General features: G+C 72.8%; 49 protein-coding genes and 1 tRNA gene (2 of these 50 only partly in view). 33 read left to right on the top strand and 17 right to left on the bottom strand.

Going from position 1 to position 57,311, the window contains the following annotated elements:
- Window positions 1-166 carry the 5' end (the start) of a hypothetical protein gene (locus tag ACN28A_RS27015; protein ID WP_421399513.1) on the bottom strand. The gene continues 1,127 nt to the left of window position 1, outside the view, so the window shows 166 of its 1,293 coding nt (coding positions 1-166); the start codon lies at window positions 164-166; its stop codon lies beyond the left edge, outside the window.
- A gap of 206 nt (window positions 167-372) precedes the next feature.
- Between ACN28A_RS27015 and ACN28A_RS27010 the strand changes: the two genes are divergently transcribed.
- From ACN28A_RS27010 to ACN28A_RS26990, 5 genes are all read left to right on the top strand, one after another.
- Window positions 373-996, top strand: coding sequence for a LuxR C-terminal-related transcriptional regulator (locus tag ACN28A_RS27010; protein WP_421404660.1), 624 nt, complete (start codon window positions 373-375; stop codon window positions 994-996).
- Between the two features lie 162 nt (window positions 997-1,158).
- Window positions 1,159-4,191 (top strand): hypothetical protein, encoded by a 3,033-nt coding sequence (locus ACN28A_RS27005; protein WP_421399511.1) that lies wholly within the window; start codon window positions 1,159-1,161, stop codon window positions 4,189-4,191.
- 19 nt (window positions 4,192-4,210) lie between these two features.
- Window positions 4,211-4,927 carry a DUF4255 domain-containing protein gene (locus ACN28A_RS27000; protein ID WP_421399509.1) on the top strand — a complete coding sequence of 239 codons (717 nt, stop codon included), beginning with the start codon at window positions 4,211-4,213 and terminating at the stop codon, window positions 4,925-4,927.
- On the top strand, window positions 4,924-7,137 hold the full coding sequence (locus tag ACN28A_RS26995) for an ATP-binding protein (RefSeq protein ID WP_421399508.1): 2,214 nt from the start codon (window positions 4,924-4,926) through the stop codon (window positions 7,135-7,137). Before ACN28A_RS27000 ends, ACN28A_RS26995 begins: the two co-directional genes overlap by 4 nt.
- Before the next feature lie 264 nt (window positions 7,138-7,401).
- Complete coding sequence (locus ACN28A_RS26990; RefSeq protein ID WP_421399506.1) at window positions 7,402-8,784, top strand: DUF4157 domain-containing protein; 1,383 nt, start codon at window positions 7,402-7,404, stop codon at window positions 8,782-8,784.
- Window positions 8,785-8,862: 78 nt separating this feature from the next.
- On the opposite strand, the gene ACN28A_RS26985 is transcribed toward ACN28A_RS26990, so the two are convergent.
- The gene (locus tag ACN28A_RS26985; RefSeq protein WP_421399504.1) at window positions 8,863-9,807 is read right to left on the bottom strand and encodes an alpha/beta hydrolase; all 945 of its coding nucleotides are present in this window, start codon (window positions 9,805-9,807) and stop codon (window positions 8,863-8,865) included.
- A gap of 242 nt (window positions 9,808-10,049) precedes the next feature.
- Between ACN28A_RS26985 and ACN28A_RS26980 the strand changes: the two genes are divergently transcribed.
- The 4 genes from ACN28A_RS26980 to ACN28A_RS26965 all read left to right on the top strand — a co-directional run bounded on the left by ACN28A_RS26980 (window position 10,050) and on the right by ACN28A_RS26965 (window position 12,846).
- Window positions 10,050-11,603 (top strand): phage tail sheath family protein, encoded by a 1,554-nt coding sequence (locus ACN28A_RS26980; protein ID WP_421399502.1) that lies wholly within the window; start codon window positions 10,050-10,052, stop codon window positions 11,601-11,603.
- A gap of 62 nt (window positions 11,604-11,665) precedes the next feature.
- On the top strand, window positions 11,666-12,109 hold the full coding sequence (locus ACN28A_RS26975; protein ID WP_421399500.1) for a phage tail protein: 444 nt from the start codon (window positions 11,666-11,668) through the stop codon (window positions 12,107-12,109).
- 111 nt (window positions 12,110-12,220) lie between these two features.
- The gene (locus tag ACN28A_RS26970; protein ID WP_421399498.1) at window positions 12,221-12,691 is read left to right on the top strand and encodes a hypothetical protein; all 471 of its coding nucleotides are present in this window, start codon (window positions 12,221-12,223) and stop codon (window positions 12,689-12,691) included.
- The gene (locus tag ACN28A_RS26965) at window positions 12,688-12,846 is read left to right on the top strand and encodes a DUF6760 family protein (RefSeq protein ID WP_203869021.1); all 159 of its coding nucleotides are present in this window, start codon (window positions 12,688-12,690) and stop codon (window positions 12,844-12,846) included. Before ACN28A_RS26970 ends, ACN28A_RS26965 begins: the two co-directional genes overlap by 4 nt.
- Window positions 12,847-13,418: 572 nt before the next feature.
- Here the strand turns inward: ACN28A_RS26965 and ACN28A_RS26960 are convergent.
- Window positions 13,419-13,574: a hypothetical protein gene (locus ACN28A_RS26960; RefSeq protein WP_421399495.1), complete on the bottom strand. Its 156-nt coding sequence runs from the start codon at window positions 13,572-13,574 to the stop codon at window positions 13,419-13,421.
- A gap of 1,777 nt (window positions 13,575-15,351) precedes the next feature.
- Here ACN28A_RS26960 and ACN28A_RS26955 point away from each other — a divergent pair.
- The 9 genes from ACN28A_RS26955 to ACN28A_RS26915 all read left to right on the top strand — a co-directional run bounded on the left by ACN28A_RS26955 (window position 15,352) and on the right by ACN28A_RS26915 (window position 23,161).
- Complete coding sequence (locus tag ACN28A_RS26955; protein WP_421399493.1) at window positions 15,352-15,546, top strand: hypothetical protein; 195 nt, start codon at window positions 15,352-15,354, stop codon at window positions 15,544-15,546.
- Window positions 15,543-15,971, top strand: coding sequence for a phage tail protein (locus ACN28A_RS26950; RefSeq protein ID WP_421399491.1), 429 nt, complete (start codon window positions 15,543-15,545; stop codon window positions 15,969-15,971). Before ACN28A_RS26955 ends, ACN28A_RS26950 begins: the two co-directional genes overlap by 4 nt.
- 41 nt (window positions 15,972-16,012) lie before the next feature.
- Window positions 16,013-16,780 (top strand): peptidase M23, encoded by a 768-nt coding sequence (locus ACN28A_RS26945; protein ID WP_421399489.1) that lies wholly within the window; start codon window positions 16,013-16,015, stop codon window positions 16,778-16,780.
- A gap of 5 nt (window positions 16,781-16,785) precedes the next feature.
- Window positions 16,786-18,603, top strand: a complete 1,818-nt coding sequence (locus ACN28A_RS26940; protein ID WP_421399488.1) for a VgrG-related protein — start codon at window positions 16,786-16,788, stop codon at window positions 18,601-18,603.
- A 113-nt stretch (window positions 18,604-18,716) separates the two neighbouring features.
- On the top strand, window positions 18,717-19,061 hold the full coding sequence (locus ACN28A_RS26935) for a PAAR domain-containing protein (RefSeq protein WP_421399486.1): 345 nt from the start codon (window positions 18,717-18,719) through the stop codon (window positions 19,059-19,061).
- A 5-nt stretch (window positions 19,062-19,066) separates the two neighbouring features.
- The gene (locus ACN28A_RS26930; RefSeq protein WP_421399483.1) at window positions 19,067-19,489 is read left to right on the top strand and encodes a GPW/gp25 family protein; all 423 of its coding nucleotides are present in this window, start codon (window positions 19,067-19,069) and stop codon (window positions 19,487-19,489) included.
- Window positions 19,489-21,438, top strand: coding sequence for a putative baseplate assembly protein (locus ACN28A_RS26925; RefSeq protein WP_421399481.1), 1,950 nt, complete (start codon window positions 19,489-19,491; stop codon window positions 21,436-21,438). The genes ACN28A_RS26930 and ACN28A_RS26925 overlap by 1 nt, the downstream gene beginning before the upstream one ends.
- A 30-nt stretch (window positions 21,439-21,468) precedes the next feature.
- Window positions 21,469-22,047, top strand: coding sequence for a phage tail protein (locus tag ACN28A_RS26920; protein ID WP_421399479.1), 579 nt, complete (start codon window positions 21,469-21,471; stop codon window positions 22,045-22,047).
- A gap of 478 nt (window positions 22,048-22,525) precedes the next feature.
- On the top strand, window positions 22,526-23,161 hold the full coding sequence (locus tag ACN28A_RS26915; protein ID WP_421399477.1) for an NADase-type glycan-binding domain-containing protein: 636 nt from the start codon (window positions 22,526-22,528) through the stop codon (window positions 23,159-23,161).
- 16 nt (window positions 23,162-23,177) lie between these two features.
- Here the strand turns inward: ACN28A_RS26915 and ACN28A_RS26910 are convergent, their stop codons facing one another.
- Window positions 23,178-23,996, bottom strand: a complete 819-nt coding sequence (locus tag ACN28A_RS26910; RefSeq protein ID WP_421399475.1) for an AfsR/SARP family transcriptional regulator — start codon at window positions 23,994-23,996, stop codon at window positions 23,178-23,180.
- 384 nt (window positions 23,997-24,380) lie between these two features.
- Entirely contained in the window at window positions 24,381-27,257 is a 2,877-nt protein-coding gene (locus ACN28A_RS26905) for an ATP-binding protein (protein WP_421399472.1), read from the bottom strand.
- A gap of 652 nt (window positions 27,258-27,909) precedes the next feature.
- On the opposite strand from ACN28A_RS26905, the gene ACN28A_RS26900 reads away from it, so the two are divergent.
- Together ACN28A_RS26900 and ACN28A_RS26895 are read left to right on the top strand one after the other, a co-directional pair.
- Entirely contained in the window at window positions 27,910-28,938 is a 1,029-nt protein-coding gene (locus ACN28A_RS26900; RefSeq protein WP_421399470.1) for a LuxR C-terminal-related transcriptional regulator, read from the top strand.
- 11 nt (window positions 28,939-28,949) lie between these two features.
- On the top strand, window positions 28,950-29,435 hold the full coding sequence (locus tag ACN28A_RS26895; RefSeq protein WP_421399468.1) for a hypothetical protein: 486 nt from the start codon (window positions 28,950-28,952) through the stop codon (window positions 29,433-29,435).
- A 727-nt stretch (window positions 29,436-30,162) separates the two neighbouring features.
- On the opposite strand, the gene ACN28A_RS26890 is transcribed toward ACN28A_RS26895, so the two are convergent.
- A tRNA-Val gene (locus ACN28A_RS26890) sits at window positions 30,163-30,234 on the bottom strand.
- Window positions 30,235-30,284: 50 nt separating this feature from the next.
- Entirely contained in the window at window positions 30,285-30,902 is a 618-nt protein-coding gene (locus ACN28A_RS26885; protein ID WP_421399467.1) for a TIGR02611 family protein, read from the bottom strand.
- A gap of 274 nt (window positions 30,903-31,176) precedes the next feature.
- Here ACN28A_RS26885 and ACN28A_RS26880 point away from each other — a divergent pair, with 274 nt between their 5' ends.
- Window positions 31,177-31,608, top strand: a complete 432-nt coding sequence (locus tag ACN28A_RS26880) for an SsgA family sporulation/cell division regulator (RefSeq protein WP_101365276.1) — start codon at window positions 31,177-31,179, stop codon at window positions 31,606-31,608.
- Between the two features lie 242 nt (window positions 31,609-31,850).
- On the opposite strand, the gene ACN28A_RS26875 is transcribed toward ACN28A_RS26880, so the two are convergent.
- Complete coding sequence (locus tag ACN28A_RS26875) at window positions 31,851-32,627, bottom strand: SDR family oxidoreductase (protein ID WP_421399465.1); 777 nt, start codon at window positions 32,625-32,627, stop codon at window positions 31,851-31,853.
- A gap of 145 nt (window positions 32,628-32,772) precedes the next feature.
- Window positions 32,773-34,926, bottom strand: a complete 2,154-nt coding sequence (locus ACN28A_RS26870; RefSeq protein ID WP_421399462.1) for a glycoside hydrolase family 44 protein — start codon at window positions 34,924-34,926, stop codon at window positions 32,773-32,775.
- 255 nt (window positions 34,927-35,181) lie between these two features.
- Here ACN28A_RS26870 and ACN28A_RS26865 point away from each other — a divergent pair, with 255 nt between their 5' ends.
- Window positions 35,182-36,111: an AraC family transcriptional regulator gene (locus ACN28A_RS26865; protein WP_421399460.1), complete on the top strand. Its 930-nt coding sequence runs from the start codon at window positions 35,182-35,184 to the stop codon at window positions 36,109-36,111.
- 79 nt (window positions 36,112-36,190) lie between these two features.
- Window positions 36,191-36,370 carry a DUF4236 domain-containing protein gene (locus ACN28A_RS26860; protein WP_278066114.1) on the top strand — a complete coding sequence of 60 codons (180 nt, stop codon included), beginning with the start codon at window positions 36,191-36,193 and terminating at the stop codon, window positions 36,368-36,370.
- Between the two features lie 122 nt (window positions 36,371-36,492).
- On the opposite strand, the gene ACN28A_RS26855 is transcribed toward ACN28A_RS26860, so the two are convergent.
- Window positions 36,493-37,413 (bottom strand): hypothetical protein, encoded by a 921-nt coding sequence (locus tag ACN28A_RS26855; RefSeq protein ID WP_421399457.1) that lies wholly within the window; start codon window positions 37,411-37,413, stop codon window positions 36,493-36,495.
- 324 nt (window positions 37,414-37,737) lie between these two features.
- Here ACN28A_RS26855 and ACN28A_RS26850 point away from each other — a divergent pair, with 324 nt between their 5' ends.
- The gene (locus tag ACN28A_RS26850; protein WP_421399456.1) at window positions 37,738-39,729 is read left to right on the top strand and encodes a tetratricopeptide repeat protein; all 1,992 of its coding nucleotides are present in this window, start codon (window positions 37,738-37,740) and stop codon (window positions 39,727-39,729) included.
- Here the strand turns inward: ACN28A_RS26850 and ACN28A_RS26845 are convergent.
- Complete coding sequence (locus ACN28A_RS26845) at window positions 39,654-41,273, bottom strand: sensor histidine kinase (RefSeq protein WP_421404658.1); 1,620 nt, start codon at window positions 41,271-41,273, stop codon at window positions 39,654-39,656. The two genes, ACN28A_RS26850 and ACN28A_RS26845, sit on opposite strands and share 76 nt — an antisense overlap.
- A 94-nt stretch (window positions 41,274-41,367) precedes the next feature.
- Complete coding sequence (locus ACN28A_RS26840) at window positions 41,368-42,024, bottom strand: response regulator transcription factor (RefSeq protein WP_421399454.1); 657 nt, start codon at window positions 42,022-42,024, stop codon at window positions 41,368-41,370.
- A 124-nt stretch (window positions 42,025-42,148) separates the two neighbouring features.
- Between ACN28A_RS26840 and ACN28A_RS26835 the strand changes: the two genes are divergently transcribed.
- The 3 genes from ACN28A_RS26835 (at window position 42,149) to ACN28A_RS26825 (ending at window position 47,455) form a co-directional block, all read left to right on the top strand.
- A complete protein-coding gene (locus tag ACN28A_RS26835; RefSeq protein ID WP_421399452.1) occupies window positions 42,149-43,240 on the top strand; it encodes a LolA family protein in 1,092 nt (363 codons plus the stop codon).
- Between the two features lie 333 nt (window positions 43,241-43,573).
- On the top strand, window positions 43,574-45,799 hold the full coding sequence (locus ACN28A_RS26830; protein WP_421404656.1) for a HelD family protein: 2,226 nt from the start codon (window positions 43,574-43,576) through the stop codon (window positions 45,797-45,799).
- Window positions 45,800-45,976: 177 nt separating this feature from the next.
- Entirely contained in the window at window positions 45,977-47,455 is a 1,479-nt protein-coding gene (locus ACN28A_RS26825) for a DUF3237 family protein (protein ID WP_421399450.1), read from the top strand.
- Between the two features lie 38 nt (window positions 47,456-47,493).
- Here ACN28A_RS26825 and ACN28A_RS26820 read toward each other — a convergent pair whose 3' ends face one another.
- Window positions 47,494-47,712: a hypothetical protein gene (locus ACN28A_RS26820; protein WP_421399448.1), complete on the bottom strand. Its 219-nt coding sequence runs from the start codon at window positions 47,710-47,712 to the stop codon at window positions 47,494-47,496.
- Between the two features lie 213 nt (window positions 47,713-47,925).
- Here ACN28A_RS26820 and ACN28A_RS26815 point away from each other — a divergent pair, with 213 nt between their 5' ends.
- The gene (locus tag ACN28A_RS26815; protein WP_421399446.1) at window positions 47,926-48,180 is read left to right on the top strand and encodes a GntR family transcriptional regulator; all 255 of its coding nucleotides are present in this window, start codon (window positions 47,926-47,928) and stop codon (window positions 48,178-48,180) included.
- A gap of 9 nt (window positions 48,181-48,189) precedes the next feature.
- On the opposite strand, the gene ACN28A_RS26810 is transcribed toward ACN28A_RS26815, so the two are convergent.
- The gene (locus ACN28A_RS26810; protein WP_421404654.1) at window positions 48,190-48,537 is read right to left on the bottom strand and encodes a hypothetical protein; all 348 of its coding nucleotides are present in this window, start codon (window positions 48,535-48,537) and stop codon (window positions 48,190-48,192) included.
- Window positions 48,538-48,800: 263 nt separating this feature from the next.
- Between ACN28A_RS26810 and ACN28A_RS26805 the strand changes: the two genes are divergently transcribed.
- On the top strand, window positions 48,801-49,190 hold the full coding sequence (locus ACN28A_RS26805; RefSeq protein ID WP_421399444.1) for a hypothetical protein: 390 nt from the start codon (window positions 48,801-48,803) through the stop codon (window positions 49,188-49,190).
- A 183-nt stretch (window positions 49,191-49,373) separates the two neighbouring features.
- On the opposite strand, the gene ACN28A_RS26800 is transcribed toward ACN28A_RS26805, so the two are convergent.
- The gene (locus ACN28A_RS26800) at window positions 49,374-50,321 is read right to left on the bottom strand and encodes a sporulation protein (RefSeq protein ID WP_421399442.1); all 948 of its coding nucleotides are present in this window, start codon (window positions 50,319-50,321) and stop codon (window positions 49,374-49,376) included.
- Window positions 50,322-50,499: 178 nt separating this feature from the next.
- Here ACN28A_RS26800 and ACN28A_RS26795 point away from each other — a divergent pair, with 178 nt between their 5' ends.
- Window positions 50,500-51,390, top strand: a complete 891-nt coding sequence (locus ACN28A_RS26795; protein WP_421399440.1) for an LLM class flavin-dependent oxidoreductase — start codon at window positions 50,500-50,502, stop codon at window positions 51,388-51,390.
- Between the two features lie 184 nt (window positions 51,391-51,574).
- Here ACN28A_RS26795 and ACN28A_RS26790 read toward each other — a convergent pair whose 3' ends face one another.
- Both ACN28A_RS26790 and ACN28A_RS26785 read right to left on the bottom strand, forming a co-directional pair.
- Window positions 51,575-52,981, bottom strand: coding sequence for a cellulase family glycosylhydrolase (locus ACN28A_RS26790; protein WP_421399438.1), 1,407 nt, complete (start codon window positions 52,979-52,981; stop codon window positions 51,575-51,577).
- Between the two features lie 178 nt (window positions 52,982-53,159).
- The gene (locus ACN28A_RS26785) at window positions 53,160-54,590 is read right to left on the bottom strand and encodes a M1 family metallopeptidase (RefSeq protein WP_421399436.1); all 1,431 of its coding nucleotides are present in this window, start codon (window positions 54,588-54,590) and stop codon (window positions 53,160-53,162) included.
- Window positions 54,591-54,949: 359 nt separating this feature from the next.
- Here ACN28A_RS26785 and ACN28A_RS26780 point away from each other — a divergent pair, with 359 nt between their 5' ends.
- The 3 genes from ACN28A_RS26780 to ACN28A_RS26770 all read left to right on the top strand — a co-directional run.
- Window positions 54,950-55,912: a TIGR03557 family F420-dependent LLM class oxidoreductase gene (locus ACN28A_RS26780; protein WP_421399434.1), complete on the top strand. Its 963-nt coding sequence runs from the start codon at window positions 54,950-54,952 to the stop codon at window positions 55,910-55,912.
- A 5-nt stretch (window positions 55,913-55,917) separates the two neighbouring features.
- Complete coding sequence (locus tag ACN28A_RS26775) at window positions 55,918-56,040, top strand: hypothetical protein (protein ID WP_421399432.1); 123 nt, start codon at window positions 55,918-55,920, stop codon at window positions 56,038-56,040.
- Window positions 56,041-56,209: 169 nt separating this feature from the next.
- A protein-coding gene (locus ACN28A_RS26770) for a BTAD domain-containing putative transcriptional regulator (protein ID WP_421399430.1) crosses the window boundary here: on the top strand, window positions 56,210-57,311 show its beginning. It continues 1,982 nt past the right edge of the window; 1,102 of the gene's 3,084 nt are visible here — the first part of the coding sequence; its start codon is at window positions 56,210-56,212; the stop codon falls past the right edge of the window.

Here is a 57,311-nt window from a genome sequence, read left to right as displayed (position 1 = left end):
AGACCCTCGGTGGGTCGAACGTCGCCCAGGTGCCCGGCATGCCGACCACGTCCAGGTCGTACCCCTCGACGACGTCACCCGAGTTCCGGACCGTCACCGGGATGTCGACGCTCTCGCCCGGCACGACCACCGCCGGGGTCTCGACCAGGCCCAACGAGATGCTCATGTGCCGACCGTAGCCGCGGCGGGGCCTGCCGGGACTGGCCGCCGGGGTACCGGCGCGGGCAGAGCCGCTGCCCGTTAGGTCCGCGTTAGGTGCCCGCGAAGTCCTGTCCGGCAACCTCTGCCCTGACCGCCGTACGCATCGGCGCGGCGGCACCGTCCGGACCGGACGCCCCGGAGCGGGGCGTCGAGCTGTGCTGGGAGGCTGGAGTGCACCGTGTCACGGTAAGCGTCCACGCGGAGGACCCGATCTCGCGGCTCGGGGTGGAGAGTCAGCTCCGTTCCCGGCCGGACCTGTGGGTGGTCGAGCCGGGCCAGGAGACAGCCGAGAGCGTCGCGCTGGTGGTCGTCGACGCCCTCGACGAGCCGGCCGCCCGGCTGCTGCGCCGACTGCACCGGGCCGGCCAGGCCAGACTGGTGCTGGTGCCGGCCAGGATCGACGATGCCGGGTTGTCGCTCGCGGTGGAACACGGCGTGGTGGGAGTGGTCCGCCGCGCCGAGGCGAGCGCGGAACGGCTCAGCCACATCGTCCTGGCCGTCGCCCGGGGCGAGGGCGCGCTTCCCGCCGACCTGCTCGGTCGGCTGATGGCCCAGGTGGGCCGGCTCCAGCGGCAGATACTCGAACCGCGCGGCCTCACCCTGCTCGGGTTGAGCACCCGCGAGGTGGACGTGCTGCGTCTGGTCGCGGACGGGTTCGACACCCGGGAGATCGCCGGCAAGCTCTCCTATTCCGAGCGGACCGTGAAGAACGTACTGCACGGCATCACCGCTCGGCTTCAACTACGCAACCGGGCGCACGCCGTCGCCTACGCCCTGCGCAACGGTCTGATCTGACGACCGGGGCGACCCGGCCACCCGCGGTTGCCTGAACGGGCCGGCACCGTTGCCCCCGACGGTGCCTTCCGGTCCGCACCGGCCGGCCGGCAACCGTCGGACGATGGTGGCCGGCCCGCCCGCCGCCCACCTCCATCCCGCCGCACGCCCGATGAGGTCCACTTGCGACGTTCGATCGGATTTCCCGTTGTACTGGCCGTGCTGCTCGCCGGTACGCTGCCGCCCGCCGCCGGATTCGTCGGCCCGGGCCGGGCCGCACCCGCGCCCGTGCCGACGGCGGCGCCCGGCCCGGCGCCGAACCCCGAGGTGAGTCAGCGGATCGCGTACGCCGGCACCGGGCACCGCAGCCTCGGAATCGTCCGGGGCGAGGGGACGGAGGCGACCGCGGCCCCACTCTTCGGGTCCGGACCCGACCACTTCGACGACGAACTCTCGGCACGCGGCTCGACGGTGACCTGGGTGAGTCGACGCGACGAGCGCAGCGCCGAGGTCTACCTGCGCCGGGGCGCCGGGCCGGTGCTCCGGGTCACCCGGAACTCGACCGACGAGTGCCGGCCGGTCCTCTCCCCCGACGGCACCCGGATCGCGTACAGCTCGGCCGCCGGCCGGGACGACGGCGGACAGGACATCTACGTGATCGACGTCGACGGCGGCAGTCCCCGCCGGGTGACCGACGGGACCGGCGACAACACCTGGCCCACCTGGTCGCCGGACGGCAGCACGCTGGCCTTCGCCGGACGGCGCGGCACCGACACCCTCCCCCAGGTCTACCGGGTGCCGGCCGGTGGCGGGTCGGTCAGCCGGGTCACCGCCGAACCCACCGGGGCCGCCGAGCCGGCCTGGGACCCGAACCCGACGCACCGGCGCATCGCGTACACGCTCGGGCCGGCGACCTCGCATCCCGAAGTCTGGCTATCCGCCCCGGACGGCACCGGTCGGGTCCCGATGCTGCTGCCCGGCTGGCAGGCCCGGCAGCCGGCGTGGACGGCCGACGGGGCGACCGTGGCGTTCGTCAGCCGTAGCCTGCCGGACGGCGAGACGACCGGGAACGTCGACCGGGTCTACTCGGTCCTGGTCCAGGACGATCCGTGCCAGTGCGTGGTGGTGCCACGGCTGGCCGAGGACCGCGACGTCAGCCACCCCACCTGGTACGCCGCCCCGGGCGCCGACACCGAATCGCTGCTGGTCGCCCGGACCAGTGCCCCGGACCGGACCACCGCCACCCTGCAGGACATCCGTCCGGACGGGGTGGACCCCCGCGACCTGCGGATTCCTGTGCTGCGCGAGGATCCCGGGGCGGTTGCCGACTCCCGACTGCTCTGGGAGCCGAACGACGGCGATCCGTGGTTCGAACGGCAGGCGTACTCGCCCGACGGGCAGCGGATCGCGGTCAGCCGGTTCGAGACGGTCGACGACGTCCGGACCGAACGGATCTGGATCGTGGACGCCGACGGCGGCCGGCCACGGCTGCTGCCGATCGTCGGGCGGGGGCGCGGTGACCGGGAGACGGACCCGGCCTGGTCACCGGACGGCTCCCGGCTCGCCCTGGTCCGCAACTCGCCCGGCGACGGGCCGGATGCGCCGCGTACACCGTCCCGGATCGAGGTGGTCGACGCCGACACCGGGCAGCGTCTGCTGGACCTGCCGGTTCCGGACGCCCTGGCCGGACTCGACGACACCCAACCGGCCTGGTCGCCCGACGGCACCCGGCTCGCCTTCACCCGGGGCACCTACCGGGGCGACGTGTCGACACACATCTGGACCGCCGACGCCACGGACGGGCTCGACCAGACGGACCTGACCGCGGCGGTCTGCGGTACCGGCTGCCCGGTCGTCGACGACAGCGCCGCCTTCTCGCCGGACGGTAGCCGGCTGGTCTTCAACCGGGAGGCCGACGGCCTGGTCCTGGTCGACCCGGACGGCAACCGGTGCCGGCTGCTGCTGCCCGGCGGCGGATCCTGCGCCCTGCCGGTGCCGGACCGCGAGGACGGTCCGCACCAACCACGGGACGTCGCCTGGTCGCCGGACGGCGAGCGGCTCGTCTTCTCGGCACGCCGGGCCGAGGACAACAACTCGCCCGAGGCGCTGTGGAGCTACGACCTCGACGACGGCAGCGTCCGGCCGTTGACCGGACACCTGCCCGGACGGCAGAAGGAACCGAGCTGGCAACGCCGCTTCGACGTCGCCACCGCCGTGTCGGCCCCCGCACCCGGCACCACCGTCGGCGGCCGGACCACGCTGCGGCTCGCCGTCACCGACCAGGGACCGACCGCCGCCGACGGCGTCCGGGGCAGCCTCGACGTTCCACCCGGGCTCTCCGTGACCGGCCTCGACACCCCGGTCGGCGAGTGCGTACTCGCCACCCTGCGCTGTGCGCTGGGCCGACTCGGCGTCGGACGCACCGTCGAGCTCGGGGTCGAACTGGTGGGCACCGCCCCGGGCGACTTCGAGCTGGCCTGGTCGGTCGAGGCCGACCCGATCGACACCGACCCCTCGGACAACCGTGCGGCGACCACGGTACGGGTCGTTCCCGCACCGCCGGGCAGCCCGGCCGATCCGGCGTTGACCGTCTCCCTGGACCCGCAACCCGGGTACGTCGGCGGCACCGTCACCGTCAGGTACACGGTGCGCAACGCCGGTGGGACGGCCGCCACCGGTCTGCGGGTCCGGCCGGGCCTGCCCGACGGCGTACCGGTCGGTGGAGCCCTCGCCGGCTGCCCGGCCGACGGCTGCCCGGTGCCGGACCTCGCCCCGGGCGCTGCCGCCACCGTCGCGGGAACGCTCACTCCGGGCGCGGCGCTGCGGGCGACCGTCCGGGGCACCGTCACCACCACCGGGGGCAACGCCGACCCGGGCAACGACAGCGCGCGTGGGCCGCTGCGGGTGCTCGCCCCACGGATCGTGGCGGTGCCGCCGATCGGGCCGCCCGGGTTCGTCGCCTCGATCCGGGGCGTGGACTTCCCGCCCGGTCGGCCGCTGCGGCTCGCCTGGGACCTCGGAATAACCGCCGTCGCCCCGCCGGTGCGGCCGGCGGCCGACGGCAGCTTCACCGCCCAGTTGCCGGTGTTGCCGAGGGACCGGCTGGGTGGCCGGCAGGCGGTGGCCAGCGGGACCGGGTTCCGGGCGGTGCGTACCCCGTTCCTGGTGGTCCTGCCGGCTCAGCAACCACCTGGCCTGCTGCACCGGCGGTGGTGACGACGATGGGGGTGGAGGCGTGATACACGAGATCGACGAGGGACTGCGCGGTCTGGTCCTGGAGGAGATGCTGGCGGGTACCGGGGCGGACGTGTCGTTCGACCCGCCCACCCGGCAGTGGGCGGCCCGACGCAACGCGCCGACGGTGAACCTGTTTCTCTACGACATCCGGGAGGACCGGTCGCGGCACTTCCAGGGCCGGGTCGCCGAGCGGGACGCTGCGGGCCGGACGGTGGCCTGGCACGACTCGCCGCACTTCTACGCGCTGTCCTACCTGCTCACCGCGTGGACCAACCGGCCAACCGACGAGCACCGGCTGCTCGCCACGCTGCTGGCCGGTCTGGTCCGGTACGACGAACTGCCGTCCGCCCGGTTGACCGGCTCACTCGCGGCACTGCGCCTGGCGGTGCCGATGTCGGTTGCCGCACCACCCGGCGAGGGACGGGCACTGGCCGACGTGTGGAGCGCGCTGGGTGGAGAACTCAAACCGTCGCTGGACCTGGTGATCGTCGCACCGGTGTCGACCCGCCGGATCGTGGCCGCGCCGCCGGTGCGGGAACGGGCGGTCGTGGTCACCGACACCGCCGGGCGGTTGGCGAGCCTGCGCTCCCGTACCGCCGCGTCCCGCCGCCGGGACGACGCTCGGGACGGGGCCGACGCTCGGGACGGGGCCGAGCGGGTCGGGGCCGAGCGGGTCGGGGCCGTTCCGGGCGCCGGACAGGACGATCGGAGGTGAGCCACCCGGACGGCATGGCGTACCTGTGGGACCGGCTCGGACTGGTCGCGGCCCGGGTGGACCGACTGGTCGCCCAACGCAGCCGGAACGATCCCCGGCCGGACGACCCGTTCCGGGGCCTGTACCTGGCGGCGGCCGACGTCGACCGTCTGCTCGCCCGGTCATCCGGACCGGAACCGGTGGATCCGACCGAGGAGCGGGCGCGCACGGCGGCGGAGGAGCGGGCCACCGAAGCCGGGACCGAGCCGCGGCTGCGGCGGTTGGCGCACGCCTTCGGGCTCACCGGACTGGACGTGGAGGTGCTGCTCGTCGCGATGCTCCCCGACGTCGAACCCCGGTACGAGCGGCTCTACGGCTATCTCAACGACGACGTCAGCCGGCGCCGGGCGACCGTGGGGCTGGCCCTGGAGCTGTGCGGCAGACCGCCGGGTGACGCCGCCGGCCGGGCCCGGTTCACCGGCTCCGCGCCGCTGGTCGCCGACGGGCTGTTGCTGGTCGAGCAGCCGGACCAGCCGTACCTGTCGCGTGCGCTGCGGGTGCCCGACCGGGTGGCCGCGCACCTACTCGGCGACGACACTCCGGACGCCCGGCTGGCCGGAGTGTCCTGGCCGGCCGAGGACCACGCCGCCGACCCGCTGGACCCGAACGACTCGAACGGGTCCAACGGGTCCAACAGGTCCAACAGGTCCAGCGGGTCCGACAGGTCCGACAGGTCGGAGCACTCGGACGGGTCGGAGCGCGCCAGGGCCGCCGAGCGGCTCGGCGCGGCGCTGCGCTGCGGAGTGGACCTCGGTTACCTGCGGGATCGTCCCGGCTGCGCCGCCGACGACCTGGCAGTCGCGGCGCTGGTCCGGGCCGGCCGTTCGGTGTTCCGGCTCGACCTGGAGGCGCTGGCTGCCGATCCCGCCCCCGCCGAGGCACTGGCCGCGACGGTACGGGAGGCCCGACTGCGTGGTGCCGGCCTGGTGGCCGGCCCGGTGCAGGCCCTGGATCCGGTCGGGCGGCCGGAGCACGCCCGGCTGCTGCGCCGGGTCGCCGACCAGCCGGTGCCGGTGTTGCTCACCGGATCGGCCGAGTGGGATCCGCACTGGACGCGACGGGCGCCGCTGCTGGTCGCCGCCCCGCCGCTCGACGAGCGGGGCCGGGCCCGGCTGTGGCGGGCGGCCGGTGCGGCTCTGAACGCGGACCGGCCCGCCGGTTGGATCGACGGCGTGGACCCGGCACGCGAGCTGGCGCCGTACCTGCTCGGCCCGGAGCAGGTGCGGCGGGCCGCGCAGGCCGCCGACCAGTTGGCCCTCTTCGCCGGCGCCGACCGGGTCGACTCCGGTCACCTGCGCGCCGGGGTACGCGGACAGAACGCCGGTGGCCTGGCCCGGCTGGCCCGGCGGATCGAACCCGGCGTCGGCTGGGCCGACCTGGTGCTCCCCGGTCCGGTCCAGGACCAGTTGCGCGAGCTGGCGCTCCGGGTGCGATACCGGGACCGGGTGCTGGGCCGGTGGCGGATGCGCCCCGGCGGCGGGCGGGGCCGGGGCGTACTGGCGCTGTTCGCCGGCGACTCCGGCACCGGCAAGACCATGTCGGCGGAGGTGGTCGCCGCCGACCTCGGTCTGGACCTGTACGTCGTGGACCTCGCCACCGTGGTGGACAAGTACGTCGGCCAGACGGAGAAGAACCTGGAGCGGATCTTCACCGAGGCGGCCGGGATCAACGGCCTGCTCCTGTTCGACGAGGCGGACGCGATCTTCGGCAAACGGTCCGAGGTCAACGACGCGCACGACCGCTACGCCAACCTGGAGAGCGCCTACCTGCTGCAACGGATGGAGTCCTTCGACGGCGTCGCGGTGCTGACCACGAACCTGCGGGCGAACCTGGACGAGGCGTTCACCCGGCGGCTCGACCTGATCGTCGACTTCACGATGCCGGACGCGACCCAGCGGCGGGCGCTCTGGGACCGCTGCCTCGGCACCGAACTGCCCCGCGACGACGACCTCGACCTGGACTTCTGCGCCGGCAACTTCGAGTTGTCCGGTGGCAGCATCCGGGCCTGCGTGGTGACCGCGGCGTACCTGGCGGCGGAGGGCGGCCGGCCGGTGCGGATGGCGGACCTGATCGGCGCGGTGCAGCGGGAGTACCGCAAGCTCGGCCGGCTGCTGCTGGAGAGCGAGTTCGGCGCCCACCGACCGCGCGAGGAGCCTGCGCCAGTTCACTGACCACGGAGGAGAGCCATGCGCGCACACGATCCGCCGGACCGCGACGTCCGGAACAGCACGGACCGGCGACTCCGGCCGGAAGGCGCTACCGCCGCGCCGACCGGGGCTACGGCCGCGATAATCGCGCTGCAACGCCAGGCCGGCAACGCCGCGGTCGCCGAGGCGATACGGCGGCAGCGCTCCGGCCACACCCCGGGCCAGCGGCAGGCCCACGACCACGACGACGGGCAGCGGTCCGACCCCGAGTCGGTGCAACGCTCGGCGGTGCACGAGGTGCTGCGCTCCCCCGGGCGACCACTCGACGCGCCGATCCGGACCGAGATGGAAGCCCGGCTCGACGCGGACTTCTCGGACGTCCGCATCCACACGGACCGGGCCGCGCGGGCATCGGCGACGGAGGTCGGTGCCCGCGCCTACACCTCGGGCAACCACGTGGTCATCGGCGAGGAAGGCTCCGACCCACACCTGCTGGCGCACGAACTCACGCACGTCATGCAGCAGCGGGAGGGTCCGGTGGCGGGTACCGACCACGGCAGCGGGCTGAGGATCTCCGACCCGTCCGACCGCGACGAACGTGCCGCCGAAGCCAACGCCACCCGCGTGATGCGGAGCCCGTTGCCCGAACAGGGCTCGGCAGCCGCGCGCACCGGCGAACAGGGCGGTCCGCACCGTACGACCTCCACCCCGGTCGTGCAGCGGATGCCGGAGGACGAGTTCGACCGGACGCTGTTCGATGCGGCGGTTCAGCAGGCCGGCTCGTTGGATTCGTGGACGGGTTCGGTGTGGCTCCTCCGTTTTCTCCGCTGGATGAACGAGGAGTCCGGCGTCCCCGGAGCAACGGAACAGGACCGCATCGCCCAACTGACTCCCGAGGATCTTGACGCTCTGCTCACGAGGTTCGAGGCGAGGGCCGCGGAGTTCCAACAGCGGGAGTCCGATCACGCGACGAGCATGGGCGAACTCGAAGCCGAGAGCGAGCTCGAACGCGAGCTCGGACTACGCAAGGAGGATCGTTCGATCCTCTGGGGCGGCGCCACCCTGTCGAAGAACCTGAGGCAGATGAGGGGCGCCGGCCGGGAGCGGCAGAAGCCCTTCCTGCGGGACTTCATCGAAGGTAACCCGCCGACGACGCCGAAGAACATGAACTGCTGGGAGGCGGTGCTCTTCGCCGCGTACCGGGAGTCGCTCATCGACATGGACTACGTCGAGGCGGCCATCGTCCGCGAAGACATGGCGAAGGCTCCCGCCTTCGCCCGGCGGATCATGGACTCACCTGCCGGCCTGGCATCCCGGGAGAAGGAGGCGGAAGTGACGAACGAGGCAGGGAGGAAGGTGAAGAAGAAGGTACTGGAATTCGACGCGAGGCACCCGATTCCAAGAGGATATGTGGTCATCTTCGGAGAGGAGGCGCAGCACGTGGCGCTCGCGACCGGCGCAACCAGGAAGAACAAGGAGAAGGTGACCCAGGAACTGTACGGAGAACTAGGGCACGAGATCTACGAGCTGGACACCGGAACCAACGGAATCGCAAAGGCCACCATCGAGGACATCATCGCCATCAACAGCCTGTACGGCAAGCGGCTGGCCTGGGGACCGTTGCCGGGTCGGCTGGAGAGCTATTCCGGGGAACTCACCCACCGTTGGTGACCAGTTGGGGGTCGCCGGACCACGACCGGCGCCCGGCTGCCGAGTCCGGGGGCCGATGTCGACCGGGCAGGACGCGGATCAGGCCATCCGCAGCGCCCGCTTGAGGAAGATGACGGCCTGGATGATGGCCGCCTCCGCCGCCTCGGTGCCGCGCAGCGCGTTCAGCATCACGAAGTCGTGGATGATCCCCTGGTACCGGGTCGCCGAGACCGGCACCCCGGCCGCCCGCAGCCGGTGGGCGTACGCCTCGCCCTCGTCGCGCAGCACGTCGGCCTCGGCGGTGACCACCAGTGCCGGGGGCAGCCCGGCGAGCTGCCCGAGTTCCGCCCGCAGCGGCGAGGCGGTCGCCTCGGCCCGGACCGCCTCGTCCGGCGCGTACTGGTCCCAGTACCAGCGCATGGCGTCACGGCGCAGGTGGAAGCCCTCGGCGAAGGTCCGGTACGACGCGGTCTCGAACCGGGCGTCGGTGACCGGATAGAAGAGCACCTGGCCGACCGGTCGCGGGCCGGCGTGCCGCTTCGCCAGCAGGGTCACCGCGGCTGCCAGGTTGGCGCCCATCGAGTCGCCGACCACGGCGACCAGCCCGCCGTCCAGGTCGGCCGCGGCGTACCCGGCGAGCCAGCACAGCACCCCGTAGCACTCCTCGACCGCCAGCGGATAGCGCGCCTCGGGCGAGAGGCTGTAGTGCGGGAACACCACCGCCGCACCGGTGCCGACCGCCAACTCCCGGATCAGCCGGTCGTGGGTGTGGCAGTTCCCGAAGACCCAGCCGGCACCGTGCAGGTAGAGGATCACCGGCAGCCGGCCGATGGCACCCGCCGGCCGGACGATGCGGACCGGCAGCGCACCGGCCGGGCCCACCGGCACCGTCCGGTCCTCCAGTTCCGCGTCGGGACGGACGACGTTCCCGGACTGGAGTTCGGCGAACATCCGCCGGCCCCGCTCCGGACCCAACTGGTGCAGGTACGGCGGGATCGCGGTCGCCTCGACGAACTGTCGGGCGGCGGGCTCCAGCACGATCATCCGAGTACTCCGGAGAATCCGGGCCGCAGAGGCGGCGGAAACGGCCGAGGTGACCCCCGGGTACGCGGAGTCTCCCGGCACCGGACCGGACAGACATCCGTCATTTGACGGTGGCCGACCGGAACTGCCCCTTCGGGTAGCCGGCGCTTCCCCGGCGCCCGCCCGTAGGGTCGTGGTTCCCGGTCCCGCGCCGGACCAGACTTTCTTCCACGGATCGCCGTCGTGCCCGAGGGAGTCTGTCCATGCCGTCGTACCTGTCACCCGGGGTGTACGTGGAGGAGGTGCCCAGCGGCTCGCGCCCGATCGAGGGGGTTGGTACCGCCGTCGCCGCCTTCGTGGGCTTCGCCGCCAGGGGACCGTTCAACAGCGCGACCCTGGTGACCAACTGGAGCCAGTTCGTCCAGACGTTCGGGGAGATGGTCGAGGACGCCTACCTGGCCCACGCGGTGTACGGCTACTTCGCCAACGGGGGCGGCGCCTGCTACGTGGTCCGGGTCGGTGCCCCGGCGGCGCCGGACGGCGGAGGTGAGGCGGCCCGGACCGTCACCGGACCGCCGGTGCCGCTCGGCACGTTCACCGTCAGGGCGCTGCCGGACTCCGGCTCCGCCGAGGCAGGAGAACTCACCGTGGAGGTGACCGACGTCGAGGGTGACTCCATACCCGAGGACCGGTTCCGGCTGGTGGTCCGGCAGGGCGGCACGGATCGGGAGACGTACGACGTCTCGGCGAAGCGGAACACCAAGGCGTACGTGGTCAACCAGGTACGGGAACGGTCGAGGTTGATCGCCGTCGAGGAGGCGGGACCGGCGAACGCGCTGGCCCGGCCGGAGAAGCAGTCGGTGGCCGTACCACCGGCGCCGACCGACGGCACCGGCCTGCCCGCCCGGGTCTCCGCCGACGACTACGTCGGCGACCCGGACGCCCGGACCGGCTTCGGCGGGCTGGAGGTGATCGACGAGATCACGATGGTCGCGGTGCCCGATCTGATGAGCGCGTACCAGCAGGGACGACTCGGCCTCGAAGACGTCAAGGCGGTCCAGTCGGCAGTCGTCTCGCACTGCGAGCAGATGGGCGACCGGATGGCGATCCTCGATCCGCCGCCGGAGCTGACCGCCCGCCAGGTGCTCACCTGGCGGCAGCACGAGGTGGGGTACGACTCCCGGTTCGCCGCCCTCTACTACCCGTGGGTCAAGGTGTTCGACCCGGCGAGCGGACAGCACCGCTTCCTGCCGCCGAGTGGACACGTCGCCGGGCTGTGGTCGCGCACCGACGCGGAGCGCGGCGTGCACAAGGCGCCCGCGAACGACGTGCTCCGGGGAGTGATCGAGGTACAGAACACGGTGACGAAGGGAGAGCAGGACCTGCTCAACCCGGTGGGGGTGAACTGCATCCGGGCCTTCCCGGGGCGTGGTATCCGGGTGTGGGGCGCCCGGACCCTCTCCTCGGACCCCTCCTGGCGCTACATCAACGTCCGCCGGCTGTTCAACTACATCGAGGAGTCGATCCTGCTCGGCACCCAGTGGGCGGTCTTCGAGCCGAACGACGAGCGGCTCTGGGGCACGATCCGGCGCAACATCGCCGCGTTCCTGACCGAGGAGTGGCGCGCCGGAGCGCTGTTCGGCAGCACCGCCGCCGAGGCCTTCTACGTCAAGTGCGACCGGGAGACCAACCCGCCGGAGTCCGTCGACCGTGGCCGGGTGGTATGCGAGGTCGGGGTCTCCCCGGTGAAGCCGGCGGAGTTCGTCGTCTTCCGGCTGTCCCAGTACTCCGACAGCAGCAGCCTCGTCTCGGAATGACCCGGGGCACATCTTCCACGGTAGACAGCGTCGCGGCGGCAGGGAGAGGACGGTAACCAGCAATGGCGGAGACGGGCGACACCTTCGTGACCCACCGGTTCCAGGTGGAGCTGGGCAAGGCACGGGTCGAGTCGGTGCAGGAGGTGAGCGGCCTCACCGTGGAACTCGACGCGATCGAGGTCACCCAGGTCACCCCGACCGGGGAGTACATCATCCGCAAGATTCCCGGGGCGCGGAAGGGCGGCGAGGTGACCATCACCCGTGGCCTGGACAAGAGCAGCGCGTTCACCGAATGGATCAGGGACACCTACGAGAAGGGTGCGATAAACACGGCCCGGCAGAACATCAGCGTGATCATCGTGGACGCGGAGAACGCCGAGCAGCGCCGCTGGGACCTGACCAACGCCTGGGTGAGCCGGTGGGAGGGCCCCAGCCTGCGGGCCGGCGACACCTCCCCGGCCACCGAGAAGATCACGATCGTCTTCGAGGGAATCACCAGTTCCTGAGGTCCGCAGCGGTCCGTGACGTTTTCCGGTGCGTCCGCACCGATCGTGTGAGAGGAGGAAGCGGCGTTCCTGTCCGGCCCCGGACGCCCGGGGCCGCACGCCGCGAGGTCGATGAGGCGACGTACCGTTTCGCACACCGCCCTGGACGAGCCGCCGGACGGCGCGGATATCGTCCCGGCGGCCGTTCCCACCGCCCCGTCCGGGCCGCCCAGGCTGCAGACCGAGTTCTCCTTCGAGCTTCCCCGGGGCTACGTCGACGAGACGGGCGCCGTGCACCGGGACGGCAGCATGCGACTGGCCACCGCCCGGGACGAACTCGCCCCGCTCGTCGACCTCAGGGTCAAGGACAATCCCGCGTACCTGTCGGTCGTGCTGCTCAGCATGGTCATCACCCGGCTCGGCACGGTCACCGACATCCGCGCCGAGCAGGTGGAACGGTTGTTCGCCTCGGATCTGGCCTTCCTACAGGACTTCTACCGGCGGATCAACGCGGAGGGGCACAGCCGCGCGGCGGTCACCTGCCCGCACTGCGCATCGGACTTCGAGGTGGACCTCGCCGGTGGTCGCCCGGGGGAATCGTGACGTACGCGGCCGACCGGCTCTACGAGGAGGTCGCGTACGTCGCCTACCACTTCCACTGGTCCCGGGACGAGATCCTCGACCTTCGGCACGACGAGCGACGGCGCTACGTCACGGAGATCGCCGCCATCAACAACCGCGTCAACGAGGGGCGGTGACCGACGATGGGCGTACCCGACCTGCTCCGGCGGTGGCGTGGACCGGTCCGGTCCACCGTGGACCTGACCCCGGAGCCGGCTCCAGGACCGAGCCGGGACACCGTCGATCCGGGCTGGCGGGGTGTGCCACCGATGGCCGGTCTGGCCACCGGTGCCGAGGTGTCACTCAGCGACCCGGTCGGATTCCGGGGCCGGCTGGCCACCTGGCATAACCCCGCCCTCCGGAGCCCACTGGCGCACCTGGTCAGCCCGGACGCGCCGAGCGGGGTGGCGTACGACCTGCTCCGTCCGCTGCCACCGGCGGCGGTGATGGCCCGGCCCGTTCTGCCGGTGCGTCGCGGGCCCGACCTGGGACCACCGACCTCCCCGTCCCCCGGTGAACCGCCCGGCTCCGACGTCCGTCCGACAGCCGGGGCCGGAGGTGCACTCCCGACCGGTGCCGCCACGACGCCACCCGCCGGGGTGACGCCGGCACGTTCCTCCCCCGCTCGTCGGACCGGTACGCCGTTGACGGTCGCACGGGTCGCCGCCGCGCCTCGGCGACTGCCCGCTGTCTCGCCCGACGTCACCGGTCACCCCTTTCGGCCGCCGGCCGCCGCCGCCCGGACCGGGGCGGACCCCGGCGGCTCCCTCGCGAACCCCGACGGTTCCGGCAACGCCTCGTCGGCGGCGTCCCGGGTGACGTCGCGGCGCAGCACGTCGCCCGTCGCTCCGGGCTCCTCCGCCACGGATCAGCTCCCGCCCCTCCCCCCGCCCGCGCTCGGTCCCGCCACGGCCACCCCGCCGCCGGTCGTCGCGGCTCCGGACCGGCCGACCGGGCGTGGCACGCCGCCCGACGCACCGGCCGTGCCGGTCTCCCGGGCCCGTCGGACCGGCGCCTCGGCGCCGCGACTCGGTCTCGGCGAGCCCATCGTGTTGCCGGCTCCCGACCCGGCCGCTCCGGCCACGGTGCCGACGGCGCTCCGGCCGGCCTCGAACCGCGCCGTGCCCCGGTCGACGCGTCCGGAGCCCGGTGCGGGAGCGTCCGGTGCGGGAGCGTCCGGTGCGGGCGGCAGCGCCGGGGTGCCGCTACAGCGTTCCGGTGTGGAACGAGGCCGCAGCCTGTCGGCGGGCAGCGCGCCCGGCACGTCGGGGCGGAGCGCGCTGTCGGCGGGCAGCGCGCCCGGCACGTCGGGGCGGAGCGGGACCGCGCCGGTCGACCATCCCGGCGTCCCGGCGGGCCCGGGCGGTCCGCCGGCCGACCGGCCAGGGCCGCGGTCCGGACCGACCGTCGGCCTCGGTTCCCCGCTCGGCCCGGAGGCCCGGCCTCGGCTCGTGATCCGGCCCCGACCGCCGGCCACCCCCGAGCCCGCCCCGACCGACCCGCCCGGACCGTCGACCGCGCCGCCCCGCCGCCCCGCCGCCGCGCCCGAACTGCCCGAGCCGTCAGCGGTGCCCGCGCTGCCGGGGACGCGCCCGGCCCCGAGGGACAGCGCGGCCACGGCAGGGTCTGACGCTCCGGGCCGAGCACGCGCCGCCAAGGAGCGGACGGGCGACCGGAACCAGCCGGTGCAACGGTCCGTCGAACCGCATCCCCGGCTGCCGGTCGGCCGGCCGCATCCCGAGGGGCCCACCGGGCAATCCCGCACCCGGCTGCCGGCCCCCCGACCGCAGTCCCCGCCGCCGGGCACCGCCCCGACGCCGCCGGGCACCGGCACGCCAGCGGGCGGTGCCGGTCCGGCCGCGACGCCGTCGGCTCGGGCGGCTCCGTCCCGGGGTGCCGCCGGGACCGGACCGGCCGGCGGACGGCCGAACCTGGTCCCGCTGCTCGGCGGACGGCCTGGACTGCCGATCCTGCGCCGGACCGCCGCGAACCCGACGGCACACCGCGCGGACTCCGGAAGGACGGTGCCCGCCGAGCCGGCTACGGACCGGGACCCGGCAGTACTGGACCGGGCCGCCGCGATCGCCCGCAGCCCGGCCGGACCTGCGGTGCCGATCCGCTGGACCGGACCCCCCGGCAGCAGGTCGGACCCGTCGGCCAGCACCGCCACGACGACCGGCCGAACTTCGGCGACCAGCAGGGAGGTACCCGGCATGGTGGGTCCCGCCGCAGTTTCCGCCGATGCCGGGATCCGGACCGCCCCGGTCCTGGGCCCTCGTCCGACGCAAGCGCTACCACTCCCCCGGTCCGGTGCCGGCCCGGCGCGGCCGGCGACCACCGTCGCCGTGTCGGTGTCTCCGCCGCCCGTTCCGGTTCCGGCTGCCGGGCTCCGGCCGGCACTGGCCGGCACCGCCGGGTCCAGGGGCGGAACGGGTCCTCGGGGTGTCGCCTTCGCCCGAACGGCCGACGCCGCGCTGCCGGTGCAGCGGACCTCCAGCGCCTCCACCGCCGGCAGCACAGCGCCGACGGCACCGACCCGGTCCGGACCGATCGTCCAGAAGCGATCGACGCCGGGCAACCCGCCGACCGCCAGCCGCGCAGCGACCACCGGGGGCAGCGGTGGAACGGCAGGTCCCGACTCGGTGGAAGGTCGCCCGCGCGGCTTTCCGGGCCCGGGACGTGACGAGCGGGACAGCGCCGACCGGTTCCACCATCTCGACCGCCGAGCCCTGGACGAACTCGCCCACCGCCTCGTCGAGCCGATCTCCCGGCTGCTGCGGGCCGAACTCCGGCTGGGCCGTGAACGCACCGGTCGATGGCTGGACGGTGCCCGATGACCAGTACCGATCCGGGTACGAGTGTCCACTTCCGACTCCGCATCGACGGGATCGACCTCGGCGACTGGAACTCGTGCGACGGGCTCGGCTGCGAGGTCGAGGTGGAGCAGCACCAGGAGGGCGGCAACAACGGCTTCGTCTGGCAACTGCCGTCCCGGGTGCGCTACACCAACGTCACCCTCAGCCGGCCGCTGATTCCGGACACGGCCAAGGTCGCCCGCCTGCTCTCCGCCCTACCGCAGGGAATCATCCGGGGCACCGCCCAGATCGCGGCACTGCGCCCCGACCGGGCACTGCTGGTGCAGTGGGGCCTGGCCGACGTCGTGCTGGTCCGCTGGACCGGTCCGTCCTTCCGGCCCGATCTCTCCGAGGCGGCGACGGAGAGTATCGAACTCGCGTACAACGGTTTCCTGGAGGTGGGCTAGGTGCCGCGAGCAGGGTGCCGAACCGGCGCGGCGGTGGCGCCATGACGAGACCGACCGGCAAGGTCTCCGCGTTCCTCCAGCGCTACCAGCCGCCACCGGGCGGCGGCAACCGTCCCGGCGGCCCGCTCGGCGGCCCGATCGCCTTCATGTTCAATCCGAACCAGCTGACCCTGACCAAGTCGGCCGCCTGGATCCCGCACGTGGTCCGCGGCGCGGAGCAGGTCGGTGTTCCGGAGTTCAGCGGCTCGGAGCCGCGCACCCTCGCCCTGACGGTGTTCCTCGACGTGACCGACACGCACGGTCGCACCGTGCAGCAACGGGTCGAGACGCTGCTCTCCTGCTGCACGCCGACCGCGGCCAGCATCGCGGCCAAGGCGCCGTCGCCGCCGTGGGTGAAGTTCACCTGGGGCCAGTTCCAGACCGTCTCGTTCTACTCGTACGCCAGCCAGGTCACCGCGACGTACACCCTCTTCAACAGCTCCGGTACCCCGCTCCGGGCGACCTGCGACCTGAACCTGACCGAGATCAGCGGCAGCAAGCCCGGCCAGAACCCCACCTCCGGCGGTCGCTCCGCCCGCCGGGTGCACCGGGTGGTGGACGGCGACTCGCTGCCGCTGCTGGCCCACCGGGAGTACGGCGACCCGACGGTGTGGCGGGTCATCGCGGAGGCGAACGATCTCGACGATCCGACCCGGCTCCGACCCGGCACCGAGCTGCTGCTGCCCGCCGCCGACGAGTTCCCGCCCATGCTCTCCCGCGACCTCGGCCCACCGGCCGGGACGGTCGCCCCCGCTGGCGAAGGTAGGTAGATCACGTGTCCGAGGGGAACCTCACCAATCTGCTGAAGGTCGGCCTGCCGGTAAAGGGGCTCCCCGATCCCTGGCCGGACGAGTTGGTGTACGGCTCCGTCGACGACGGCTCCGGCGTACCGGCGGTGGCGACCCTGCGCTACCGCGACCCCGGATCCCTGCTGCTGCAGGAAACCGGGATCGCGATCGGCCGCAAGCTCACCGTGGCGGTACGCACCGGGGACGGCAACGGCGAGACGGCGCTGTTCACCGGGGAGGTGGTGACAGTCGAGACGGAGTTCGACGGCACCGGCACCTACACCACGATCCGGGCCATGGACCTGTCGCACCGGCTCATGCGCGGCCGGCGGGTCGCCAGCTACCGCAACCAGAAGGCCTCCGACCTCGCCAGGGACCTCGCCCGGTCCGCCAACCTGCCGATCGGTCGGATAGATCCCACCACAGTGGTCTACGAGGTGGTGTCGCAGCCGAACGTCAGCGACTGGGAGTTCCTCACCATGCTGGCGGCCGACAACGACGCCGAGGTGGCGGTGGTCGACGGCAGGTTCGAGTTCCGCCGTCCGGTCCGCGCCGACGCCGCCCCGGGCCCGCAGACGACCGCCGAGCGCAGCGACTTCGTGGCGGAGGTGGACGGAAACGTGCTCACCATGCGCGCCACCGTCACCTCGGTCGGCCAGTTCACCGACGTGGAGGTGCGGGGCTGGGATCGCCGTACCCGCGAGCCGGTGATCGGGCGCAGCCCGGTCCGTGACAGCGACGAGTTGGGCATCCCGGTGACCGCCGGAGACGTGGCGGCCCGGTTCGGCAGGGCGGAGATGCTTGTCGCCGACGTGCCGTACGAAACCCTGGCCGAGGTCGGTACGGTGTCCCGCGCCCTGGCCGCCCAGGTGGCGGCCGGCCTCGCCGAACTCGAGGTGTCCGTCCGCGGCAACCCTCGGTTGCGGGCCGGCGTGCCGTTCGCGCTGACCGGGGTGGGGCGGCCGTTCGCCGGCAAGTACACCGTGACCACCAGTCGGCACGTGTTCGGCCCGGCACGGTTCTACCAGACCTGGCTGACAGTCAGCAGCGGCCGGGACCGGTCGCTGTCCGGGCTGGCCGCCGGTGAGCTGTCCCCGGCCCGGTCGGCCCGGATGCCGGGACTGGCCATCGGCGTGGTCACCGACGTCAACGCCGCGCTGGACCGCAACCATCCGGAACGCCGGGACCGGGGCTGGGTCAGACTCCGGTTCCCGTGGCTGGACGACAAGTACGAGACCGACTGGGTCCGTACCGTGCAACTGGGTGGGTTCGGCGGCGGCGGGGTCTGCTGCCCCGAGGTCGGCGACGAGGTGCTGGTCGGGTTCGAGCAGGGAATGCTCGACCGGCCGTACGTGGTCGGCGGCTTGTACAACGGCCTCGACCAGCCCTCGCCGCACGACATGCCACTGGTCGACCCGACGAGCGGGACGGTGAACCGGCTCTCGTTCGCCTCCCGGCAGGGTCGGGCAGCCGGCCGCCCGAGCACCGGCAACTGGGTGGAACTGCTCGACGGGCCCACCGTCGCCGCCCCGCAGGGGGTGCGGTTGCGCACCAACAGCGGCACCGACAACCTGCTGCTGCACCTGGACCGGGCCGGCACGTCGGTGGTGGTACGCAGCGACGGCAGTGTGGTGATCGAGGCCAAGACCGAGGTCACCGTCGAGGGGACCCGGGGGGTGTCGGTCGAGTCGGGCGGACCGGTCTCGGTCAGGGGCCGGGGCGTGTCGGTGGACGCCGGAGCCGGCGAGCTGAAACTCACCGGGGCCAGCGTGTCGGTCAGCGGCCGGGTCGTACGGATCAACTGAAGCGCAAGCGTGCTACGGACCGACTGAAGCGCGGCAGCCGCCGGACGTACCCGGGCGGCACCGCACGCCGGGGGTGCAGGTCGTCACCCCGGCCGAGAGGGAGGAGAGCGGCGATGCCACCAGCAGCCCGGATCGGGGACAGGGTCGGCCACGGCGCGCCGACCGGTACCGTCGGACCGCCCGGCGCCGGCGCGCCGGTGCCGACCGGCGGACCCACGCTCGGCGTTTCCAGCGTGCTGATCGGCGGCCTGCCTGCCGCGGTGGTCGGCACGCTCTGCACCTGCCCGATCCCCCCGCCGCACCTGGCTCTCGGCCCGGGCAACGTCGTGCTGCCCGGACCGCCACCGGTACGCGGACAGGTGCTGATCGGCGGCTTCCCCGCCGCCCGGATGGGCGACCGGACCACCTGCTCGGCGACGATCCTGACCGGCGCCGGCAACGTTCTCATCGGGAGCTGAGCGACGTGGCGGAGCAGTTCATCGGCGCCGGTTGGGCCTTCCCGCTCCGGCTGGACGCCGGTGGCGGCATCGCCCTGGTCAACCGGGAGCGGGAGGTCGTCGAAGCGATCCAGCTGATCCTCGGTACCGCGCCCGGCGAGCGGCCGATGCGTCCCGAGTTCGGCTGCGGGGTGCACGACCACGTCTTCGCTCCGGCGGACGAGAACACCGCCGGGCAGATCGCCTTCGAGGTGCGGGCCGCGCTGGACCGCTGGGAGCCGCGGATCGAGGTCACCGACGTGCTCGTGGGCTTCGACGAGGCGGAGGTCGGCACCCTCTACATCGACATCCGCTACCTGGTCCGGGGAACCAACGATCCGCGCAACCTGGTCTTCCCGTTCTACGTGATCCCGTTTCACGACGGACCCGAGGCGGAGGCGACGAACTGATGGCCCTACCCGCGCCCAACCTCGACGACCGCCGCTTCCAGCACCTCGTCGACGACGCCAAGCGCTTCATCCAGCAGCGCTGTCCGGAGTGGACGGACCACAACGTCTCCGACCCGGGGGTCACGCTCATCGAGGCGTTCGCACAGATGACGGACGAGCTGCTGTACCGGTTGAACCGGGTACCGGAGAAGAACTACCTGGCCTTCCTCGACCTGATCGGCGTCCGGCTCTTTCCGCCGACCGCCGCGCGGGCCGACCTCACGTTCTGGCTCGCCGCCCCGCAGGCCGAGGCGGTGCTGCTGCGGGCCGGCACCGAGGCCGGGACGGTCCGTACCGAGACGGAGGAGGCCATCGTCTTCGCCACCACCGCCGATCTGGCGATCGAGCCGTGTGAGCTGGTCCACCTTCGCCTCCACCCCGCCGACGGGCCGGCGGTCGACCGTACCGACCAGGTGTGGGACGGCCGGGACGTCTCCTGTTTCGCCGCCACGCCCACCGTCGGCGACGCCCTGCTGCTCGGCCTGAGTTCGGCGGTACCGTCCTGCGCGGTGGTGCTGCGCCTGGAGAGCCGGGTCGAAGGCATCGGGGTCGACCCCCGGCAACCGCCGCTGCGCTGGGAGGCGTGGAACGGCGCCGACTGGGTGGAGTGCGAGGTCGACCGCGACTCCACCGGTGGTCTCAACCGACCCGGCGACGTGGTGTTGCACGTCCCGGCCGGGCACACCACCTCCACCGTCGGCGGCCAGCACGCCGGCTGGCTGCGGTGCCGGCTGGTGGCCGCCGAGCCCGGCCAGCCGTTCTACTCGGCGTCCCCGACCATCCGGGCCGCGTCGGCCTTCACGATCGGCGGCACGGTCACGGCGGCGCACGCCGAGACGGTGGTCGGCGAGTTCCTCGGCGAGTCCGAGGGGGTGCCGGGGCAACGCTTCCGGGTGCTCCGTCCGCCGGTGGTCCCGGACGACGAGCCGTTCCTGGTCGAGGTCTCCGACGGCACCGGCTGGCAGGAGTGGGTCGAGGTGGACGCGTTCGGCGGGACGGGTCCGGACGAGCGGTGCGTGACGGTGGACCGGACCACCGGCGAGGTGGCGTTCGGCCCCGCCGTTCGCGAACCCGACGGCACGCTCCGCCGGTACGGGGCGGTGCCGCCGAACGGCGCCCGGTTGCGGGTCCGCCGGTACCGCACCGGCGGCGGGCGACGCGGGAACGTGGCTCGGGGCGCGATCTCGACGCTGCGCAGCTCGGTGCCGTACGTGAGCCGGGTGGAGAACCGGGAGGCCGCCGCAGGCGGGGTGGACGGCGAGTCGGTACAGAGCGCCTGCCAGCGTGGTCCGGTGCAGTTGCGGGCCCAGGACCGGGCGGTCACCGCGCGCGACTACGAGCTGATCGCCGGAGAGGCGGTGCCGGCCGCGGCCCGGATCCGCTGCCTGCCCGCCGGGGACGGCGCCGACACCGGCGGGGTACGCGTCCTCGTCGTGCCCGAGGCGGTCGCGGACGCGGGTGACCGACTGCGTTTCGAACAGCTGATCCCGCCCGACGACATGCTCGCGGCCGTCGCCGAGCACCTGGACGCCCGCCGGCCCATCGGGGTACGCCTGGCCGTGGAGCCCCCGTTCTACCAGGGTGTCACCGTCGCGGCCCGGCTGACCGCCCGGCCCGGGTCAGCCGTGGAGCGGCTCCGGACCGCCGCGCTGGACGCGCTCTACGGCTATCTCAACCCGCTGCGTGGCGGGCCGGACGGGTCTGGCTGGCCGTTCGGTCGCCCGGTGCAGTCCGGCGAGCTGTTCGGAGTGCTCCAGCAGCTGCCCGGCGTCGGGTTGGTCGAGGAGGTGCTGCTCTTCTCCGCCGACCCGGTCTCCGGCCGGCGCGGTGCGGCGACGCCCCGGGTCGCCCTCGACCCGCACGCGCTGGTCTTCTCCTACGAGCACCAGGTCCGGGTGGAGGAACGCTGAGACCGGCCCGGCCGGAGAGAGGAGCGTCCCATGCGTGGCGCGGTGCCGGGCCTCGGCACACCACATCCGTTCGGCGGTCGGCTGCCGGCGATCTACGGCAGCGACGAGCTGGCCGCACGGCTGCTCGCCGGCTTCGACGAGGTGCTGGCCCCGGTGCACTCGACGTTGGACAATTTCGCCGCCTATCTGGACCCCCGGCTGGCCCCGGCCGACTTCGTCGACTGGCTCGCCGGCTGGGTGGCGGCCGAGACGGCGCCGGGGTGGACGGTCCGCCAGCGTCGCGAGGCGGTGGCCAGCGCGGTGGCCCTGCACCGGATACGCGGTACGGCACGGGGCCTGGCCGAACAGGTACGGACGGTCTTCGGGGTACGACCGGAGGTCACCGAGAACGGCGGTACGGCCTGGTCGTCGACACCGGGCGGGCCGCTTCCGGGTACGGCGGCGCCCGCCCTGACGGTGACGGTGCGGGCGCCCGACCCCGACCTGGTCCCGCTGGCCCGGCTGCGGGCTCTGGTGGAGGCCAACCGACCCGCGCACGTGCCCTGCACGGTCCGGGTGGTCGTCGAAGACGACGGGGTACGCGGGGGTGACGACGATGGAACGTTGTGACCGGTGTGCGCCCCCCGAACCCGGCGGCGCCTTCTGCGCGGTCTGCGGATCCTTCCTGGGGTGGGAGCAGACGGCGGACGCGCCGCCTCCGGGCCCGCCGTCGACTCCGCCCCCTGCCGTCCGGCCCTCGACCGGGGCGGTCCCTCCGGCAGTCCCTGCGGCGGACGTGCGGCCAACCGGAGCGACCGGACCACCACCGACGGCGGGCGGGGAGGACCGGGGCCGGCCGGCGGGGGCGGGAACCGCGGCGGAGGTCGGGACGGCGGTGGACCGGCTGGCGGGCTCGGTCGTGGAGGCTGTCCAGCCTGCTCGGCCGCGGGTCCGCCGGCCCGTGGTACGACAACGCCCGTCCGAGCCGGACGAGGGTTCCGGCGACGTCGTCTGCCCGGCCTGTGTAACCGGCAACCCACCCGAACGGAGGTTCTGCCGGCGGTGCGGCGCGGCCCTCGGCGCCGCCCGTTCCGGGCCGTCGGCCCGGGTGTCGTGGTGGCGTCGGCTCGGCCGGTCCCTGCTCCGCGGGGCGCGGTGGTTGGTCCGGCCCCGCTCGGGCGCCTGGGGTCTGGTCCACCGGATCGGCACCCTGCTGCTCGCCGTCGCCCTGCTCGCCGGACTCGGCTACGGTGTCGTCCGGCTCGGCGCCCGGGCCAGCGACGCCGTGCGTGACCGGCTCGCCGATCCGGAACCGGTGAGTCCGGTTTCGGTGCGCGCGTCGAGCCAGGCACGGAACCACGCCGCGGAGTTGGTCGTGGACGGAATCAGCAACACCTACTGGGCACCGGCCGGAACCGGCGCGGGGCACGGCGAGTACGTGGAACTGACCTTCGACGAGCCGATCCGGCTGCTCGACCTGATCATTCATTCCGGTGTGTCGGCCCAGCGCGACGTGTTCCTGCGGCAGGCCCGACCGGCGGAGCTGGAACTGGCCGCCTGGACCGGTCGGACCGGCCCGGCAACCAGCACGTTGCGGCTTGCCGACCAGGCCGGTCCGCAAACCTTCCGCCGGGTCTTCCCCGACGTGGTGCGGATCCGGTTGACCGTTCGCCAGAACTACGGCGGCGCGGCCGACCGCCGTACCGCGATCGCCGAGGTGGAGGTCTTCCGCCGTCCCGGCTGAGGGCGCACGGCCGCTCTCACGCGGCCCAGGCCGGTCCGGGCACCCCGAGCGTCCGCAACACCCGGCCGTAGGCGCTGCGGGTCCGGGCAGCCGCCGCCGCGTCGCCGGAACGCTGATGCGCCTCGGCCAGTATTCGCCAGGCGTCGTCACGGAAGCCGTCGATCTCCAGTCCGCGCCGCGCCGCCGCCACCGCCGCGGCGAGGTGCCCCGCCTCCAGTTCGAGGGCGGCGAGCGCCGCCGCCGACTCCGCCGCCAACGTGCGGTAGCGGTCGCGCTCGGCCACGACCCACTCCACCGGCCCGTCCTCCGGCAGCAGGTCGCCCGTGTAATGGGCGAGGGCCTCCCGCAGGGCGGCCGCCTCGACGCGACGCTGTCCGGTACCGAAGGTCCGGCGCCAGGCCGCGATCGCCTCCTCGAACGAACGCACGTCGCAGAGCGCGGCGCGCGGCAGCGCCAGCCGGTAGGACTCGCCGTCACGCCGGACGAGCGTGGACTGTCCGCGCCGCACGCCTGGCTCGAGGAACGCCCGAAGCGTGGAGACGCCGACGTGCAGGTTGCGAATGCCGGGCCCGACCGGTAGTTCCGGCCAGAGCGCCGCCAGGATGATCTCGCGGTGCACCGGCCTTCCGCCGTGTGCGGCCAGGAAGCGGAGCAGTGCCCGGACCCTCGGCCGTACCGTCGTCCAGTCCAACTGCCGGCCCGGGATCCTCAGCTCGAACCCGCCGAGGCAGCGCACCACGAGCGGCGGACCGGCGTACGTCGACGGCGGTCCGGCCGCCGGCGCCGGCTGCCCGGCCACCCGACTCCGGATCGTCTGCTGAGTCGAACATCCCATCTCGGAACTCCTCCTCCTGGCGACGGTCACGCTCGCGTAGACCCAGCCTGGACCAGCGGGCCGCCGTGGACATCGGTTAGTTGACGTGCACCGGTCCGACCCCGGCGGTAGCCGGACTCCCGGCCCGGCCGCTGACCGGTCACGTCCGGCTGTCACGTCGAGCCGGTCGCCAACCGCGTCGGCAACCTGGCCGACGGACCTGCCGGCGGTGTCGTCCGAGCCTCGGCACCCGCCGGACCGCCCGGTCCGGCGCCGGCTACTCCACGTCAGATGACGGATGTCCCCGGCGGGAGCCATCCGCCGTCGCCCCGACCGGTCGCCACCGGACCGGCCGCCGTGAAGCCCTCTGCCGCCTCGGCACCGGTCGGCGGTGGGTTCCGGGCGTCAGCCTCCACCGTCGGAGACGGTCTCCCGGCGCAACGCCTCACGGGCGATCTCCACCCGGCTCCGTACGCCGAGCTTGCCGAGGACGTGCGAGATGTGGGTCTGCACGGTGCGTCGGGAGAGATACATCTCCCGGGCGATGTCCGGTGTGGACCGCCCCTCGGCGACCAGGGCGGCCACCCGGGTCTCGGTCGGGGTGAGCGCCTCCCAGCCGATCTGTGCGCGCGCCGGCCGGGGACCTCGGACACCCCGACGCACGCCGGCGCGCCGGAGTCGGCCCTCGGCCCGACGGATGTCCCAGAGCGCCCCGAACGCGTCGTACCGGTCGATCACCTCGCCCAGCAGCGTCCTCGCCTCGGCCTGCCGGCCGCCCACGGCGAGCACGGCGGCCAGGTCCTCCAGCGTCCCGGTCAACTCGACAGGTGAACCGACCGACCGGTAGTACGCGACCGCCTCGTGCAGCGGCGCCGGATCCCCGTCGAGCAGGCCGTCGCACCGGCGCACCGCCGCGGCGGCCCGACCCGGCCGGGACTCCGCCTCGGCCTCCGTCCGGCAGGCCCGCAACGCCGCCCGCGCCGCCGCCCGGTCGTCGACCGCCACCGCGAGTCGGACCAGCTCGGGCATCCACTGGTGGAGCAGGGTCATCTCGCCGGGTGCGCGTTCCAGGAGCGCCGCCAGCAGCGACAGCGCCCGCGCCGGCTCCCCCTCCTGCTCGGCCGCGAGCGCGCGGGCGGCCAGCAGGAAGTCACGGTTCTCCCGGTCGGCGACGGTCCGGACGGGAAGCGCGAGACCCGCCCGGAGATGTTCGGCCGCCGCGCCGTTCTCGCCCCGGTGTCCGGCGATGAACGCGGCAACACCGTGCCGGAGCAACGCCGGTCCCCGCTCACGCAGCCCGGAGTAGGTGATACCGGTGGTGTCGCGGTCGACGGTGTCGAGCTCGGCGAGGGCGTCGTCCCACCGACCGAGCCAGTACAGCAACACGGCCGCGGTGAGCGCGGAGACGCCCTGGCCGGATCCGGCGGCCCGCTGAGCCAGGTCGCGGGCTCGGTGCAGGGTCGCCTCCGCCTCCGGCCAGCGATCGAGATTCTGCAGGCTGAAGATCCGGCCGTCGAAGGCGAAGGTCCGCAGGTCGGTGTGCTCCGGTGCGTCGCCCAGCACCATCAGTGCGCGGTCGACGTAACCGAGGGCGGCATCGTGGTCCCGCCGGATCGAGTGCGTCAACCACAGGTCGGTCAACGCGTAGGCGGTGGCGAACGCGTCCCCGGCGTCCTCGCCGACCCGCAGCGCCTGACGCGCGGTGCCGTCGGCGGTGTCCAGGTCGCCGGTACTGGCCCGCTCGAACATCGCCAGCGAGGCCAACAGGCGGGCCCGCCAGACCGCCGGTACGTCCGGACGGCCGAGCGCACTCCGGACGACGTCCACGGCCTCCTCGTTGCGACCCTGGTGGAACAGTGTGCGGGCCAGGATCGAGGACATCTCGGCCCGGTGCTCGGGCCGGGTCGCCGCGGCGAGGGCCTTCCGGGCCCGTTCGGCTGCCTCCGGATGGCGCCCCACACCGAGCAGTACCCGGGCGAGTTCGACGGTCAGCGCGGCCCGATCGGTCCGGTCGAGTTGACTCGCCTCCAACTCCCGCTGCAGGAGTTCCATCGCGATGTCCGGGGCGCGGGCGGACAGTGCCGGTGCCGCCTCCACCACCCAGGTACGCGTCCACTCGTCACCCGGACGGCCGGCCGCCAGCAGTTGCTGGGCCACCCGCAGCGGCTCGGCCCCGGCCGTCACCAGCGCCTTCGCCGCCTCGCAGTGCAGCGCCGCCCGCAGTGCGGCCGGCACGCTGTCGTAGAGGGCCTGCCGGATCAGCGGGTGCCGGAAGGCGAGCTGGTCGCCGACGCCGACGACGATGCCGGCCGCTACCGCGTCCTGCACTCCCTCGGCCAGGTCCGAGGCCGTTCGCCGCAGCAGTGCGGCAAGCTCGGTGACCGCGAACTCGCCGCCGAGCAGGGAGGCGGTGCGCAGCATCTGGGCGGTCGCCACCGCGACCACGCTGAGGCGGTCGCTCAGCGCGGCCGTGAAGGATGCCGGCACCCGCTCGAACGCGTCGTCGGAGAGTTCGCCCTCGGCCAGCGCGGTGCCGGCCGTCTGCTCGCGCGCCAGGGCGTCGAGCAGCTCACGCAGGTACAGCGGGTTGCCCATGGCCCGCCCCAGCAGACGGTTGAGCGCGGGCCCCGGCGGCGTCCCGAGCATTCCGGTTACCAGCGTCCGGACGTCGTCAGCACCGAGCGCGCCGAGCGGGAGCAGGGTGCCGCCACGGCGCAGCGTCGCCGCCCGCAGCGTCTGCACGTCCTGCCGGGCCGGTACCGGACGGGTGGCGCTGACCAGCAGGAGCGGAAGTTCCTCGGCGGCGAGGGCGAGCCGGTGCCACAGCATCAACGACGCTTCGTCCGCCCATTGCAGATCGTCGAGAACCAGCACGGTGGGCGTCTCGGTGGAGAGTTCGTCGACGAGCGCCACGAGCATCTCGGTGGCGGCGTAGGCGACGTCGTCCGCGGCGAACAGCCCGGGTCGGCGCTCCTGGAGGAACTCGGCTATCCGAGCCCGCCGGGGATCCGGTGAGCGCGGCCGCACCTGGAGGCAGTCCAGCATCACCCGCAGCGGAAAACGGTGGGACAACTGGTCTGCGGTGCCCCACAACAGCTCGCGACGCCGAAACCCGCCTCTGGTGAGGCCGGCGGCCACCAGAGAGGACTTGCCGATGCCGGCCTCGCCCTCCACCCAGAGCACCGATCCGCGGCCCTGACGGGTGGCCTCGACGGCCGCGTGCAGTGCCGCCAGCTCCTTCTCCCGGCCGGCCCAGACGGTCGGCAGCTCAACCGGAAACATGACGACGCACGCCCGGAATGGAAGGAGGAGCGACAGTCACGGGGATATGCTAGCCGACGACCCGGGGCATATCTATCAACGGCCATTAATATCCGATCATGTAACAAACAATTGTTACGAGTCGTTCCGGGCCGAAGAATCCGAGGCGGCATCCGGTGTCCTGTACCGTTCGGGAACTCTGTTCGCGCACCCGGCCCGCTCGCACTCGTGATCAAACTGGTCCGCAGGGATGCCGGGTGGAGGTGATTCGGTCGACCACCGCATCGAACTCCCGGCCGGCCGGGTGTGGTCCACACCGCGTCCGGATCGCGGACGTCGACGCGCAGCACGGTGACTCTTTCGGACAGCGGTCGTCGGGCTGGACCGATCCGGCAGGGCTGGCGGGAACGCCGGGACCGTTTCCGCCTCGGTCCGCTCCGCGGCGGCCCCGGTCGGGCGGTACCGGGTCGCGCTGCCGGCGGGTGCCCGGTCCACCTGGAGCCTGCGACTGTTCCCCAGGGGCGCGGACCGTGGTGGGTTGCGGAATCAAGCAACGAATTCTCTGATGATCTTGCGGAATGCAGACATCGTCGTACTCCAGTGCTTGTATCGCTGCGTACCGAGGTCTGTCGGTTCGGGGGAGGGGTCGTACGTGACAGGCAGGAGAGCGGGGGTGCTCGCGATCGGAAGGGCCGTACCGGCGCTGGTTCGCTGGGGGGTCTCGGCGGACGCCGATCTGGTGTACCGATGTCTGCTGACCTTCGGGCCGCAAGCCGCCGGGGAGGTCGCGGCAGAGCTGGGCCTGGGGGTACGGAGGATCCGGACCGCGCTGGACGAGTTGCTGGCTGTCGACATCGTCAAGGTGGAGCGCGAGCCGTCGGGACACGGCGCGGACGCCTCGGTCTGGCGGGCACGGCCCGCGGCTGCGGTGGTGACAACCCTGCGACGTCAGGCGCTCCGGCGCGCCGCGGCGGCTACCGGTTGCGCTGTCGAGCCGACAGAGCGGGTCGCGCTTTCGGCGAGGCATCTGCCGGACCGCGAGTCGCGCCGCCGGCGCATCGCCGAGTTGGCCGCCCTGGAGCGGATCGAGCATCTGTCGATGCAACCCGAGCAGGTCTTCAGCACGGATGAGTTGGCGGTCGGCGCGCCGTTGGATGTCGCGGCCCTGCGTCGCGGGGTGCGGATGCGCACGCTGAGCCGCCCGCCCGCGGACGGTGACCGCTCGGCGCAGCACGCAATCGAGTTCGGCCGGCTCGGCGGCGAGTACCGGGAGGCGGCGCAGCTCCCGCAGAAACTCATGATCTTCGACCGACGCGTGGCACTGCTCGCCGTCGATCCCCTCGACCTGGATCGCGGCACCTGGGAGATCATCGACCACGCCGCGGTCGAATCGCTTGTCAGGCTGTTCACCCGGCACTGGAGCAGCGCGGTGGACCCAAGCCGGAACGGAGTGCCCGCGATCGTGTTGACATCACGCGAGAAAGCAATCGTCGCACTGCTCGCCAAGGGGTATACCGACGCCGCCTCCGCGCAGGAGATCGGCATGTCCACCCGTTCGCTCACCTACACCCTGAGGGCGTTGATGGACCGCCTCGGTGTCGACAACCGCTTCCAGTTGGGTCTCGCGCTCGGCGCACTGAACGTGGCGACGCCATCCGATCCGTCCACACCCACCCACAGCATCGATGGGACAAACCAATGAAATACCTGGCTTTGCTGACCGCCGCGTTCGTCGCGCTCCTGGGCGCCGGTGCACCCGCCGAGGCGGACGACGGATGGCTGCGCGTCCCGTGCCTCTCCGGGGCCATCGAGGAGACGGAGGTCACCGACGGTGACTATCTCACCCTGACCGGATATCTGGACTGCGACGTGCCGGACAGCGCCCTCGGAGCTCGGTGGGGATACGCCGTCTTCATCGGGAGTCTCCCTCACGGCACCCTGAACGACACGGACCTGCGGGCGTACTCCTACGACGGTAGGACGGCGTTCTCCGACAGGATGCGCGTGGACAGGCTGTTGGAGCTGGGAATCTGCGTCGTCACGGACTACGAGGTGCGCATCGCGTGCGTCGAAGTCACCCGGAAGAGCCCGACATCACCGATGCTGGTGTGGCCCACGCCCGTCGACGACGAACTCGTCGACCGGCCGTTCCAACGGCGGGGGGACGGTGCTCCCAACCCGATCTGCGGCCATTGCTAGCGGTACGCGGCCGGGTGGTGGTACCCCGCCCGGCACCGCCGTCAGTTCCGCCCGGTGCTTCTCGACAGGGCACAGGCCAGGGATGCGATCTTCGGGTCGGTGGACCGTAGTCACCCGGGCGGTCACTCGGGAACGAAGAGAGGCCCGGATCATCGACGTGATCCGGGCCTCTGCCCGCGTGGGCGACGACACGCCGCGTGTCTGGTCTGGACTGGCGTGGCCGCACGTGCGATATGCGAGCGGTACGGGATTGGTTGGTCAGCCACCGGCGGGCGCGTGCCGGGCGGCGCGTGGAGCGGCCGTTGGGGGTACTGCGGTGGTGGCCGGCGACACTGGGGGTGGTCGCGGCGGTGATCGGCGGCGGCATCCTCGCAATGTGGCTGCTGGGGGTCTGGTCGCCGATCGCGCCGGGGGCGGCTGATCCGGAGCGTCTGCGGTTGGAGCAGAGTCGGTCCGCGAGAACGACCGCCGGACCACGCGCCGGAAACCCGCCCTGAACGGCTTCGGCCGGACGTCTGCACGCTGGCTCACGAGGACGTCGCGCTACTCCGGGTGGGTCCGGAACCAGTCCAGCATCGACTCGGGCCGGCGCCGGAAGCTCCCCTGCCTCGTCGCAGGTGATCAGCGACGCCCTCCAAGGGTGCGAAGAATCCTTTTCGCCATGACGAGCTGCCGTACGGGCAGCAGAAAGGCCACCTCCCGAGACTGGGAAGTGGCCTGAGCCGCGTGGGCGATACTGGGATCGAACCAGTGACCTCTTCGGTGTGAACGAAGCGCTCTCCCGCTGAGCTAATCGCCCTCAGCGCGGACGACTGTACCTGATCGGTCGGAGTCCGCGCGACTTCGGGGTCAGTGCGTCGCGATGTAGTGCATGAAACCGGCGATCAGATCGATGCCGAAGCTGGCCCGTACCGACAGCCAGACGACCGCCGCGACGAAGACCAGCCCCACCGAACCGAGTACGAACCTGACCAGGAGGGACTGTTCGCGTACCCAACGTGCCCAACTCTGCACGTGCCGACGGGTGAAGTTGAGCAGCCGTCTGGCCCAGTGGAACTCCACCGCCCAGATACCCAGACCGCCGATCACGATCAGCCAGCCCGGACCGGGCAGCGGAATCAACGCGAGACCGAGTGTGACGACGATCGCACCGGCGAGTGCCACGAAAACCTTCAACGCGATCCGGCCGGTCGGATTCGCCCGGATGATCTCCAGGGTCCGGCGCACCCGCTGCCGGCGGGTCTGCGTCACCAACGGCTCCAGCGGCACCTCGGCACCGGCGTCCGTGGGTGCTCCCGTCGCAGGTCCGGGCCGGTCCCCCCGTGGGACGCGCTCGTCTCCCGGCACGTCGTACCTCCGCTCTTCGGCCGCCCCCGCGACGCCGGAGCGGACCCCGGCGCCGGCCCCGTTCGCCCGCCACGTACCCGGCAGGACGGCTTTCTCCATTGAGGATGGATTCGTAGCCATTTCAACCCCCAGTGTGGCCCCGCCCGTCACTCAACAGGACGACTGGACGTTACCGGAGTGAGTCGACGGCTGAACCATCCGGCGCCGGATGGGATCGAGTACCTGGGCAGAACTGGACATCCTACATAAAGATTCGATTTCGATCGGGAGCTAGGAAGCCTCTTCCCACTACTGGGTGATATCAGCGTATGGCGGAGCGTAACCATGAGTAGCAGCTGAGGATGGGAAAGGCGGGACACATACGTCCCGCAGCGGTGCCGGGGGGAGAACGTCCATGAGTGTCATCCGACCGACCACGGTCGAGGTCGAGACGTCGTTAAGGCTCGTTGCACCTGATGCCACGGCTCTGCCGGTGCGCGCCAGCCTGCGCTACGACCCAGCCGACCCGTACGCGGTCCATGTCCTGTTCCATGCGGAATCCGCCGGAGGCGAAGCGGTCAGCTGGTCCTTCGCGCGGGAACTGCTCGTCACCGGCCTCGATGAGCCAGCCGGGATCGGCGACGTCCGGGTCTGGCCCTGGGCCACTCCCCGGGGCGACTTCGTCGCGCTCGCACTCTCATCACCGGACGGTAACGCACTGTTCGAGGTGCCACGTAGCGTCCTGGTCAGGTTCCTGCGCCGGACGTACGTGGTGGTCCCCCGGGGCCGGGAGGGCGACCATCTCGACGTCGACACGGCGGTCAACCGGCTGCTGGCCGGCCGCTGACCGCTGCCGGCGACGGCCTCACCGGCCGGCAGGCCGGTCCGGGAGCGCCACCACGCGCTCCGGAAGCACCACAGGCCGATCGGAACCCACCGCGTCGCGCGGACCACTGCCGAGGTCCGCGCGGCGCGGCGTCTGCACGCGGGTATGTGTCACCAGGTACCTGTCACCAGCTCCGGATCTTGGGTACGGGTCGCGGGTCACACGCGCCTTTCTTTTTTCCACGATTACAGAGAGTGATATCGTCAGCCGTGCGTGGTGATGCCGCCGTCGACCGGAATGACCGCTCCGGTGAGGTATGCCCCGGCCCGCGACGCGAGGTAGATCGCGGCTCCGGCCATGTCGTCGGGCCGGCCGATCCGGCCGAGCGGCACCTGGTGCTCGATCGTCGCCCGGGTCGCCGGGTCGTCGAGCGCGAACGCCATCATCTTGCTCTCGAACGGGCCGGGCGCGATCGCGTTCACCGTGATGTGCTCCTTGGCGAGCTGGTGGGCCAGGCTCCGGGTCAGCATGTGCACCGCCGCCTTGGTGGCCGAGTAGGCGTACACCTCCATCCACGGGACCCGGATGCCGTCGATCGACCCGATGTTGATCACCCGGGCCGGGTCGTCGGCGCTGGCCGAGGTGCGCAGCGCGGGCAGCAGGGCGGTGGTCAGCTGGAAGACCGCCTTGACGTTCACCGCCCACAGCTTGTCGAAGGCACTCTCCGGATAAGCCTCCAGCGGCGCTCCCCAGGTCGCACCGGCATTGTTGACCAGTACGTCCAGGGTCGGCACCCGGGCCAGGACCTCCTCGGCGAGCCGGGCCGCCCCGGCCGCGCTGGAGACGTCCGCCGGGATCGCCTCGCAGCGGCCGAGTTCGGAGAGCTGCGCGGCGACCTCGGCGCACACCTCCGCCTTGCGGGACGAGATGATCACCTGGGCGCCCGCCTCGACGAATCCCCGGGCGATCATCAGGCCGATCCCCCGGGTACCGCCGGTGACCAGTACCGCCTTGTCCCGCACCGAGAACAGCTCTGGCATGCGCACCTCTGAAGGCCGTGGGTCGGCCGGCACCGGAATGCCGACCGACCCGGGTTGGCTTACTGTTCGGTAAGTTAGTCCGGATCGTACCGACCGGACAACTCCCGCCGGCACGACCCCGCCACGGATCCGCTGATCCCGGCGGTCACGGCTCGCTACCGGCGATGCGTACGCCGTCCAGGTAGACCGTGATCCGGGGGTTGGCCGCGTAGTCCGGTCTCGCCGGCCGCCAACTGTGGTCGTCGGTCTCGACGAAGCGGGACCGGTCCGCCCTGGTCAACCGCAACTCGATCGGACCGGTCCTGCCGGCCGCCGCCAGCGTCCCGGCACCCCTGGCGAAGCCGACCTCCAGATAGCTGTCCGCCCCGCGCCTGGGCCTCGGCAGTGTTGTCAGCGTCTGGGTGACGTTCGCGCAGTCGAGCGTGGCCCGCACGCAGGCCGCCTGCACCGTGCCGCGACCGCCGTCCCGGGTGAACCAGTACCGCACCGTCACCCGGGACAGGTCGACCGGCACCCGACCCGGGTTGTCGAGGTCGATCGCCGGCAGGATCCGGGCGTCGGTCGGCGACCGGTCCAGGTTGCGGTGCAACGCGGCCAGCGGCGGCGGGCTGCTCGCCGCACCGACCACGAAGAGGGTCACCGAGTCGGCCGGGAAGGTGTGCGACAGGGTTCCGTCCGGTGCCCCGGCCACCGGCGGCGGCACCAGGATCCGCTGGTCCGCCTCCCGGACGATCGAGGTGAGGTCGGTCGCCCCGTACCGGTACACCTGCGTGGTCTGCGCGGTCCGGCCGCGCAGTGACAGCGAACTGGTCCGCTCCACCCCGCTCTTGTTCACCACCATCACGGTGAGCGCGCCGTCGGAGCGGCGCTCGGCCGCGTACACCGAGAGCTGGTCGGAGTCGGCCGAGGTCGCCCGGACCCCGACGTCGCCGAACCGGCCGCCGGCGCCGTCGTAGTTGCGGTACATCCGGAAGGCGTACGCGCCCGGCTGGGTCGCGCCCGGCGGCGCCCAGAGCGTCGCCAGGTCCAAGCCCTCCCGACCGAAGATCCCGAGTACGTCGGCCTGGGTCAACGCCCCGTTGACGTGGTCCAGCGCCCCCCAGTTGTACTCGGTGATCGCCGTCTTCGTCCCCGGATAGTTCGCGGCCACCAGCTCCTTCATCCGGGGCACCAGCCGCACCTGGGTGTTGATCCAGCTCTCGTCGGTGTAGGTCGGGTCCCAGAGCGCCCGGGTGGAGCGCAACCGCAGCGCGTTGGTGGCCGGGTCGGTGCCGTTGCCGAACGCCACCCCGCTGGCCTGCGGATAGAAGTGCATGTCGAAGTAGTCGAGCACCCGCTGCCCGTGCTCCTCCTCGTACTCGCGCATCTGCTGGAGATACCAGGTGGTGAAGGGCAGCCCGTCCCGGTTCGGCCGGTCCGGCGGGTTCGCCCAGCACCCGGTACGGGAACACTCCTCCTGGTCCATCCCGGAGTGGTCCCACGAGGTCCAACCCCAGCCGACCGGGCCGAGCGTCGCCGCCGACGGGTCGACCTCCTTGATCGCCGCGCCGATCGCGTACGCCTGGTCGCGCAGCTCGGCCGAACTCGCCCCCTCCGGGTGCACGTCCCGGTGCGTGGAGTGCCAGATGTCCGGCTCGTTGTCCAGGTTGTAGAACTTCACCCCGCCCTCGGCCGCCGTGCCGTACTTGCCGGTCAGGTGCCGCAGCCAGTCCCGGACGTACTCCGGGCCGACCTCCACACTTGTGTCGTGCGGGTCGTTGCCGGTGACCAGGGTGCCGTCCGGCCGTACGCCGTTGCCGCAGTCCGGCCGCCACTCGTCGGTACGCTCCTGCGGCCCGTACTTGGCGACCGAGAAACCGCACGAGCCGTCCCGGGCCTTCGGCGCCCACCCGATCAGCGGCACCGTCAGCACGCTGTCGGTCCCGGTGCGCCGGTCCTGCTCGACGAACTCGTCGGTCGAGGAGCCGTCCGGCAGCGCCCCGGGATCGGCGTTCTCCTCGGCGATGTTCTCGAAGAACCAGTCCGAGGCGCGGTTGGTGGTGTCGTAGCGGAAGTGGTAGCGGGTGGTGGCGTTGCCGCCCCAACGGCGTACCGGCAGGGCCAGCTCCTCGGCGAGGGCCTCGTCGGTGAAGTTCATCCCGTAGATGTGCGGGCTGATCGGGTGCCGGTCGGCGGTCACGTCGACCTCGAGAGCCGGACCGGGCTCGGCGAGGGCCGGCGGCGGGGCGGCGACGACTGCCGCACCGCTGGCGGCGAGCGCCGTGCCGGTGACGATGGACAGGAGGGATCTACGACGCATGCGGGATCTCCCGGAACTGCTGATGTCCTCCCCTGACGGGATGGACGGTGGCGGGTTCGGTGTGTCTCGCGTACGCCCGTCGCTGTCTCGCGCGCGGTGGTCTTGGCCCGGACCGGGAGCCAGGCTACCGATCACCCGCCCGCACGGTCAACGTCGTCCGTCGATGTCCGCTCCGCTGTCGGAAGTACGCGGAGGTGTCCGGCAGCCGGTCGCCAGGGGTGCGTGCCAGGCGCTCGGCGGCTAACGTCGCAGGTGATGGTCCGATTCGGTCAGCTTCCGGGTGAGCCCGGCGAGGTGCCGCCCCCGCCCGGTTGGGCCGGCATCCGCACCCTCACCCTGCGCGACTACTTCCTCGACCCGGCCAACCGGGGGCCGCTGCTCGTCGATCGGCACCTGCTGATTCTGGTCACCGTCGGACACGGCACCCAGGAGGTCGACTTCCGGACCTACCCGTGCCGGCCGGGGTCGCTGCTCTGGGTACGGCCCGGCCAGGTCGTCCGGCACGGCGGGCAGAGCGGGCTCGACGCGGTGCTGGTCTGCTGGACCCCGGAGACCATGCGCGAGCTGGGCGTCTTCCCGACCGGCCCGCCGTTCGCCGCCGGTTACTGGCAGCTTGCCGGTGAGGACGAGGACGCGGTGATCAACGAGGTCAGTCAACTGGTGGTCGACTGCCAGCGGCACTCCGGCGACGGCCTCGCCGACGAACTGCTGCGGCACCAACTCGCCGTGCTGCTGCTGCGGCTGGCGCTGCTGCCGCGCGACCCGGCCAGCACCCGGGAGCCGGCCCCGGAGACCGGCCCGCTGCCTGCCGGGTGGGGCGGCACCCCGGACGGTACGGAGTCGACGGGCACCTTCTGGCGGCTGCGGCAGGAGGTCGAGCGCTCGTACCGGCAGACCCGCCGGGTCGAGGAGTACGCCAGTCGACTCGACTGCTCGGTGCGTACCCTGACCCGGGCCTGCCTGGCCGCGACCGGGCGCAGCGCGAAGCAGGTCATCGACGAACGGGTGGCGCTGGAAGCCCGGCGGCTGCTCGCCGCGACCGAGCTGCCGGTGGCCGAGGTCGGCCGCCGGCTCGGCTTTCCGGAGCCCACCAACTTCGGTCGGTTCTTCCAGCGCGAGGTCGGGCACAGCCCCGGCGCCTTCCGGGCCGCCCTGTCCGGCCCCGCCCCGACCACGCGGCCCTGAGTGGACGTTTGCCGAACATCCGTACGGGGAACCTTCGGCCTACCCCGGAAGCAAGCATTGTCTGGAAAGGAGCATGGCCGTGGGTCTGATGTTCCGTAAGCGCAAGAAGTACGGTCCGTTGATTCTCAACTTCACCGAGAACGGCTTCTCCTCCTGGAGTATCAAGATCGGACGCTGGTCCTGGAACTCCCGGGCCCGCGCACACCGGGTCGACCTGCCCGGCCCGCTGTCCTGGAAGCAGGACAAGTCGCGGTCCTGAGGAAGCGGTGACGGACAGGGATGCCGACGGCTTCGTCGGCATCCCTGTTGCATGTCCGGCACGGTCTGCGTCTCCGGCGCGGTCTGCGCCTGTCGGCGCTCTCTGCCTCTCCGCACGGCTGTTCAGGGCGAGAGCGAGGGTGCGACGGTGATGGTGACGTCACCGGCGAGCCGACCCGACTCCGGCTCCCGGCGCACCAGCCCGGCGGAGAGCAGGGCGGTGAGCACCCGACTGGCGTCCGCAGCGCGGTAGACGGTCCGCTCGGCGGTGAACTGCCGCAGCTCGGTGACGGTGGCGGCACCGACCGACCCCAGGCGGGCGAGGAGTTCCCGCCGCAGCGGACCCGGATGCGGGTTCAGCGAGATGTCCAGCAGGTGTCCCGCCGGATCGCCGGGGTCCCGGTAACGCACCCCGGCGTATTCGTCGACCGCCCAGAGCGCGTTCTTGAAGGCGTCCAGCCGCTTGCCGGCGGCGGTGCCGAAGACCAGCACCTCGGCCCCGGCCTCGGCTACCAGCTCCACCTCGGTCACCAGCGGCAGGCCGGCCCCGGTCAGCCGGTGCCGGTAATCCGTCCCGGACCAGACCGGCGGGTCGAGCACCAGCAGCAGCTCCGCGGGACGGCCACCGGCCACCGCCGCGAGGACCTCGGCGGCCGGTCCGGGACCGCCGGTGGCGTCCACCCAGGCGAGGACCGGAGCGCCGTTCGCGGTGGCCGCCCGCAGCGCCACCGGCAGCCGGTCGACACCGCCCGGCACGAGGTGCGCGGTCAGCCCGGCCGGCAACTCCGGCTGCGCCGCCGCGTGGCGTGCCGCGAGATCCGGGTCGTCCGGCCCGAGAGTCAGCGCGGTCGTCCGCCGCCCGCGCAGCAGGTCGGCGAACTCGCCGAAGACCCGCAGCGCGGCGTCCGCGACACCGCCGTCCACCCCGGCGTACGCCTGGACGAAGGTGGCCCGGCGGGACCGGTGCAACGCGGCCGGCGTCCAGGAGTCGAGCTGGCGGACCAGCAGTTCCCGCTTGACGACGCCGATCGGATCCGTGGACATCCTGCGGTTCTACCCTGCCCGGCCGGCCGCTGTCACCCCGCCCTCGTCCGCCGGCAGCGGCGGCCGGCGACCAACAAACCGGCGGTCGGCGGTCGGTCCCCGGACGGAGGCTGTCGAGCTGCCCCGCCTGCGCGCCCAGCAGGTCCGCGACGGTGCCCGGAATGTCGCGCCCCGCCCATGCACCCAGCTCGACAGTCCGCGTCCGACGTATGCCCCGGCCGGCAAGGCGGGCGGGATCCGCCGCTGCCGGATGTCCGAGAAGACGACGAAACTGTCTCCAACTGCCCTCTTGTACTGAACGTCGCCGGCCGAGCACGATGGGGCGTGGCTTCCGGCTTCGGTCAACTCACCCAGCAGGCGAACGCGCTCGTGGCGGCCGGTGACCTGGTCGGAGCCCGGAACCTGCTCGGACCACCGCTGGACGCGGCCGACCCGAGCCCGGCACACGCCTCCGCCGAGTTGGCCGAGGCGGCCGGCCTCCAGGCCCGGATACTCGTGTCGCTCGGCGACCCGCAGGCGGCGCGCGGCTGGGCGGCGTTCGCCTACTCGGCGGCCACCCGGCTGCACGGGGCCGCCGACCCGCGCACGGTCGCGACGGCGGCCACCCTCGCCGCCGTACTGCACCGGGTCGGCAGTCACGCCCGAGCCGCCCGGCTGTACCGGGACGTGATCATCGAACTCACCGCGACCGACGGCCCGGAGTCGCTGCGGGTACTCGCCGCGCACGCCGACCTGGCCACGGTCGAGTACGCCCAGGGCGCGTGCACGCTGGCCCGCAACCGGCTGGAGGACGCCTGGGAGCTGCACCGGGAGGTCTACGGCGACGGGCACCCCGGCGGAATCCGGATGCTGGCCCGGCTCGGCGCCTGGCAGCGCGATTGTGGACTGCTCACCCCGGCGCACGAGCATCTGGCCCTCGCCCTGGAGTTGTGCCGGGAGCACCTGCCGGCCGAGCATCCGCTGGCGGCCCAGGTCGCCGCGCTCGCCAGGGCGGCGGCCGATCCCGACCACGTCTGCACCGACTCCGCGACCGGGCCCGAGGACGACCCGCAGGGCCCGGCCGGCCCGACCGGTGTCCCCCAGTACGCCGAGCCCTGGCGTCCCGAACCACGGCATGCCGCGCAGCCGGAGCACGGCGGCGGGTACCCGCGACAGACACACCAACCGCAGCACGCCGCACCGCAGCATCCGGCCGCACCGCAGTACCCGGCCGGGCCCTACGGTGCCGAGCATCCGGCCGCACCGCAGTACCCGGCCGGGCCCTACGGTGGCGAGCATCCGCCCGACGCCGAACTGCCGCCGCGTGACGAGGTGCCGCTGCTACGCTTCCCGCCGCCCGCGCCGCCTCGACCGACCAGCGGCGGGACCGGTACCGGCGCTCCTCCGGTACCGCCACCCCGGCTGCCGCCGGCACCACTCGTCGAACCACCGCCCCGGTGGGCCACGCCGCCGCCGACCGGAACAGCGATCCCGCCGACCGGTGCGGCTGTCCCGCCACCCCGGAACGGGCTCGGCCGGGCCGGTCCGGGCTCCGCCGCCGGTGCCGCGTCGAGCGGGGAGCCGGACGACGATCCGGAGTACGGCTGGTGGCCACCGGAGGTGGTTCGCCGGATGCCCGACGACGAGGACGGTACGGAGACCGGTCGCCAGCACGGAGCGGCGCCGGCCCAGCCGTGGCGGCCGGAGAGCGATCCCCGCTCCGTTCCGGTCACCGATCCGGGACAGCGGGAACTCGCGGGCGCTCCCGGTGCCGGTCCCGGCGGCTCCGGCGGGGTGGCCGAGCAGCGGCACCTGCCGGCGCGGCGGGGGTCCCGGCTGCCGGTCCGGATCCACCGGCCGGAAGTCGCCGCCCGCCGGCTGCCGACGGTGGTCGTCGCCGGCCTGGTGGTGCTGGTCCTGCTCGGCACGGCTGCCGTGGTGTTCGGGTTCCGACAGACCGGGAACGACGAGCCGGCACCGCCGGATGCCGGGCCGTCCACAGGTGCGCCGGCCGAGACGCCGAGCACGTCACCGCCGGCCTCCCCCGGCACGCCGCCCGGTTCGGTGACCCTGGCCGACAGCCAGCGCAGCGTGACGCTGGGCTGGACCTATCCGAGCGGCGCCACCGGTCCGGTGGTGCTGGCGGGTGGGCGGGCCGGTCAGGAACTCCGGCCGTTCCAGGAACTGCCGGCCGGTTCCACCGGCTACGTGGTCTACGGCCTGGAGACGACGGGGAACTACTGCTTCTCCGTCGCGGTCGTCTATTCCGAGCGGCTGGTCGGCGAGGCCGATCCGGTCTGCACGGCCCGGCCCGGCAGGTCGCCGGCGGCACGCTGAGCCTCGGCCGCCGTCCGCTTCCCCGTCCGGTCCTCGGGGTGGTCCGGCACCCCGACCTGCACCCGGCCCGGGAGCGGGCCCGCATCCTCGGCCCACGCCTCGACAACCGGCAGGCGTACCTCGACGCGTAGTCCGGGTCCGGCGTCGCCGAGGGACACCGTGCCACCCTGGCGGCGGACCAGTTCCCGGACGATGGCCAGGCCGAGGCCGGCACCGCCCGCGTCCCGGGCCCGGGCGTCGTCCAGCCTGGTGAACCGGTCGAAGACCCGGTCCCGGTCGCCGGCCGGGATGCCCGGCCCGTCGTCGGTGACGGTCACCAGGTGGTACGCGACAGCGGCCCGACCGCCACCGGGACCGGAACCGGCACCAGGACCGGGACCGCCACCAGGACCGGGACCGGCCTCCCGAGGTTCCGGGGCGCTACCGGCGGGCCGGGCGGACGCCGCCAGCACCACCTCGCTGCCGGCGTGCCGGAGTGCGTTGTCCAGCAGGTTGCCCAGTACCCGGGTCAACGCGTCCGGTTCGGCAAGTACCCAGCACGGCGACGCCGGTGGCAGCACCCGCAGCGGCGCCGCCGGATAACGCTCGGCGACCTCGGCCAGCAGTTGTGCCAGCTCGACCGGTTCGGCGGCCCGGGGCGGCCCGGCGCCCGCCTCGTCGAACCGGGCGAGCAGCAGCAGGTCGTCGACGAGCCGGCTGAGCCGCTGGATGTCGGCGAGCAGGTCGTCGGCGACCGCCGGCCACTCCGTCGCCGGTCCGAGCCGCTGGGCGACCTCGAGCTGGGTCCGCAGGTTCGCCAGCGGACTGCGCAGCTCGTGCGCGGCGTCGGCGACGAAGGCGCGCTGCCGGGCCCGGGCCGACTCCAGCCGGCCCAGCATCCCGTTCAGGGTCACCGCCAGCCGGTGGATCTCGTCGTGCGAGGCCGGCAGCGGCAGCCGACCGGGCCGGGCTCCGCCGGTGATCTCCTCGGCGCCGGCCCGCAGTGTCTCGACCGGTCGGAGCGTGGCGCCGACCACCCGCCAGGCGACCGCAGTCAGTGCCACCAGGAGCAGCGGGAAGCTGACCAGCAGGATGGTGCGGACCACTGCCACGCTGTGCCGCACGTCCGCCGTGGACTTGGCCACCAGTACCGTCTGCGGATCGTTCGCCGGCCCGGCGGGCACCGCCACCACCCGGACCGGGCCGTCCAGGCCGAGCCGCCGGCCGGGCAGGTAGAACCGGTCCCGCTCCCCGGACTGGAACCGCCGCAGTTCGTCGGGGTAGAGCATCGGGACCAGCCGGTCGGCGTCGATCGACGCGGCCCGGATCCGGCTCTGCCCGTCGAGCACCTGGACGCGTACCTGGCTGCCGGCGACCGGGAGCGGGTCCGGCAGCGCGTTCTGGCCGGCGAGCCGGGCCACCGCCTCGGCGGTCTTCAGCGCCTCGGTGTCGACGGTGCGCTGGAGCGCGTAGCCCAGCGCGCCGAGTAGGACCAGCCCGCCGACGGCGAGACCCGCGGCGAGTCCCGTGGCGCTGATGATGGTGAGCCGGGCCCGCAGGCTCAGGGCCCGCCACGGCCGTCGCCGGCCGGGCCACCCCCGGAGACGGCACCGGCTCACGGGCCGGCGCCGGTGCGTCGCGCCGTGCCTCGCGGGCGGCTCATGTCACCAGCCGGTAGCCGGCTCCCCGGACCGTCTCCAACCGGTCCCGGCCGATCTTGCGGCGCAGGTAGCCGACGTAGACCTCGACGGCGTTCGGCGCGGTACGCAGGCTCGCGTCCCAGACGTGGTCCAGCAACTCCGTCTTGGAGACCACCTCGCCCGCCCGGCGCAGCAGGTACTCCAGCAGCGCGTACTCCCGAGCGGTCAGCTCCACCTCGGTGCCGCCCCGGGTGACCCGGCGGCGGGCCGGATCGAGGCTCAGGTCACCGGCGACCAGCACCACCGGGCGGCGCGGCGCACCGCGGCGGAGCAGGGCGCGCAGCCTGGCCAGCAGCACCACGTAGGAGAACGGCTTGGTCAGGTAGTCGTCGGCGCCGCAGTCCAGCCCGTCGGCCTGGTCGTACTCGCCGTCCTTGGCCGAGAGCATCAGCACCGGCAGCCAGTGCTTCTCCGCGCGTAGCTGGCGCACCACCCGGTAGCCGGAGAGGCCGGGCAGCATCACGTCCAGGATCATGGCGTCGTACCCGCCGTGCCGGGCCAGGTCGAGTCCCTCCGGCCCGGTGCCGGCCACGTCCACCACGAACCCCTCGGCGGCAAGGCCGCGCTGCAACGCCGAGGCCAGCCGGGCCTCGTCCTCCACCACCAGCAACCGCACCGGACAAGCGTGCCATCCCGGCCCGGGGGCGGCCACACCCGGCTGAGTGAGCCGACAGCGGTTCTCAGGTTCTCAGTGGTTTCACAGCGCCCGGGGCGCACGATGGAGGTCAGGAGGTACGAACATGTCGGTTTTCCAAACGCGGCCCGCACTCCGGTGGCTGGTCCCGACCGGGGCGGCTCTGGCGGTCCTCGGCGGAGGTGCGGCGGTGGGCACCTTCGCCTCGGCGGCCGAGCCGAACCTGCCCGAGCGCAGTGCCGCGCAACTCCTCGTCGACCTGCAGACCGCCCACCTGGACGGCCTCTCCGGCACGGTGATCAAACGCGCCGACCTGGGGCTGCCCAGCCTGGCCGGCCTCGGCGCGCAGGGCAGCGCCGAACTCGCCACGCTGGTCTCCGGCACGCACACCCTGCGGGTCTGGCACGCCGGTCCGGACCAGGCCCGGGTCGCGCTGCTCGGCACGCTCGGCGAGACGGATCTCATCCGCAACGGTAGGGACGTCTGGATCTGGGACAGCCAGACGAACAAGGCCGAGCACATCACCCTGGGCGAATCGGCGGCGGCCGGCCGGCCCGGCCATCTTCCGGTGACTCCGCAGGAGGCCGCCGAGCAGGCGTTGGCGGCGGTCGACCCGACCACCCGGGTCAGCGTCGGACGGTCCGCCTCGATCGCCGGCCGGGACGCCTACGAGCTGGTACTCGAACCCCGGGACGCCACCTCGCTGGTGGGCCAGGTCACGATCGCGATCGACGCCGTCGAACACGTGCCGCTGCGGTTCCAGGTCGTGCCGCAGGGCAGCAGCAAGCCGGCTTTCGAGGTGGCGTTCACCCAGGTCGACTTCACCCGCCCGGACCCGGCCCAGTTCGCCTTCAACCCGCCGCCGGGCGCGGTGGCGACCGAGGGCGTCCGGCCGCAGGGCCGACCGGCGTTGCCGAGCGGGGTCGAGCGGCCGACGGTGGTCGGCAGCGGGTGGACGAGCGTACTTGTCGCCAAGGTTCCGCAGCTCGGCGCGGCCGAGGACGCCCGGACCGGTGACGCGGGGACCGACCTGCTGGCTGGGCTGTTGGGCGGACTTCCGGAGGCCAGCGGCGAGTGGGGCCACGGCCGGCTGGTCAGCGGCAAGCTGTTCACCGCCCTGCTCACCGACGACGGCCGGCTGTTGGTCGGCGCGGTGAAGCCGGAGCGGCTCTACGAGGTCGCCCAGAGCACCAGGTGAGCAGCACCAGGTGAGCTGACTGGCGGGCGGGCGTCCCTGTGCAGTGCCGGCAGGGGCGCCCGCCCGACGCTGCGCTCCGCCGTGCGTCTCAGGACACCCGATCACCGCAGCCGTCGGGGGTTCGCGCGGCCGATGGATGCCGGCAGAAAAACGCGCTATCGTTTCTCAGTTCGGAAACAAAAAGAACGGCGAAATGCCGTTCTGCGCAATGCTAACAATGGGGAGACTGGTTTGTCAAAGCCATCCGGTGTTTCGCCCGACCGGCGTCTCGACGAGCCCGACGAGCGTCTCGACGGAGCCGACGGAATCGCCGTCGAACAGCGGTACGTCTCCATGCTCTACGGGCGCCTCGACGAACTGCGCGCCCAGGCCGCCCGCCGGATGCGCGGCGCGCTGCGCAACACCGGCGGCACCCAGCAGGAGCGCTCGCAACGCGACAGCACGGTCCGGATGTACGCCGACCAGATCGACCGGCTCGGCGCGGTGGAACAGGGCCTCTGTTTCGGCCGGCTGGACCTCGACGACGGCACCCGCCGCTACGTCGGCCGGATCGGTATCCGCGACGGCGACGGCGAGTACGAGCCGGCGCTGCTCGACTGGCGTGCCCCGGCGGCCCGGCCGTTCTATCTCGCCACTGCCGCCGACCCGGACGGGGTACGCCGGCGCCGGCACATCCGGACCCGGGACCGCGAGGTGGTCGGGCTCGACGACGAGGTGCTGGACCTGACCGCCGCCGGGCAGGCCGACGACCGGGGCGGGCTGACCGGCGAGGCGGCGCTGCTGGCGGCGGTGAACGCCAGCCGTACCGGGCGGATGACCGACATCGTCCGGACCATCCAGGCCGAACAGGACCGGGTGATCCGGTCCGACCTGGAGGGGGTGCTCGTGGTGCAGGGCGGCCCCGGCACCGGCAAGACGGCGGTGGCACTGCACCGGGCGGCGTACCTGCTCTACACGCACCGGCAGATCCTCTCCACCCGGGGCGTGCTGCTGGTCGGCCCGAACGCCACCTTCCTGCGCTACATCTCGCAGGTGCTGCCGACGCTCGCCGAGACCGGCGTGCTGCTGCGCACCGTCGGTGAACTCTTTCCCGGGATCACCGCCACCCGCGCCGAGCCGGCCGAGGTCGCCGAGCTGAAGGGGCGGCTCGACATGGTCGAGGTGCTGGCCGCCGCGATCCGGGACCGGGAGCGGGTGCCGGACGAGCCGATCGGGATCGACATCGAGCGGGACAGCCTGGTGCTGGAGCCGGCCACCGTCGCCGCCGCCCGGGAGCGGGTCCGCCGCACCGGCCGGCCGCACAACCTGGCCCGGCCGCTCTTCGAGGTCGAGATCGTGCACGCCCTCGCCGACCAGCTCGCCGAGCGGATCGGCGCGGACCCGCTGGGCGGGGAGAACCTGCTCGACGAGGCGGACCTGGCCGAGTTCCGCCGCGAGCTGCGCGCCGAGCCGGAGGTGCAGGCGGTGCTGGACTGGCTCTGGCCGGTGCTCACCCCGCAACAGGTGGTGGCCGGGCTGTTCGCCTCCGAGCAGCGGCTCGCGGTGGCGGCGGCACAGCTCGACGAGGCGGAGCGGGCCGCGCTGCGCCGGGACCCGTGGGGCGGCTGGAGCCCGGCCGACGTGCCGCTGCTGGACGAGGCGGCGGAGCTGCTCGGCGAGGACGACCGGGCGGTCCGGGCCAGGGCCGCGCGGCAGCGCCGGGCCGAGATCGAGTACGCCGAGGGCGTGCTGGAGATCGCCGCCAGCTCGAAGTCGATCGACTTCGAGGACGAGCCCGAGGCCGAGGACGGGATGCTCGACGTCACCGACGTGCTCACCGCGGACCGGCTGGCCGAGCGGCAGGCCGACGAGGACCAGTTGACCACCGCCGAGCGGGCCGCGGCGGACCGGGGCTGGGCCTTCGGGCACGTGATCGTGGACGAGGCGCAGGAACTCTCCCCGATGGCCTGGCGGGTGCTGATGCGCCGCTGCCCGAGCCGCTCGATGACGCTCGTCGGCGACGTGGCCCAGACCGGGGCGCTGGCCGGCGCGTCGTCCTGGTGGCCGGTGCTGGAGCCGTACGTCGGGAACCGCTGGCGGCTGGAGGAGCTGACGGTCAGCTACCGTACGCCGTCGGAGATCCTCGCGGTCGCCGCCAAGGTGCTGGCGGAGATCGACCCGACGCTCACCCCGCCCCGGGCGGTACGCGACACCGGCGAGCAGCCCTGGGACGAGACGGTGGCCGCCGGCGAGCTGGCCGGGCGGCTGGTGGCGGCGATCCGGGCCGAGGCGGCCGGGGTCGGTGCCGGCCGGATCGGGGTGATTGTGCCGGCCGGGCTGGTCGACGAGCTGGGCCGGGCGGTCGGCGAGGCGGAGCCCGAGGTGGCGCTCGGCGCCGATCCGGAGCTGACCAGCCGGGTGGTGCTGCTCACCGTCGCCCAGGCGAAGGGGCTGGAGTTCGACTCCGTGCTGGTGGTCGACCCGGACCGGATCGTCGCCGAGTCCTCGCGTGGACAGAGCGACCTGTACGTCGCGCTGACCCGGGCAACCCAGCGGCTCGGCGTACTCCGGGTCGGCTGACCTCGACTTCTCGCCCTGTTCGCTCGGTCTCCAGAAGCGTCGCCACCAGCGGACAGGGCGGGAAACCGTCATCGACCTATTGATGTTCATCGATTGACGCGGTCTTGTTCGGTAGCGACACTGATCGTAACGCGCCTCCCGCGCGCAGGCGTCCAGCCGTCGATCCGGGAGGACCAGATGAGGATCGTCCACTGCCGGGCCCTGCTCGCCGCGACGACCGCCGCGGCCGTCGTCGTCGGCGGTGGCATCGCCGCCGCCACCTCCGCGCACGCCGCCACCGGATGCCGGGCAACCTACACGATCTCCAGTCAGTGGAACGGTGGCTTCGGCGCCAACGTTGCCGTCACCAACCTCGGCGACCCGATCAGCGGTTGGCAACTGACCTGGTCGTTCACGGCCGGGCAGCAGGTCAACCAGCTCTGGAACGGCACCGTGCGCCAGGCCGGCGCCCAGGTCACCGTCACCAACGTGAGCTGGAACGGTACGCTCGGCACCGGCGCGGGCGCGTCGTTCGGCTTCAACGGGTCGTGGAACAACACCACCAACCCGGTGCCGACCGACTTCGCACTCAACGGCACGCCCTGCACCGGCAGCATCACCCCGTCCGGGACGCCATCCGGTACACCGTCCGGGCCGCCCGGCACCCCGAGCGCCACGCCCACGGCGCCGACCTCGCCCACCCCGTCCGTAACCCCGACCACGCCACCCGGCGGTACGGAGCCGACGATCGTGCCTGACCCGTCATGGACCTGCGGCACACCCGCCGGCATCGTGCCTCCGACCCGCGGCCGGCTCGTCCTGCGCGCCACCGCCCAACTCGGCGCCGTGCACGACGTGGGCGTCACCCAGTACGGCCACCGGCGCCTGCTCGACATCAGGGGCGGCACGTTCACCGGGGAGCGGGTCAGCGGCACCCTGCTCGGCGGTGGACTGGACCTCGAACTCACGCTCGGCAACGGGACCGTCGAGCTCGAACAGATAAACGTCCTGCGCACCAGCGACGGCACCCTCATCTACCTGCGTAGCTGCGGCGTCGCGCCCGCCGGGAACTCCACGGTCCGGATCGTGCCCGACTTCGAGGCACCGAACTCCAGCGCGTACGCCTGGCTGAACAGCGGGACGTTCGCCGGCACCCGGGTGGTGGACACCGCGACGAACACCCTCGAATTCACCGTCTACGACGTCTCCGGAGTCTCCCCGGCCGAGCCGCGAATCCAACTGAGCGACCCCGCCGGCCCGCCCAACCAGTCCTGGACCTGCGCGACGGGCAGCGGGACGAGGGGCGCCACCGTGTTCACCGAGTCCGTCACGCTCGGCTCCAGCCTCACCGTCGGCGCCAGCAAGCGCGGAACCCGCAACATCATCCCGATCACCGGCGGCACGACGAGCGGCCGGGTGACCGGATCGATCCTCTCCGGCGGCGCGGACTACCAGCTCATCGGCTCGAACACCACGCTCGACGCCCGCTACACCCTGCGCACCGACGACCGGGAGTTGATCCTGGTCCGCAACTGCGGGCAGTTCGGCCGGCTGGTGCCGACCTTCGAGGCCCGCGCGGACGGCCCGTACGCCTTCCTGAACGCGAACACCTGGCTGAGTTCCGACCCGGGCTCCGCGCCCGGCGGTGTGAGCATCACCTTCTACGAACGCCGGTGACGGCCGATCCGCTGGCCACACTGGGCGGACCGGCCCGCTCAGTGTGGCCAGTCGGTCGCCAGCCGCTCGTACGCCACCCGCCCGGCGAAGCAGTAGCCGGTGTGGTCCGGCGGGTTGCCGCAGGACCGGCAGGTTCCGCCCTCGACGACGTGCCGCAGGAGCACGGAACGCATCTCGGCGCGCTCGACGCATCCGGGGATCGGCGCTGAGCCGGAGTTGACCGGCACGGGTTGGGTCAACTCACCCTCGGAGAACATCGGCGCCACCCTTCCGTCGCATTCGTGGCCCGCCCGCGACCGGCGCCCGGGGGGCGGGGTGATCCGGCGCGGGCGGACCGGGGCCGGTGTGCCGCCCCCGCACCCAGTGCCACGAGCGACACGACCCGGATGGAGCATAATCAGACTGGTCTAGCTACGTCTAGATACGTAGAAGCTCGAAGCGCATCGTGTGAAGACTCGTAGCGTCAGCGCATGGAGGTCGGCCCGGACGACGAGATCGACAGCGCTGCGCCACTCGCGCCATATCGGCAACTGGCCGCGATTCTGGCTGCCCAGATCCGACGCGGTGACTGGAAGCCCGACCGGGCGATCCCGAGCGAGGCACAGCTGGTCCAGCGGTACGGGATCGCCCGGGCAACCGTCCGGCGGGCGATCGCGCTCCTCGTCGACGAAGGTGTCCTCTACGTCGTCCCGCAGCGCGGCACCTACGTCAAGCGCGCCGACTAGAACACCGGGCTACTTGTCGGTGAAGTCGCCGACCTGGGCCGCCTGGCCCGAGGCGTCACTTGTCGAGCCGGACGCCGGGGTGTTCGTCCCGCCGGTGGTCGCGTCCCCGGTGGTGGTCGGCGCGACGTTGCCACCCGGAGGTCGGGGGCGCCGCCGGACGCTGGCCGGTCCGGCCTTCCGGCCGCCGGTCGTGGTGGCCACCCCCCGGTTCCGGGTCGGGCCGCCGTCGCGCAGCACGTCCGGATCGCGCGCCCGGTCCGCCGGGTCCTCGATGTCGATCTCGTGCGCCGCCCGCCCCTCGTCGACCGGCAGGCTGACCTCCTCGACGGCGCCCGGAGCGTACTCGGCACGACCCATCCGGTCCTCGGCCCGCCGCACCGACCGCCGCCGTTCGTCCTCTCCGGGCACGTCCATCACCTCGCCGACTCGTCGTTGTCCCGGGGTGTCCCCGATGCCCGGGTCGGCAAACCAGGGCGGCTGAACGGTCGGCCGGCCCGGTTTTCCCGGGTGGAGCAGCCGTTTGTGGCCTACCCGGCCGGGTAGCCAGCGGGTGCCACCGGCGCGGCGTCGCCGTGACCGGGGCGGTCGGAAGAGAACTCATCGAATCCGAGGAGGAAAAGATGAGCACGCAGACCCCGTCCAGGCAGCCGATGGGCCAGCAGGTGACGGACATGCAGTCGGCACCGACCCGGGAGATGGGTGCCCAGAACATCTCCAACCAGCAGATACAGCAGACCCTGTCGGAGATGCAGCGCCGGATGGACGAACCGACCCGCCGGAATCCGGGCAACGAGACCAAGCCCGCCTGGCTGAGTACCGAGTTCTACATCTATCTGGCGGCGGTCGGCTTCACCTTGCTGGCCGCAGACCTGGTCGGCACGGACGCGACCGGCGTCGACCCGTTCCGGGCGCAGCAGGCGTGGTTCTTCATCACCCTGATGACCATCGCCTACCTGGGTAGCCGTGGTCTGGCGAAGCTGGGTAACGCCTGGCGGCACGGCAGAAGGTGACGATGCTCCGGGCGCCGCGGCGGTAGGACGCGGTAGATCACCGACGCGTGGCGTGACCGGAGTGTCCCGAAGCAGTGGCGACTTGCCACGGGGGGTCGCGGTCCCCGCCGGAAACGGCGGGGACCGCGGCCCTTTCCGTCACGCGGTCCGTTCGCGGCGGCCCGTTCGAAGCCGGGGCCGACCTCACTCCTCGCCGAAGTCGCCCTCGAAGGAGTCCTCCAGCATCTCACCGGCGATCATGCCGCCGGCCATCCCGAGCGCGGCACCGGCAACCATCCCGCCCATGCCGTGCCCGCCGTGGTGGCCGCCGTGCTTGCCGGGGTGCCCGTAGTGGTGCCCGCCCCCGCCGTACCGGCCGTAGCTCTCCACCGTCTGGGCCAGCCAGCCCTCGACCCGCTGCCGCCAGTCGACCTGGTCGACGCCGACGTGCTCGGCCGTGTACCGCCCGACGGTGTCCTGCCCGCCGCTGAACATCCCGCCGCGCTTGTCGCACTCGATGACGACGTCCACGCCGTGCTGGTTGGTGACGAAGGTCAGCTCGACCTCGCGGATGGCGTGCGCGTACTGCGGGGCGGCGAAGAACTCGATCTCCTGGTAGAACGGCAGCGTCTGCTGCACGCCGTAGATGTGCCCGCGCTCCAGGTCGGCGCTCTTGAACCGGAAGCCGAGCTGGGCGAACGCCTCCAGGATCTTCTCGTGCACCGGCAGCGGGTGCACGGCGATCGCGTCCAGGTCACCCTTGTCCACCGCCCGCGCCACCGCCAGCTCGGTGCGCAACCCCATCGTCATGCCGCGCAGCCGCTGGCCGTAGACGTCGGTGATCGGCGTCTCCCACGGCATCGGAAGCTGGAACGGGATGGAGAGTTCCTGCTTGGCCTCCAGCCGCATGGCGCCGCTGACCGGGAGCCGGTAGAACTCCATGGTGCCGGCGTACTCGCTGTCCCCGCCCTCCATCTCGACCCGGGTGACCAGGGCGACGGTGACCTGCTCGATGTCGGCCGCGGCCTCCCCGCCCTGGAGGTTGACCTGTCCGTCGAGCATCAGGCCGGGCCGGGTGTTCGGATTGGTCAGCACGGTGTCCACGCTCGGACCGCCGACGCCGAGGGCGCTCAACATCTTCTTGAAGACCATAGAGAAACTCCTGTTTACGGCGGATGGGTGCCGCGGGTGTCGGCCGGCATTCCATGGTGGAGCGGCACGCCACCGGTGACCCTATGCACCGTAGCTGTGAGGTGGCTGTGAGCGCCGGCTGATCGTCGGACCGGACGACCGGCCGGGGCCGGGTGGACTACGACGTAAGCTTCCGATCATGCGCGTGGGTATCGTGATCCTGCCCGACCAGCGGTGGTCCGTGGCCGGGCGCCGGTGGCGCCAGGCCGAGCAGTGGGGCTTCGACCACGCCTGGACGTACGACCACCTGGGCTGGCGCGACCTGGTGGACGGGCCGTGGTTCGAGTCGACCGGCACGTTGACCGCCGCCGCCACGGTCACCTCCCGGATCCGGCTCGGCACCCTTGTCGCCTCGCCGAACTTCCGGCACCCGGTGCACTTCGCCCGCCAGGTCACCACCCTGGACGACGTCTCCGGCGGCCGGCTGCTGCTCGGGCTCGGTGCCGGCGGGACCGGGTTCGACTCGGCGGTGCTCGGTGCCGAGACGCTCTCCCCCCGGCAACGGGCCGACCGGTTCACCGAGTTCACCGAACTGCTCGACCTGCTGCTCCGGCGCGACGGGGTCAGCTGGCGGGGCGACTACTACGCGGCGGTCGACGCGCGGAGCAACCCGGGCTGCGTCCAGACACCCCGGGTTCCGTTCGTGGTCGCCGCCAACGGGCCGCGCACGCTGCGCCTCGCCGCCCGGTACGGCCAGGGTTGGGTGACCACCGGCATCCGGGACGGTGACGACGACCAGGCGGCGTGGTGGCGCTCGGTCGCCGACCTCGCCGGCCGGATGGACGAGACCCTCGCCGCCGCCGGCCGTGATCCCGGAACCCTGGACCGCTATCTCTCCCTCGACTCGGCGCCGGTCTTCTCGCTCTCCAGCGCCGCGCACTTCACCGACGCGGTCGGCCGCGCCGCCGAACTGGGCTTCACCGACGTCGTCACGCACTGGCCGCGCGAGTCGAGCTGGTATGCCGGGGACGAGGCGGTGCTGGCCGAGGTCGCCACCGAGGTGCTGCCCCGGCTCCCGGGCCGGAACTGAGGCTGCCGCCGGCCGGTCCGGCGGTTGCCGGGCAGGGCGGGAAGCTGCCCCAGGTCGGTCCGGCGGTGGCTGGGGGTGGGGTTGTCGTCGTCCCGGCCGACCGGCGACGACCCCGGGTAGTCCCCGGCGGGCACGGCGAAGGGCCGGGCCCGCTGCGCGGACCCGGCCCGGAGACGCCGGCGACTCAGCTGGCGGTGCAGCTCAGCGACGGCGCACTGTTGGTGCCGTTCCAGGTCCCGAGGAACCCGAACGCGGTACTCGCCCCGGCGCCGAGGCTGCCGTTGTAGGACACGTTCCGGGCGGTCACGCTCGATCCGCTGCTGCTGAGCGTGACGTTCCAGGACTGGTTGACCTGCTGCCCGTTGCCGAACGTCCAGCTGACGGTCCAGCCGCTGATCGCCGTACTGCCGGCGGTCACCCGGACCTCGGCCTGGAAGCCGCCCTGCCACTGTCCGGTGACGGCGTAGCTGGCGGTGCAGCCCCGGGTGCCGGCGGGCGGGGTGCTGGTCGGCGGGCGGGTGGTCGGCGGAGTGGTCGGCGGGCGGGTGGTCGGCGGGGTCGTCGGCGGCCGGGTGGTCGGGCTGCCGCCGCCGTAGACCGTCGCCTCCCGGGCGGTCTGTCGGATGCCGTTCGCCCCGTTGAAGATCCGCTCACCCCACGAGGTCAACTGGTCGACGTCGAAGTTCGTCACCATGTCGAGGTATTCGACGCCGCCCCCGTTGCCACTCCACGACCAGCCGATGTAGCCGATCCCGTTCTGCTGGGCGTACGACATGATGGTGTCCTCGTCCGGGTTGCCGTCCGAGTGGTTGTGCCCGAACTCGCCCACCACGATCGGCAGGTTGGCGCTGCGGAACCGGCCGAGGTAGTCGGTGATCTCGGCGGCGGTGTCGAAGACGCCGTACATGTGGATCGAGAAGACGGTGTTCCGGTCGGGGTCGGCGTTGAACACGCTCTGCGCGTTGTCCCGCATGACGAAACGCCAGTCCTGGCCCCAGTTCGGCGCGTCGACCATGATCGTGTGGTCGAAGCCGGCGTCGCGCAGCCGGGTGATCGCGTTGCGGGTGGCTGTCGGCCAGGTGGCACTGACCGTCTCGTTGTTGCCGAACGGCTCGTTGCCGATGTTCAGGATGACGTAGTTCTCCTGGCCGGCGAGGGCACTCTGGATGCTGATCCAGTAGCTGACCGCCTGGTCGAGGGTGATCGCCGCGCCCTCCTCGCCGTACCCGGTGGTGTCGTGCACCTCCAGCACGCAGATCAGCCGGTTGGCCTTGCACAGCGAGATGACGTTCGCGACGTCGCTGGCGCTGTTCTGGGTCCACCGGCCGCCGCTGCTGAGCACCACCCGTACGGTGTTCGCACCGAGGGATTTGATGTCGGCGAATGAACCGGTTTGGTTGGTGTACCAGGTGTGCGCGTGGCTGACGCCGCGCATGATGAACTCGTTGCCGCGGGCGTCGAGGAGTCGTCCGCCGCTTACCGTGAAGCCGGCGGCGGCCTGTGCCGGCGGCGCCACCACGAACAGCGTGACAGCGGCGGCGGCGACGAGCGCGAACAGCGCCGATGCCACGGCGTGGATTCGTCTTTTCATGACCTACCTCAGGGAGGACCCCGGGGGACGGGGACAGAAGTGAAGGACCGGCAACTGCTGCCCGACAGTTGCCACCCGACTTCCCTGCGGCGGCACGGATCAGGGTAGGCCGATGAACCGGTTAACGCAACCGGTTCAGTAGTGTCCTGGGACCCCTCGCCGGCAGACCGGCCCGGGGTCACCAGGCGGCGGGCTTGCCCGGGGTGTAGAGCCAGGTCTGGAAGAAGCCGTCGAGCTGCCGCCGACTCACCCGCTCCGCGAGCCGGACGAGGTCGGCCGTCGTCACCGTGTCGTTCCGGTTCGCCGCGTACCAGGCCCGGAGCAGGGCGAAGAAGGCCCGGTCGCCGATCTTCGTACGCAGCGCGTGCAGCGTCATCGCGCCCCTGGTGTAGACCGAGCCGGCGAAGAGGTTGGTGGCACCCGGGTCGCCGGGCGGCGGGTTCCAGAAGCTCGCCGTCTCCGGCCGGGCGTAGAAGCTGTCGAAGCGCGCCTGTGCGGTACGCCCGCCGGTGTGCTCCTCCCACAGCCACTCGGCGTAGCTGGCGAAGCCCTCGTTCAGCCAGATCTCCTGCCAGCGCGCCGGGCTGACGCTGTTGCCGTACCACTGGTGGGCCAGTTCGTGCGCCACCGTGCCCTCGCTCGGTGGGCCGGAGTAGATCGGCCGGGTCTGCGTCTCCAGGGCGTACCCGGCGTCTTCGTCGTCGTCGACGATCGCCCCGTAGGAGGTGAACGGGTACCGGCCGAACAGGTCGGTGAAGTACTCGATCATCTCCCGGGTCCGGGCCAGCCCGTCGGCGGCCTCCGGCCCGAGGTCCCGGTCGATCGCGTCGATGATCGGCAGCCCGCGCGGGCCGGTGCTGCGGCGCAGGTCGTAGTCGCCGACCGAGGCGGTGGAGAGGTAGCTCGCCATCGGGTCGCGGGCGCGCCAGACGAACGTCGTCCAGCCGTTCCTGGTGCGCTGCCCGACGAGTTCGCCGTTGGCGACCGCCGTCTTGCCGGCCGGCACGGTGAGCCGGAAGTCGTAGCTGGCCTTGTCGGTCGGATGGTCGTTCACCGGATACCAGGTGGCGGCGCCGTCGGGCTCGTTGGCCACGAAGGAGCCGTCCGGGGTGGAGACCCAGCCGTAGAGGGCACCCTCGACGTCGGTCGGCCGGCCGGTGGTGCCGTCGTACCGGACCACCACGGTGAACCGCTCGCCGCGGGACAGGCCGTGCTTCGGCGAGATCCGCAGCTCCTGACCGTCCCGGTCGAACCGGGCGGCCCGGCCGTCGACGGTCACCGCGCGCACCTCGAAGCCGCGCAGGTCCAGGTTGAACCGGGAGAGCCGGGCGGTGGACCGGGCGGAGATCGTGGCAATGCCCGCGAACGCCCGGGTGGTCGGCTCGTAGCGGATGTCGAGTCCGTAGTGGAGCACGTCGTAGCCGCCGTTGCCGGCGGCCGGGAAGTAGCCGTCGCCGACGCCCGGAGCGCCCTGCGTGCCGGCACCGCCGGAGCCGTGCCCATGGCCGTGCTCCTGCCCGTTGCCGCTGGCCGACGCGGGTGCGACGCCGAGCGAGAGCGTGACGGTCGTCGCCACCAGCGCGGCACCGACCCGCCGACAGATCACCATGGTCGGTCAGGTTAATACGGCCGCTGACCGGGCGGAAGGACCGGACGGCGGGCGACGCCCGGGTGGTGCGGTGACCGAACCACCACGGACGCCGTCATCCCCACCACAAGGATGATGCACCGGCGATCCTTAACCGGTTAAGAGCAACCGTACCCCCGCCGTCGGTAGACAGTCAAGGACGTCACTGCATTCCACGGCCGGATTCCACGGCGCTCCACGGGATTCCACGGCCGGATTCCGGACCGGACGGGGATGGTTGCCCGGCTTCACCGGCTTTACCGGGTTTACCTACGCCAGGCGGGGTAGACAACCAGCCGGGGTGGGAAAACCAGAATCGCCACGACGGAGGAGGTCCGGGCATGGTCGGGGTGGGCTACACGCTGATGTGTGAACAGACCGGTCCGAAGGAACTGGTCGAGTACGCGGTCCGGGCCGAACAGGCCGGCTTCGACTACCTGGTCATCTCGGACCACTACTACCCCTGGCTCGCCGCGCAGGGCCACTCACCCTACGCCTGGTCGGTGCTCGGCGCGGTCGCGCACGCCACCTCGCGGATCAAGCTGATGACCTACGTGACCTGCCCGATCCGGCGCTACCACCCGGCCGTGGTGGCACAGAAGGCGGCCACGATCGGGGTGATGTCGGACGGCCGGTTCACCCTCTCGCTCGGCGCCGGGGAGAACCTCAGCGAGCACGTGGTGGGCGCCTGGCCCTACGTGCACCAGCGGCACGAGATGCTGGAGGAGGCGTTGCAGATCATCCGGCCGCTGCTCGACGGTGACAACCTCTCCTACTCCGGCAACCACTTCGAGGTGCCCGAGGCGTACCTCTGGGACCGGCCGGCCGAGCGCGTCCCGATCGCCGTCGCGGCCTCCGGGCCGCACTCGATCGAGCTGGTCACCGAGTACGCCGACGCGCTCGCCCTCGACGTGCCGGACGCCGCGGTGGTCAAGATGTACGACGAGCGCGGCGGCGCCGGCAAACCCCGTTACGGGCAGGCGGCGGTCTGCTACGGGCCGGACGCCGACGAGTGCCGCAAGACCGCGCACGAGCTGTGGCGGTGGGCCGCACTGAACTGGTCGGTCAAGGCCGAGCTGCCCGGACCCGAGTCCTTCGTCAGCGCCAGCGAGGCGGTCCGGCCCGAGGACGTGGCGGAACTCGTACCCTGCGGCCCGGACCTGGACGCGCACGTCGAGGCGTACCGGAAGTACGTCGACGCCGGGTTCACCGACGTGGCGGTCGTGCAGGTCGGCGCCGACAGCCAGCCGATGTTCCTGCACTGGGCCGAGCGGGAGCTGCTGCCCCGGCTCCGGGAGCTCTGAGCCGAATGCGTTTCGGTCGCGTCGAGGTACGCCCGCTCGGTGGTGGACCGGGCTGCCTGCTGATGATCCTGATCTCGATAGTCGGCTCGATCGTGCTGACCGTACTTGTCAACCTGGCCCTCAACTGATCGTCCAGCCGCCACCTACCGACGGTCACCCGCCCGGGGGCGGCCCGGCGTGTCGGGCATTCCTCCCGGCCGCCCGGGTCAGCTGTCCCTGGCTCGGCCCCGGCCGGTGCACGAGGCTCGGCCTCGGGCAGTCGTTCGGCTGTCGCGCGGCGACGCGGCGGAGACGAGTATGCGGTTCAGAATCCTGGGTCCCCTGTCGGTCGAGATCGCCGGTGCCCCGCTCCGGATCCGGAGCGCCCGGGTCTCGGCCCTGCTGGCGACCCTGCTCCTGGAGGCCAACCGGACGGTGCCGACCGAGCGTCTGATCGAGGCGGTGTGGGGCTGGCACGCTCCGGCGACGGCCCGGTCCCAGTTGACGATCGTGGTGTCCCAGCTCCGCCGGCTGCTCGCCAGGACCGGCGTGCCGCGCCCGGTGGTGTTCACCGAGAGCGCCGGCTACCGGCTCGCCGCGACCGCCGACGAACTCGACGTACTGCTGTTCGAGCGGTACGTCGCCGACGCCGACCGGGCGGCCTCCACCGGCCGACCCGTCGACGCGGTCGGCCGGTACCGCTCCGCCCTCGACCTGTGGCGCGGGCCGGTGCTCGCCGGCGTGCAGGGCCAACTGGTCAGCACGGCCGGCACCCTGCTGACCGAGCGGCGGGCCGCGGTCCGGGCCCGCTGCATCGACCTCGAACTCGCCCTCGGCCGGCACGCCGACCTGGTCACCGAACTGGTCGGACTGGCCGCCGCCGACCCGTTCAACGAACGCTTCCGGGAGAACCTGGTACTCGCGTTATACCGCTGCGGCCGGGTCACCGAGGCGCTGGCCGCGTACCAGGACTACCGGCAGCGGCTGGCCGACGAGGTCGGCATCGAGCCCGGTCCGCGACTGGCGGCACTGCACCGCCAGATCCTCAACCGCGACCCCGTCCTCGACCCGCCGACCACGCAACCGACCCCGACCCGCGCGGACGTGGTGCCGACCCGCGCAGACATGGCGCCCACCCGCGCGGACGCGGTACCCACCCGCACAGACGCGATGCCGACCCACGCAGACGCGATGCCGACCCACGCAGACGTGGTGCCGGCCCACGCGGACGTGGTGCCGACCCAGCCGGAGGCGGTGCCGGAGGAGCTGTCCGCAGTGCCGGCCGGGGGCGGTGGTACCGAGTCGAACCGGCCGGGGCGCCGCCCCGGCGGTCCACCGGCCCGCCGCCGCATCGCCGGCCGACCGACGCGTCGATCGGGTGGGACGCCGCGACGACCGGCCGGGCAACCGGGCGGCCCGG

Origin of the sequence: Plantactinospora sp. WMMB782 (genome assembly GCF_049179135.1) — a bacterium.
Classification (GTDB): Bacteria; Actinomycetota; Actinomycetes; order Mycobacteriales; family Micromonosporaceae; genus Plantactinospora.
This window is presented reverse-complemented; position numbering and strand designations above follow the sequence as displayed.

Excerpts from the sequence above, each read along its gene's own strand:
- ACN28A_RS26985 (WP_421399504.1), bottom strand. The coding sequence starts at position 9,807 with ATGATCGTGCTGGAGCCCGCCGCCCGACAGTTCGTCGAGGCGACCGCG.
- ACN28A_RS26980 (WP_421399502.1), top strand. The coding sequence starts at position 10,050 with ATGCCGTCGTACCTGTCACCCGGGGTGTACGTGGAGGAGGTGCCCAGC.
- ACN28A_RS26975 (WP_421399500.1), top strand. The coding sequence starts at position 11,666 with ATGGCGGAGACGGGCGACACCTTCGTGACCCACCGGTTCCAGGTGGAG.
- ACN28A_RS26970 (WP_421399498.1), top strand. The coding sequence starts at position 12,221 with ATGAGGCGACGTACCGTTTCGCACACCGCCCTGGACGAGCCGCCGGAC.
- ACN28A_RS26950 (WP_421399491.1), top strand. The coding sequence starts at position 15,543 with ATGACCAGTACCGATCCGGGTACGAGTGTCCACTTCCGACTCCGCATC.
- ACN28A_RS26945 (WP_421399489.1), top strand. The coding sequence starts at position 16,013 with ATGACGAGACCGACCGGCAAGGTCTCCGCGTTCCTCCAGCGCTACCAG.
- ACN28A_RS26935 (WP_421399486.1), top strand. The coding sequence starts at position 18,717 with ATGCCACCAGCAGCCCGGATCGGGGACAGGGTCGGCCACGGCGCGCCG.
- ACN28A_RS26925 (WP_421399481.1), top strand. The coding sequence starts at position 19,489 with ATGGCCCTACCCGCGCCCAACCTCGACGACCGCCGCTTCCAGCACCTC.
- ACN28A_RS26920 (WP_421399479.1), top strand. The coding sequence starts at position 21,469 with ATGCGTGGCGCGGTGCCGGGCCTCGGCACACCACATCCGTTCGGCGGT.
- ACN28A_RS26910 (WP_421399475.1), bottom strand. The coding sequence starts at position 23,996 with ATGGGATGTTCGACTCAGCAGACGATCCGGAGTCGGGTGGCCGGGCAG.
- ACN28A_RS26905 (WP_421399472.1), bottom strand. The coding sequence starts at position 27,257 with ATGTTTCCGGTTGAGCTGCCGACCGTCTGGGCCGGCCGGGAGAAGGAG.
- ACN28A_RS26885 (WP_421399467.1), bottom strand. The coding sequence starts at position 30,902 with ATGGCTACGAATCCATCCTCAATGGAGAAAGCCGTCCTGCCGGGTACG.
- ACN28A_RS26880 (WP_101365276.1), top strand. The coding sequence starts at position 31,177 with ATGAGTGTCATCCGACCGACCACGGTCGAGGTCGAGACGTCGTTAAGG.
- ACN28A_RS26875 (WP_421399465.1), bottom strand. The coding sequence starts at position 32,627 with ATGCCAGAGCTGTTCTCGGTGCGGGACAAGGCGGTACTGGTCACCGGC.
- ACN28A_RS26870 (WP_421399462.1), bottom strand. The coding sequence starts at position 34,926 with ATGCGTCGTAGATCCCTCCTGTCCATCGTCACCGGCACGGCGCTCGCC.
- ACN28A_RS26865 (WP_421399460.1), top strand. The coding sequence starts at position 35,182 with ATGGTCCGATTCGGTCAGCTTCCGGGTGAGCCCGGCGAGGTGCCGCCC.
- ACN28A_RS26855 (WP_421399457.1), bottom strand. The coding sequence starts at position 37,413 with ATGTCCACGGATCCGATCGGCGTCGTCAAGCGGGAACTGCTGGTCCGC.
- ACN28A_RS26835 (WP_421399452.1), top strand. The coding sequence starts at position 42,149 with ATGTCGGTTTTCCAAACGCGGCCCGCACTCCGGTGGCTGGTCCCGACC.
- ACN28A_RS26830 (WP_421404656.1), top strand. The coding sequence starts at position 43,574 with ATGCTCTACGGGCGCCTCGACGAACTGCGCGCCCAGGCCGCCCGCCGG.
- ACN28A_RS26825 (WP_421399450.1), top strand. The coding sequence starts at position 45,977 with ATGAGGATCGTCCACTGCCGGGCCCTGCTCGCCGCGACGACCGCCGCG.
- ACN28A_RS26820 (WP_421399448.1), bottom strand. The coding sequence starts at position 47,712 with ATGTTCTCCGAGGGTGAGTTGACCCAACCCGTGCCGGTCAACTCCGGC.
- ACN28A_RS26815 (WP_421399446.1), top strand. The coding sequence starts at position 47,926 with ATGGAGGTCGGCCCGGACGACGAGATCGACAGCGCTGCGCCACTCGCG.
- ACN28A_RS26810 (WP_421404654.1), bottom strand. The coding sequence starts at position 48,537 with ATGGGTCGTGCCGAGTACGCTCCGGGCGCCGTCGAGGAGGTCAGCCTG.
- ACN28A_RS26805 (WP_421399444.1), top strand. The coding sequence starts at position 48,801 with ATGAGCACGCAGACCCCGTCCAGGCAGCCGATGGGCCAGCAGGTGACG.
- ACN28A_RS26800 (WP_421399442.1), bottom strand. The coding sequence starts at position 50,321 with ATGGTCTTCAAGAAGATGTTGAGCGCCCTCGGCGTCGGCGGTCCGAGC.
- ACN28A_RS26795 (WP_421399440.1), top strand. The coding sequence starts at position 50,500 with ATGCGCGTGGGTATCGTGATCCTGCCCGACCAGCGGTGGTCCGTGGCC.
- ACN28A_RS26790 (WP_421399438.1), bottom strand. The coding sequence starts at position 52,981 with ATGAAAAGACGAATCCACGCCGTGGCATCGGCGCTGTTCGCGCTCGTC.
- ACN28A_RS26785 (WP_421399436.1), bottom strand. The coding sequence starts at position 54,590 with ATGGTGATCTGTCGGCGGGTCGGTGCCGCGCTGGTGGCGACGACCGTC.
- ACN28A_RS26780 (WP_421399434.1), top strand. The coding sequence starts at position 54,950 with ATGGTCGGGGTGGGCTACACGCTGATGTGTGAACAGACCGGTCCGAAG.
- ACN28A_RS26775 (WP_421399432.1), top strand. The coding sequence starts at position 55,918 with ATGCGTTTCGGTCGCGTCGAGGTACGCCCGCTCGGTGGTGGACCGGGC.